The sequence below is a fragment of the Burkholderia sp. CpTa8-5 genome (assembly GCF_017815045.1).
Lineage (GTDB): Bacteria > Pseudomonadota > Gammaproteobacteria > Burkholderiales > Burkholderiaceae > Burkholderia > Burkholderia sola.
Map to the genome: position 1 here is coordinate 1 of NZ_JAGIQD010000018.1, position 57,671 is coordinate 57,671.

The following is a 57,671-nucleotide window of genomic DNA, read 5'->3' on the forward strand; positions in this document are numbered from 1 at the left end:
CAGGGAGCTGATGCGTCCGGGTCGAGGGCGTAGCGTATCGCAGACGATCGAGGCGCTGAACCCGGTGCTTCGCGGCTGGATAAGCTATTTCCGGTACACGGAGGTCAAAGGCGCGTTGGAGGAACTGGACGGGTGGGTCAGACGGCGAATGCGCAGTCTTCTATGGAGACAGGCGAAGCGCCGGGGTGCCCGCGCGATCATGTTACGTCGAAGGGGACTCACGGAAGCACGCGCATGGCAATCGTCGCGTAATGGGCGAGGGCCATGGTGGAACGCCGGAGCGAGCCACATGAACGCGGCCTTCCCGAAACGCTACTTCGACCGACAGGGGCTGGTCTCGCTGCTGGATACACAGCAGCGCCTCCAGCGTTCTTGATGAACCGCCGTATGCGGAACCGCACGTACGGTGGTGTGGGAGGGCTGAGGGGGTGACCCCTCTCCCTACCCGATGGGAGCGAAAACGACGGGAGGCTGGCCCGCCGTCAGCCGGGCTGCGCGGCGAAGAACCGTCCCAGCTCGCGCGCGAGTTCGTTGAGCACGGCCATCTCCTGCTGCGAGATCTTGCGCGCGGGTTGCGCGCCGGCCCAGTCGCCGTACAGCAGCGCGACGCTCGTCGTGCCGACGCGCACGGGCAGCAGCACGAACGCACGCGCGTCGTCGAACGCGTCGAGATACCACGCGGGCAGGCGCTTCGTCATCTTCGGGTCCTGCGCCTGCTCGATGAAGATGCCGACCGAGTTCGAGATCGCGAGATGAAACACGTCCGGCTCGAAGCGTTCGTCGAAATGCAGCCGGTCGAGCGCCGTATCGACGCCGGGGCCGAAGCCCAGGCGCGCGGCGAAGGTGCCGTCGTCGTGCCGCACGAACATCACGGTGCGCGTGAACGCGAGGCCGGCCAGCAGGCTTTCCGACGCGAGCGCGAGCACCGGCGTCAGCACGTGCTCGGACGGCAGCGCGCGCAAATCCGCGAGGCCGGCTTCGAGGCAGGCCTCGGGCGCGGCCTGCGCGCGCGCGATCGCATCGGCGTTCGCGCGCAGCTCGACGATCTCGCGCATCATGGTGTCGCTCGCTTCCTCGCGCGCGAGCCGATCGGCGATCTCGACGAGCGCGTCGGCCTCCATGTCGAGCTCGGCGCCGTAGTGCTGCGCGAGCGCCGCGATGCGCGCGTCGCGCTGCGGGCTCGCGGGCATGACGAGCGCGCCGGCGACGTCGGTCGAGCAGCGGCTCACCGCGCGCAGCCAGCGGATGCGATCGGCCGAGCCGTCGTCGGCAGCCGGGCCCGCGTGGCGGGCGTCACCGTCTTCGTTGTCGAACGCGTCGGCGCGGGTGGCGCGATCGTCGTCGGCCATTCCGCCGCGGATCACGTCGGGCAGCCGCCAGCGCGCGGCCGCTTCGACGCCGATCTCGTCGAAGCCGACGCCGAGCACGTCGACGCAGGCGGCCGCTTCGTCGCCGTTCAGCTCGGCCGCGCGGCGGCGGATGCGGTCCCATTCGCTGTCGAGATAGCAGACCACCAGCAGTTTGCCGACCTGGCGCATCAGTGTGCAGACGATGGCTTCCTCGCCGCCGCGCAGTTCGGCGTGCTCGGTGAGCTTGCGCGCGACGCAGCCGGACAGCAGCGCACGGTTCAGCTCAAGCTTCGCGTCGATGCGTCGCGGCGTGCTCTGATGGAAGTGGTCGACGAGCTTCAACCCGACCACGAGATGGCCGACGGCGTCCATGCCGAGCACCATCAGCGCGCGGGTCACGGTGGTGATGTTACCGCCGAACGCCATGTACATCGCGGAGTTCGCGAGCCGCAGCACTTTCTGCGTGAGCGCGAAGTCCGACAGCACGACGCGCACGAGCGCGGTGAAGTCGAGGTCGTCGTTCTTCATCGCGGCCATCGTCGCGCGCAGCGATTCCGACAGCAGCGGGAAATCGCCCCGTTCGTTCATCCGGGCCCACAGCTTGTCGAGCAGCGCGGTGCGGGGCAGGTATTCGGTGGTTGACATACGGATCTTTCGGTTCGCCGCGCGCGTCAGGCGGCGGCGTGCAGGTGCAGCTGCTGCGCCTCGAAGCGCCGCGCGAGCTCCTCGGACGGCAGCGCCTGGCAGACGAGCCAGCCCTGGATGTGATTGCAGCCCATCTCCGTCAGCAGCTCGCGCTGCGCCTCGGTCTCGACGCCTTCGGCGACGAGCTCGAGATCCAGTGTTTGCGCGAGGCCGACCACCGCCGACACGATCGCGCGGTCGTTGCGCGACGTCAGCAGGTTTTCGACGAAACTGCGGTCGATCTTCAGCTTCGCGAGCGGGAAGCGCTGCAGATAGGCCAGGCTCGAATAGCCGGTGCCGAAATCGTCGATCGCGAAGCGGATGCCGAGACCGGTCAGCTCCTCGAGCAGCATTTTCGCGTGCGCGGGATCGTGCATCAGCAGGCTTTCGGTGATTTCGAGCACGATGCGGCGCGGGTCGATGCCGGTCAGCGCGATCGCCTCGCGCACGCTCTGCGTGAAGCGCGGGTCGCGGAACTGCTGCGGCGACACGTTGACCGCCACGTATTGCAGCGCGAGCCCCTGGCCGTCCCACGCGACGAGCTGCATGCACGCGGCCTTGAGCACCCAGTTGCCGAGGTAGTTGATCAGGCCGATCGATTCGGCGAGCGGGATGAAGGTGGCCGGCGGCACGAGGCCGTGCACCGGATGGCGCCAGCGGATCAGCGCCTCGACGCCGACCACCGCGCCCGACTGGCTGCGCGTGATCGGCTGGAAATGCAGCGAAAACTCGCCGTTGCGCACGCCGTCGTACAGGTCGGCTTCGAGCTTGAGCCGTTCGGCGTCGGCCGGATCGTCGACGGGCGCATGGAACGCGAGCGCGTTGCCGCCCGATGCCTTCGCCTGGGAGAGCGCGTGGTCGGCGCGGCGCAGCAGCGGGCTGTGATGCTGCGCGCGATGCGGCGCGGCGCGTTCGTCCGGATAGAGCGCGATGCCGATGCTCGCGGACAGGTGCACGGTCTGGCCCTGGAACACGTAGGGCTCGCGCACCGCGGCCTGCAGCCGGCGCGCGAGCGAATCGGCAGCATGGCTCGCCTGCGTGCGGTCCGGTGCGCCCAGCACCACCGCGAACTTGTCGCTCGCGACGCGCGCGAGCTGCTCGTCCGGCGTGACGAGCGCCTTCAGCCGCTGCGCGGTCTCGCGCAGCAGCATGTCGCCCGCGTCGTAGCCGAGCGCGCGGTTGATCCGCTGGTAGTCGTCGAGGTCGAGCAGCAGCAGCGCCGCGCAGGTGCCGTCCTCGTCGGCGGTCTGCTGCGCGCGCATCAGCGCCGGCACGAGCGCGGACAGGTTGTCGAGCCCCGTCATCGGGTCGTGGTGCATTTCGTAGGTCAGACGCGCCTCGAGCGCGCGCCACGACGACACGTCGAACGCCGCGATCGCGAAGCCGTCGACGCCGTGGTGGCGGCTCTTGAACGCGCGGACCTCGACGTCCAGCGGGTAGGTGAGCGACTTGACGATGCACATCGTCGCCTTCTCGACCTGGCCCGACCGCGCGGCGCGAGCGAGCAGGCCTTCGAGCGCCGCGGTATCCTGTTCGGCGATCAGGTCGCGCAGCGTCAGCGTATGCAGGTAGTCGCGGTGGTAGCCGATGAAGCGCAGGCTCGCGTCGGACACGTACAGAAAGCGCAGCTCGCGGTCGACGTGGGCGAGGAAGTCCACCGTGCCGACCGTCTGTTCCAGCCAGTTGCGCACGGAGTCGTCGCGTCGCGGCGCGACCGCGCGCGCGGGCATCAGCGCGCCGCCCGACCGAGCGAAGCGGCGCAGCGTATGCAAGGCGCTGCGCCAGGAGCCCCTGCGTGACGTCTGTTTCCTGTTGGCTTCCATGTTTCTCGCTGACGTGAAGGGCTGGAACCGGTTGTCCGGAAGGAATAACGGCAGACTGTGCGAAATCTTTAACGGACCGGCCCCAGGCGGCGCTGCCGCCGGCCGGATCTTCCACGCGGATGTTCGGCAGGCGAACGCCCGCGTGGCCTGTATCGAGGCCGACTTTATAAGAAATGAGGACGCAGATGAAGCGAAAACTGTTGCTGGGCGCCATGGTGGCGCTGGTGGCCGGCCATGCGCTCGTGGCGCAGGCGGAACTGAAGCCGGGCGCGGCCGCGCCTAATTTCACGACGCAGGCGTCGCTGGGCGGCAAGACCTACACGTACGCGCTCTCGGACGCGCTGAAGCAGGGACCGGTCGTGCTGTATTTTTATCCGGCGGCGTTCACGAAGGGCTGCACGATCGAGGCGCATGCGTTCGCGGACGCGGTCGACCGTTACAAGGCTTACGGCGCGACGGTGATCGGCGTGTCGGCCGACAACATCGACACGCTGACGAAGTTCTCGGTGAGCGAGTGCCGCAGCAAGTTCCCGGTGGCGGCCGACCCGGATGCGAAGATCATCCGCGAGTACGACGCGAAGCTGCCGGCGCTCGACCGGGCGAACCGCGTGTCCTACGTGATTTCGCCGGAAGGGAAGATTCTCTACGAATACACGAGCCTGTCGCCCGACAAGCACGTCGAGAACACGCTCGCCGCCGTGAAGGCGTGGGCCGACGCGCATCCGAAGCAGTAAAACGGCTGGCCCGCGCGTGAAAACGGCCCGTCGTGCGGGCCGCGGGCACGGGAACGCGCCGCCTCCCGGCGGCGCACAGCGGGCCGTTATGCGCGCAGCGCCTGTTCGATCGGCACGCTGCCGCCGACGAAGCCGACGACCTTGCGCGAGATGCCGAGCTTGATCGCCTCGATCGCGGCCCATGCCACATCCTGGCGTGACACGGGCGGCGCGGGCTCGAGCCACGTGTCGGTCAGCGCGATCTTGCCGACGCCCGGATCGTCCGTCAGCGGGCCCGGGCGCAGGATCACGTAGTCGACGCCCGACGCGATCACGCGATCGTCGCCTTCGCGCTTCATCCGTGAATAGTGGTGCAGCGCGTCGGGCCCGTGCTCGGGCCGGTAGGCGGACAGCGAGCTGACCACCACGAGCTTCTGCGCGTTGAACGCGAGCGCGTAGTCGGCCGCGCGGGCGACCGCATCGCGGTCGACCTGCTCCTCTTCGGTCGCGCCGTCCGATTCGGCCGAGCCGGCCGCGTAGATCACGTGCGTGATGCCCTGGAAAGCGTGCGAGAAATCGTTCGTCAGATCGGCCTCGACGACCCGCGCGCCCGCCAGCGCATAGCCGTGCCGGCGCACGAGCGCCGTGACCTCGAACTCCGGCTGCTTGAGCAGCAGATCCGCGCAGGCCTGGCCCGTCCGGCCGGTCGCGCCAATCAGCAGTACCTTCGTCGTCATGAAACCGCTCCTTGCTCGATGCGTCATCCGTGCAGATAGGGACGGACGACCGATAACTCAAGTGTAATGTCGAATCGCCCCGACGGTGCGCACGTAATAAGGGGCGTACCGGCATCGGGCGTACCGGCGTCGGGCGTACCGGCATCGGGCGTACCGGCTTCGGCGTACCGGTGCCGGGTACCGGCGTTCATTCGTTCACACGGATGCGGGAATGACGCGCCGACCGGCTATCATGTGCGCGATGCATTTTTCGCCGCTACGCGTGCATCACGCGTCGGCCCACCGGTTGGAGTACACATGGCATTACCCCTGGACAACGTCAGCATGGCCGTGTTCTGCGACTTCGAGAACGTCGCGCTCGGCGTGCGCGATGCGAAGTACGAGAAATTCGACATCAAGCCCGTGCTGGAGCGCCTGCTGCTGAAAGGCAGCATCGTCGTGAAGAAGGCCTATTGCGACTGGGATCGCTACAAGGGCTTCAAGGCGTCGATGCACGAAGCGAGCTTCGAGCTGATCGAGATTCCGCACGTGCGCCAGTCGGGCAAGAATTCGGCCGACATCCGGCTCGTCGTGGATGCCCTTGACCTCTGCTACACGAAGTCGCACGTCGATACGTTCGTGATCATCAGCGGCGACTCGGATTTTTCGCCGCTCGTGTCGAAGCTGCGCGAGAACGCGAAGAAGGTGATCGGCGTCGGCGTGAAGAAATCGACGTCGGATCTGCTGGTCGCGAACTGCGACGAATTCATCTTCTACGACGATCTGGTGCGCGAGCAGCAGCGTGCGCTCGCGAAGCGCGAACAGCAGCAGCGCGCGGGCAACGGCGGCGCGAAGCGACCGGACGAGCCGTCGCGCAAGCACGACATGGATGCGCGCAAGGCCGAGGCGATCGCGCTGGCGGTCGAGACGTTCGACGCGCTCGCGTCGGAGCGCGACGACGTCGGCAAGATCTGGGCGTCGGTGCTCAAGAGCGCGATCAAGCGTCGCAAGCCGGACTTCAACGAGTCGTACTACGGGTTCCGCGCGTTCGGCAACCTGCTCGACGAGGCGCAGGCGCGCGGCCTGCTCGAAGTGGGGCGCGACGACAAGTCGGGCGCGTTCGTGTCGCGGGCCCGCCAGTCGGCCGCGGCCGAGCACGTCGCGGCGGGCGGTGAAGGTGGCGCGGCGCACCACGGCGCGCATCACGGCGCGCGCGCGGCGGAGCCGGCACCGGCCGGCCGCGACGCGCACCGTCGCGGGCAGCGCGCGGAAGCGGTCGTTCACGAAAGCGTGCAGTTCGACGCGGAAGACGCGGAGTTTGCCGAGGTCGCTGATGCGGCGCCGGCCGATACGGCCGACACGCCCGATGTGACCGACGCGCACGGCGACGCGAAGGATGGCCGCAAGCGCGCGCGCAAGAGCGCGGCCAAGAAGACCGCCGCGAAGAAGGGCGCGGCCGCGAAGGGCGCCGGTCGCCACGCGGCCGGCAAGCCGGACGCCGCCGTGCAGGGCGATACGACACACGGTGGCGAAGCGCACGTGCCCGGCCGGCATGCGGACGAACCGCACCGCGACGCGGCGCATGACGAGCGGCACGCGGCGGCGCCGGCCGAACCGGCGGCTCGCGCGTCCGACGCTCGGGACGAGGCCGTGCAACCGTCGCACGACGCGGCACTCCCCGAAGCGGCTGCCGAAGCCCCGGCCGCCGCCAAGCCGAAGAAACCGGCCCGCAAGGCGGCGCCGCGCGTGCGTCGTCCGCGCAAGACGACGGCTGCCGCCGAGTAACGGCAGCGGGCGACAGTCGGACAATCGGCCGGGTCTCGTCCGCAACCGGGCGACACCCGCGCCGCGCATGCCGGGCCGGCGCCCCGCCGGCCCGCCGGCCTGCCGGCCTGCCGCGCTACCCGTTCAGCACATACGGCTGCGTCATCACTTCGAGGAAGTGGCCGTCCGGATCGTCGAAGTACACGCCGCGTCCGCCGTTGTGGCGGTAGATGTCGCCGGCTTGCCGCTTCGCCGGATCGGCCCAGTGCGGCAACCCGCGTTCGCGAATGCGCGCGAGCACGCGGTCGAAGCCGGCTTCGTCGATCAGGAACGCGTAATGCTGCGACCGGATTTCCCCCGCCTGTTCGTAAAAATCGAGCGACACGCCGTTGTCGAGCGCGACGACCAGCATTGCGCCGAACGGCGTCGGCGGCGGCAATTCCAGCAGTTCGGTGACGAAGCGGCTCGACGCATGCTTGTCGCGGCACCAGACGATCGTGTGATTGAGCTGGACGTTCATGGCGGGTTCCCGGGAAGGCGCGGCGGTGGACATGGACACACGATAGCCGATCGCGGCCGGCAAACAAGCCCGGCAACCGAGCCCGCCAATCAAGCCCGCCAATCAAGCGCAAAAGACGGCTGCCCGAAGGGCAGCCGCTTTCCGTCACTCGCCGGCGACCGCCGGCCCGCCGGTATTGCCGCGGCGGTTGCGGCGCTTCTCGCCCCATACGCGGAACCGGTCCATGTACAGGTAGACGACGGGCGTCGTATAGAGCGTCAGCACCTGCGACATCACCAGGCCGCCGGCGATCGCGATCCCGAGCGGCGCGCGCAGCTCGGCGCCGTCGCCGCTGCCGAACGCGAGCGGCAGCGCGCCGAGCAGCGCCGCCATCGTCGTCATCATGATCGGGCGGAAGCGCAGCAGGCACGCCTCGTGGATCGCGTCGAACGACGACTTCCCGTTGTTGCGCGTCTGGTCGATCGCGAAGTCGACCATCATGATCGCGTTCTTCTTCACGATGCCGATCAGCAGGATCACGCCGATCAGCGCGATGATGCTGAACTCGGTCTTGAACAGCAGCAGCGCGAGCAGCGCGCCGACGCCGGCCGACGGCAGCGTCGACAGGATCGTGATCGGGTGGATGTAGCTCTCGTACAGGATCCCGAGCACGATGTAGACGGCCAGCAGCGCCGCGAGGATCAGGATCGGTTGATCGTTCATCGACTGCTGGAACGCCTGCGCGGTGCCCTGGAAGCTGCCGACGATCGTCGGCGGGACGCCGATCTGCGCCATCGTCTGATAGATGATCTGCGTCGCCTGCGACAGCGACACGCCCGGCGGCAGGTTGAACGAGATCGTCGTCGCGACGAACAGCCCCTGGTGGTTGACCGACAACGGCGTCGTGCTCGGCCCGAACGTCGCGATCGCCGACAGCGGGATCATCGTCGACTTCGACGTCGACACCGACGCGCCCGACGACGCGCTCGACTTGCCGCTCGCCGCGATCGCGTTGAGCGCCTGGTTGCGCGCGGAGTCGGACGCGATCGCCGCGGCGCTCTGCGCGGCCGTGCCGGCGCTCGACGTGCCGGCCGAGGTCGCGACGAAGGTGCCGGCGGCCGCGTTGGTGGTCTGCGAGCCGTTCGCGCTGCCGCCCGACGTGCTGATCCACACCTGGTTGAGCATCTCCGGGCTCTGCCAGTACTTCGGCGCGACCTCCATCACGACGTGGTACTGGTTCAGCGGGTTGTAGATCGTCGAGACCTGGCGCTGGCCGAACGCGTCGTACAGCGTGTTGTCGATCTGCGCGGGCTTGATGCCGAACCGCGCGGCGGTCGCGCGGTCGATCGTCACCATCGCCTCGAGGCCGCCTTGCTGCTGGTCGGAGTTCACGTCGGTCAGCTCGGGGCGCTTCTGCAGCGCCTCGGTCAGGATCGGCCCCCACTTGTACAGGTCGGCGCTCGAATCGCCGAGCAGCGTGAACTGGTACTGCGCGTTGCTCTGCCGGCCGCCGACACGGATGTCCTGCGCCGCCTGCAGGAACGTGCGCGCGCCCGCCACGTCCGCCAGCCGCGGGCGCAACTGCTGGATCACCTGGTCGGCCGACAGCTTGCGCTCGGTGCGGTCCTTCAGCGTGACGAACATGAAGCCCGAGTTGGTCTGCGTGCCGCCGGTGAAGCCCGCGACGCTCTTCACGTTCGGGTTGCCCTGCACGATCCGCATCATCTCGGAGAACTTCAGCTTCATCGCCTGGAACGACGTCGACTGGTCGGCCTGGATGCCGCCGATCATCAGCCCGGTGTCCTGCTGCGGGAAAAAGCCCTTCGGCACGACGACGTACAGGTAGAGGTTCAGCCCGATCGTCGCGAACAGCGTCAGCAGGATCAGCAGCGGCCGGCGCAGCGCCCACGACAGCGAACGCTCGTAGCCGCGCTGCATGCGCGCGAAGCCGCGTTCGAGGAAGCGCCCGAAGCGGCCCTCGCTTTGCGGGTCGTGTTGTTCCGGCAGCAGGCGCGCGCACATCATCGGCGTGAGCGTGAGCGACACCGCGAGCGACACGGCGATCGCGAGCGACAGCGTCAGCGCGAACTCGCGGAACAGGCGCCCGACGATCCCGCCCATCAGCAGGATCGGCAGGAACACCGCGACGAGCGAGATGCTCATCGACAGCACCGTGAAGCCGACTTCGCGGGCGCCGTCGAACGCCGCCTGCATCCGCGGCTTGCCGTTCTCGATGTGCCGCGAGATGTTCTCGAGCACGACGATCGCGTCGTCGACGACGAAACCGGTCGCGACGATCAGCGCCATCAGCGACAGGTTGTCGATCGAGAAGCCGAGCAGGTACATCGCGCCGAACGTGCCGACGATCGAGATCGGCACCGCGACGCTCGGGATCAGCGTCGCGCGCCAGTTGCGCAGGAACAGGAACACGACCATCACGACGAGGCTGATCGCGATCAGCAGCGTGTGCTCGGTGTCCTTCAGCGACGCGCGGATGGTGGTCGAGCGGTCGAGCACCGGCGTGACCGTGATGTCGGCCGGCAGCGACGCGGTGAGCTGCGGCAGCGCCGCGCGCACGCGGTCGAGCGTCTCGATGATGTTCGCGCCGGGCGACCGGTAGAGGATCACGAGCACCGCGCGCTTGCCGTTCGACAAACCGAGGTTGCGCAGGTCCTCGACCGAATCGACGACGTCGGACAGGTCGGACAGCCGCACGGCCGAGCCGTTGCGGTACGCGACGACGAGGTCGCGGTATTGCGACGCCTGGGACGCCTGGTCGTTCGTATAGAGCTGGAAGCGCTGCGGGCCGAACTCGATCGCGCCCTTCGGCGCGTTGGCGTTCGCGGAGGCCAGCGCGGCGCGCACGTCCTCGAGGCCGATCCCGTAGTGGAACAGCGACTGCGGTTCGAGCTCGACGCGCACGGCCGGGTTCGCGGAGCCGCTCACGGTGACCTGGCCGATCCCGTCGATCTGCGACAGCGACTGCTGCAGCACCGTCGACGCGGCGTCGTACACCTTCGCCGGCGACGCCGTTTCCGAGGTCAGCGCGACGACCATGATCGGCGAATCGGCCGGGTTGACCTTGCGGTAGGTCGGGTTGCTCTTCAGCGCGGCGGGCAGATCGGCGCGCGCCGCGTTGATCGCGGCCTGCACGTCGCGCGCGGCGCCGTCGATGTCGCGGTTCAGGCCGAACTGCAGGATGATCCGTGCATTGCCGACCGTGCTCGTCGACGTCATTTCGGAGACGTCCGCGATCGAGCCGAGGTGCCGCTCCAGCGGGCTCGTCACGCTGGTCGCGACCGTTTCCGGGCTCGCGCCCGGCAGCGACGCCTGCACCGAGATCGTCGGGAAATCGACCTGCGGCAGCGGCGACACCGGCAGCTTGATGAACGCGAACAGGCCCGCGAGCGCGACGCCGAGCGCGAGCAGCGTCGTCGCGACGGGGCGGGTGATGAAGGGGCGCGACAGGTTCATGTCGGCACTCGCTGGGCCGCCGCGTGTTCCGACGGATGCGTTTTCGGGAGATGGGGGGGCTGCGCCCCCCCACGCGAACGAAGTGAGCGTGGGGGTCGTTTCATTTACGCATCCGTGCGCGTGCCGGCTTGCGGGCCGTGGCGTTCGAACCAGCCGCGCACGCGGCGCGCGAGCGAGTCGAAGCCGAGATAGATCACGGGCGTCGTAAACAGCGTCAGCACCTGCGACACGATCAGGCCGCCGGCGATCGCGATCCCGAGCGGCTGGCGCAGCTCGGAGCCCGCGCCGGAGCCGACGATCAGCGGCACCGCGCCGAGCAGCGCGGCGAGCGTCGTCATCAGGATCGGCCGGAAGCGCAGCAGGCACGCCTGGTAGATCGCCTCGCGCGGCGGCTTGCCTTCGACGCGTTCGGCCTCGAGCGCGAAGTCGATCATCATGATCGCGTTCTTCTTCACGATGCCGATCAGCAGCACGATGCCGATGATCCCGATGATGTCGAGGTCGTGCCCGGTGATCATCAGCGCGAGCAGCGCGCCGACGCCGGCCGACGGCAGCGTCGACAGGATCGTGATCGGGTGGATGTAGCTCTCGTACAGCACGCCGAGCACGATGTACATCGTGACGACCGCCGCGAGGATCAGGAACAGCTGGTTCGACAGCGACGCCTGGAACGCGAGCGCCGCGCCCTGGAAGCGCGTCTGGAACGAGCCGGGCAGGCCGATGTCCTTCTCGGCGGCCTCGATCGCCTTGACGGCCTCGCCGAGCGACGCGCCCGGCGCGAGGTTGAACGAGATGGTCGTCGACGGGAACTGCGACAGGTGCGCGACCAGCAGCGGCGACGGCCGCTCGTGGAACGACGCGATCGACGACAGCGGCACCTGGCCGCCGCCGGCCGACGGCAGGTAGATGTCGTTCAGCGATTGCGCGTAGTGCTGCTCCTTCGGCTCCGATTCGAGAATCACGCGGTACTGGTTCGACTGCGTGAAGATCGTCGACACGATGCGCTGGCCGAACGCGTCGTACAGCGCGTTGTCGACGGTCGCCGGCGTGATGCCGAAGCGCGCGGCGCTCGCGCGGTCGATCTCGATGTACACCGACTGGCCGTTGCTCTGCAGGTCGGTCGCGACGTCGGCGAGCGACGGCTCCTGCTGCAGCCGCGCGACGAGCTTCGGCACCCAGGTCGCGAATTCTTCCGAGTTCGGGCTCGTCAGCATGAACTGGTACTGCGTCGGGCTGACCGTCGAATCGATCGTCAGGTCCTGCACCGGCTGCATGAACAGCGAAATGCCGGTGATGTTCGCGACGCGCTGCTGCAGGTCGCGGATGATCTGCGCGGCGGTTTCGGTGCGTTCGTCGCGTGCCTTCAGGTTGATCAGCATCCGGCCGCTGTTCAGCGTGATGTTGCTGCCGTCGACGCCGATGAACGACGTTAGGCTGTCGATGTTCGGGTCCTTCAGGATTTCGGCCGCGAGCGCCTGCTGGCGTTCGGCCATCGCGCCGTACGAGATCGACTGCGGCGCCTGCGTGATCGCCTGGATCACGCCGGTGTCCTGCGCGGGGAAGAAGCCCTTCGGCACGAACACATAGAGCAGGGCGGTCAGCCCGAGCGTCAGCAGCGCGACGACGAGCGTCGAGCGCTGGCGGTTCAGCACCCATTCGAGCGCGACCGCGTAGCGCGCGATCACCCAGTCGATCGCGCGGTGCACGCGCGCCTCGAAGCGGTGGCTCTCCGGCGGCGGCGAATGGCGCAGCAGCTTCGCGCACAGCATCGGCACGAGCGTGAGCGACACGATCGCCGAGATCACGATCGTCACCGCGAGCGTGATCGCGAATTCGTGGAAGAGGCGGCCGACCACGTCGCCCATGAACAGCAGCGGGATCAGCACCGCGATCAGCGACACCGTCAGCGAGATGATCGTGAAGCCGATCTGCCGCGAACCCTTCAGCGCGGCCTCGAGCCCCGTCTCGCCTTCCTCGACGTAGCGCGCGATGTTCTCGATCATCACGATCGCGTCGTCGACGACGAAGCCGGTCGCGATCGTGAGCGCCATCAGCGACAGGTTGTTCAGCGAGAAGCCGGCCATGTACATCACCGCGAGCGTGCCGATCAGCGACAGCGGCACCGACAGGCTCGGGATGATCGTCGCGTAGACGTTCGCGAGGAACAGGTACATCACCAGCACGACGAGCGCGACCGCGAGCAGCAGCTCGAACTGCACGTCGCGCACGGCCGCGCGGATCATCGTCGTGCGGTCGGTGACGATCTCGACGTCGAGCGCGGCCGGCAGCGTTTCCTGCAGCTTCGGCAACTGCGCCTTGATCGCGTCGACGGTCGCGATCACGTTCGCGCCCGGCTGGCGCTGCACGTTCAGGATGATCGCCGGGTCCGCATTCACCCATGCGCCGAGCTTGGTGTTCTCCGAGCCGGCGACGACCGTCGCGACGTCGGTCAGCATCACCGGGCGGCCGTTCTTGTACGCGACGACCGCGCTGTTGTACTGGTCGGCGCTCGTCAGCTGGTCGTTCGCGTTGATCGTATACGCGCGCGTCGGGCCGTCGAAGTTGCCCTTCGGCGTGTTGACGTTCAGGTTCGAGATCGTCGTGCGCAGGTCGTCGAGGTTCATCCCGTACTGCGCGAGCGCGGTCGGGTTCGCCTGGATCCGCACGGCCGGCCGGTTGCCGCCCGACAGGCTCACGAGGCCGACGCCGGCGATCTGCGAGATCTTCATCGCGAGGCGCGTGTCCGCGAGGTCCTGCACCTGCGTGAGCGGCAGCGTCTTCGACTTGACGGCGAGCGTCAGGACCGGCGCATCGGCCGGGTTCACCTTCGCGTAGATCGGCGGGGCGGGCAGGTCGGACGGCAGCAGGTTGCCGGCCGCGTTGATCGCGGCCTGCACTTCCTGTTCGGCGATGTCGAGCGGCAGGTCGAGCGAGAACTGCAGCGTGATCACCGACGCGCCGGCCGAGCTTTGCGACGACATCTGGTTCAGCGACGGCATCTGCCCGAACTGGCGTTCGAGCGGCGCGGTGACCGACGACGTCATCACCTCCGGGCTCGCGCCCGGATAGAAGGTCTGGACCTGGATCGTCGGATAGTCGACTTCGGGCAGCGCGGCGAGCGGCAGGAAGCGCAGCGCGACGAGACCGGCCAGCATGATCGCCGCCATCAGGAGAGCGGTGCCGACCGGCCGGAGAATGAAGAGGCGGGATGGATTCATCGAGCGGCCCGCGCGTTACTGGGCCGCGGGGGCCGCGGCCTGCGACGCGCCGTGCTTGTGTCCGCCGCGATGACCGGCCGCGCCCGAGGCCGCCGAGGCGCCCGACGCCGCGCCGGCGCCGTGCGCGCCCGACGCGCCTTTCGGCTTGTCGGCCGGAATCGAGATCTTCGCGCCTTCGCGCAGGCGGTCCGAGCCGTCGGTCACCACGCGCTCGCCGAGCGCGACGCCGCTGACGATGCTCGTGCGTTCGCCGTCGACCGGCCCGATCGTGACCTTGCGCACGGTCACCGTATCGTCGGGTTTGACGACGTAGACGAACTGGCCGATCGAGCCCGTCAGCACGGCGGAGGTCGGCACGATCGTCGCGTTGCGCATCACGTCGACGAGCAGCCGCGTGTTCACGAACTGATTCGGGAACAGCATGCCTGCCTTGTTATCGAAATTCGCGCGCAGCTTGACCGTGCCGGTGCTCGTGTCGATCTGGTTGTCGAGCGTCGCGAGCGCGCCCGTCTCGAGCGGCACCGTGTTGTTGCGGTTGTACGCGGTGACCGACAGCTTCTGGCCCGCGTTCACCTGCTTGAGGATTTGCGGCAGGTTGTCTTCCGACGTCGTGAAGATCACGCTCATCGGCTGCAACTGCGTGATCACGACGATGCCGTTGGTATCGCCCGGCGTCACGTAGTTGCCGGGGTCGACCTGGCGCAGGCCGACGCGGCCCGACACCGGCGCCGTGATGCGCGCATACGTGAGATTGAGTTTCGCGGAATCGATCGCGGCCTGGTCGGTCTTCACCGCGCCTTCGTACTGCTTGACGAGGGACGCCTGCGTATCGACGGTTTGCGACGCGATCGAGTCCTGCGACAGCAGCGTCTGGTAGCGCTTCAGGTCGAGGCGGGCGGTCGCGAGCAGCGCCGCGTCGCGCGCATGCGTGCCTTCGGCGTTCTCGAGCGCGACCTGGTACGGACGCGGGTCGATCTGCGCGAGCACGTCGCCCTTCTTGACGAGCTGGCCTTCCTGGAACGACACCGACTGCAGGTAGCCCGACAGCTGCGTCTTCACCGTCACGTTCGCGAGCGGCGTGACCGTGCCGAGCGCGGACAGCACGATCGGCATCTCGCCCTGCGTCGCGGTCGCGACCTGCACCGGCTGCGGCATGTTCGCCATCGCGGCGGGGCCGCCGCGGCCGCGATGGCTGCCCGCGGCGGCGCTGGCGCCCGCGCCTTTCGCGGTGCTGCCTGCCGCCGGCGTGCGGTTCCACGGGTGCCACCACAACAGGCCGCCGATCACGACGACCGCGGCGGTGCCGATCAGCAGCGTGCGGCGCGGGCGCCGGGCGACGGCGGGCGCGGGGTCTTTCGAAGGGGGCGTGGGCTTTTGTTCGTTATCCATCGTGTTCTGTCAGGAAGACGGCGCGGCGGGCCGGAAATCGGGCTGCTCGGCTGCGCGTGGGCGTGCGGGTGACGGGACGGGGCGGCCCGGCTCGGTCCGGGGCCCCGCCGATCCGCGCGGGAAAAGAGCGGTGCGCACCGCGAATGCGGCGCGACGATGGGCATGATCCTACGTGCCGTCCCCGTTACAGTCCAGCGGTCTATCTTTCAACGGGTTACGGTCGTTACACAACGCGACGGCGCGATGACGAAACGGTTACAGGCCGATGCGCCGGGCCGGCGCGCCGCCGATTTCGCGGGTGATTTTCGCGATGCATTCCTGCAGCGCGGGCACCACGTGCTGCTGCAGCCATTCGGGCGGACACTGGTGCGACGCGCCGCCGCAATTCACCGAATAGCGCTGGCCCGACGGGCCGACGAAACCGGCCGCGACCGCATTCAGGCCTTCGCGCCATTCGCCGATCGCGATCGCGTGGCCGTCGCGCATCGCTTCGTCGAGCGCGGGCGTCAGGCGGGCGGATACGTGCGGCCAGTCGTCGCCGGCCGTGGTGCGCAGCGACTCGAGCAGCAGGCGACGCTCGTCGTCCTCGAGCGCGGCGAGATACGCGCGGCCCACGGCCGTACGCGCGATGTCCATCCGCGAGCCGATCTCGAGGCGCGTGACGAGCACGGCCGAGCGCGGGCGGATCACGTCGATCGCGACCATGTCGAGCCGGTCGCGCACCGCGAGGTGCACGGACAGCGACGTGCGCTCGGCCAGCTCGATCATGAACGGCCGCGAACGCGCGCGGATGTCGAAGTTGCGCAGGAAACCGTGGCTCAGTTCGAGCACCGACGCGGTCAGCACGAAGCGCTCGCTGTCGGGCAACTGGAACAGGAAGCCGGCGCTGACGAGCGTCGCGGTGATGCGCGAGACGGTCGGCTTCGGGATGCCGGTCAATTCGGTCAGTTCGCGGTTGCTGACGGGCGCGTCGGCAGCCGCGATGCGGCGCAGCACGGCGAGGCCGCGGGCAAGGGCGGTGATCTCGTCGGGCGACGATTCACGGTCCCGCGACGCGGGAGAGGTTACAGGTGTCGACACGAGGGATTCTCTCTAATTCCGAAACTCGATTTCAATTTTGTTGGTATTGTAGGACTATTGTCAAAGGATGCATGTTCCGCGGGCGAACCGGTCATTGGATGAGATTTTACGGGTTCACCCTTGGTTTATTAGGAAAACGCTCAAAGGAGCATTGCCGGAAAGTGCATGAACCGGTGCAAATACCGCTTGACTTGTCGGGCGGAAACGGAAAGAATGTCTCACGTTTTCGAAACATCGTTTCAAGAGTTTAACCGGCAACGATGTTTCGCGCAGTCTCTCAGGTTCTAGCACGGCCCTCGGAATGGCTAGAACTTTTTTAGCGCCACGGTCTCCGTGGCGCTTTTTTTTGCCTGTCTTTCCGACCGTCCGCCCGGACGCGTCAGGCCCGTATTATCCCCCGATCGCCGCAAACGCCCCGTCCTGGCCGGTTTCGCGCCTGCTTGCGCGTGCCGTTTGCGCCGCTTGCACGATTCGCCCACGCAAAAAAAAGCGCGATGCCCGCAGTGGGCATCGCGCGTGAAACGGCGTGGAGCGCCGACGAATGAACGATGATGAAGAAAGGGGCCCGGTCGGGCGTGCCCGGCTGGCGAGCCACGCCCCTCGTGCGTGGCCGGTCAGCCCTTCGCGAGCTTGATGCTGGTCTGCTCGGCCGTCAGGTAGCCGACGCTGGCGCCGAAGCGATCCTTGTAGTTCGCGCGCACGAGCGGGTCGAGCGTCGGCTTGACCTTGTCGTGCAGCGGCGATTCCCAGTCGCCCACGTGCTGGAAGTTGCTCATGATGTACGTCCAGCCGTTGATTTCGTCGACCGCGTGCAGGCCCGTCGATTCGGCGCCGGCCGGGCACGACAGCACGCGCGCGAGCGACTTCGTGTCGACGTTGTAGGCCCACAGGAAGTTGTTCACGTGCATCCCCGAGTCTTCGCCGATGAACAGCGTGCGCAGCTTTTCGGAGAACTTCAGATTGTCCGGATTCGCGATCTTGTCCGGGTTCGCGAGGTTGCCGAGCGCGTCGGCCGCGGCGAGATCCTCGCCGACCAGCGCGGCCGGCGCGCCCATGTCGACCGGCACCCATTCGCTGTCGATCGCGGCGCCCGTCGTGTCGCGCTGGCCGGCCTTCAGGTTGAGCGCGTAGACGGCGCCCGCGGCGATCTTCTTGTCGACCGCGACGTCGCGCGACACCGCGTTGCCCTTGACCATCGACGTCTCGATCCGCGACATCGCCGTGTAGACGATCTTGTCCTTCGCGTTCACGGTCGTGCCTTCGAGCTTCGTGAACGCCATGCTGCCGCCGATGAGCGCCGCGTAGCGGTGCGTCTCGAGGAACGCGGCCGCCTTTTCCATCCCCGGCTTCACGCGCATCCAGTTGAACTTGCCGCCGAAATGGATCTTCGTGTAGCTCGCATCGTTCGGGTCGACGGTCGCGAGGTCCATGATGTCCGACGCCTTCAGCGTGTTCGCGAGCGCTTCGATCTCGCTGCTGGTCGCGTGGCCGATCCTGATCCACGTGAGCGTCGCGGTGCCCGCGCCGGCGGACGACGTCTGCGTCCACTTCGCGACGTACAGCGTGCCGGCCGACAGGTCGGCCGCCTTGTCCGCGACGAACATGAACAGGCCGCCGTTGGTCGCGTCGTCGCCCATCATCACGGTGCGCTGGTCCGGCATCACCTGGATCAGCTCGTGCGAGATGCGGCCGAGGCAGTAGTGCTTCTTCACGGTGCCGGTGCCGTCCGGATTCACGGTGATCTCGGGCAGGTGGCCGTAGTGGTAGGGGTTCGCCTTCGTCTCGTCGCCGAACGTGTTCTTGCTGAATGCCTTGAACTGCGCGTCGGTCGCGGCCTTCGTCGCGTCCGGCTCGTATTCCTCGCTCGACAGGTGCGTGCCCCACGGCGACAGGCTCGCGCCGCAGGTGATCCACAGGCCGTGCGCCTTCGACGTGTCGACGTTGTGGTACTTCACGACCTTCAGCGCGCCGGTGGCCGGGTCCTGGTCGAGCGTGATCACCGCGATCGGCGACGGCAGCTGGCCGTACTGCGATGCGCTCGCCTGGTCGCGCGTCGTGTATTCGAACTGCACGACCGCGAACACCGCGTTGCCCTTCACGCCGGGCACGGTGGCGTTCTTCAGCGTCAGCAGCGAGCTGCCGTCCGGGCAGTCGGAATAGAACTGGCGTTCCTTGCCGGCGACCGAGCGATCGATGATCGGCTGGTTGTTGATGTCGTAGTAGCCGCCCGCGAGCGTCGTGCCGCCGTTGCCGTCCGGCACCATGTCGCCGGTCACGAAGAACGGCTTGTACGCGAGCTTGAAGTTGCGCGACGAGCCGTCCGAGAACGACACCGCCAGCGTCGAGCCAACCGTCGTCGTGGCCATCGCGGCCGCGTTATCGAGCGTCGGCGCGGCCATCGCCGAGAATGCCGCCGACGTATAGGCGGCGGCGACCGGCGTCGACGCGGGATCGTCGTCGCCGCCGCAACCCGTCAGCAGGGCCGGCAGCGCGAGGCCGGAAAGGGGAAGCATCGGCGCGCCGGCGAGGATCTTCAGGGCCTGACGACGGGAAGCATTGGGCAACGCGGGCATGTGGAGTCCAGTTTCGGTTGTTGGAAGCATGGCCTTCGCGAAGCAGGCGAGCGGCAAGCTTCGTGAAGGCAGATTGAAAACTGGACCGAAGTGTAAGGACGCTAGATGAAAGTTTTTTGAATCGGAAACGTAATGATGCGTCGGGCGTCCGTCCGGTGAGCTGACGGACGCCGGTCGCAAGCGTTTGCGCTCAGTCGCGCTCGGGCGTGGCCGAGATGCGGTGGATCGACAGGTCCGCGCCGTCGAATTCGGCTTCGCGATCGAGACGCAGGCCGACGGTCGCCTTCAGCACGCCGTAGACGAGCGTGCCGCCCGCGGTCGCGATCGCGATGCCGCCAAGCGTGCCGACGAGCTGCGACAGGAACGACACGCCGCCGAGACCGCCGAGCGCCGGCAGCCCGAACACGCCGGCCGCGAGGCCGCCGAGCGCGCCGCACATCCCGTGCAGCGGCCAGACGCCGAGCACGTCGTCGATGCGCCAGCGGTTCTGTACGCAGGTGAACATCGCGACGAACAGCGCACCGGCCGCGGCGCCGGTGACGAGCGCGCCGATCGGGTGCATCACGTCGGAGCCCGCGCAGACCGCGACGAGGCCCGCGAGCGGCCCGTTGTACGTGAAGCCCGGGTCGTTGCGGCCGGCCATCCATGCCGCGAGCGTGCCGCCGACCATCGCCATCAGCGAGTTCACCGCGACGAGGCCGCTGATCTTGTCGAGCGTCTGCGCGCTCATCACGTTGAAGCCGAACCACCCGACCGCGAGCACCCACGCGCCGAGCGCGAGGAACGGGATGTTCGACGGCGGATGCGCGGCGATCCGGCCGTCCTTCGCATAGCGGCCGTGGCGCGCGCCGAGCAGCAGCACGGCCGGCAGCGCGACCCAGCCGCCGAACGCATGCACGACGACCGAGCCCGCGAAGTCGTGGAACGGCGCGCCGAACGCGTGCGTGAGCCACGCTTGCACGCCGTAGCGCTCGTTCCACGCGACGCCTTCGAAGAACGGATAGATGAAGCCGACGATGATCAGCGTCGCGACGAGCTGCGGATTGAACTTCGCGCGCTCGGCGATGCCGCCGGACACGATCGCCGGGATCGCCGCCGCGAACGTCAGCAGGAAGAAGAACCGCACGAGCGCGTAGCCGTTGTGCTGCGACAGCGTGCCGATGTCGTCGAAGAATTCGACGCCGTACGCGATCGTGTAGCCGATCAGGAAATATGCGAGCGTCGACACCGAGAAGTCGACCAGGATCTTCACGAGCGCGTTGACCTGGTTCTTCTTGCGAACCGTGCCGAGTTCGAGAAATGCGAAGCCCGCGTGCATCGCGAGCACCATGACGGCACCGATCAACAGGAACAGTGTGTCGACGCCGGATTTCAGACCATCCATGCCGTGGCTTCCTTGCGCAAAAAACGGGCGAGGAATGCAAGTATCGAGCCAACGTGGTGAACGGCTGCGTGGAATTGGTGCCCGGAGACCCGCGCGATGCGGCATTCCGGTGAATCGTGCACGGGATCGGGGCGTGACCGCCGCCGGCCGCGCAGCGCGTCGGGTGCACGTGCGTGGTGCGATGCGTGCCGAGCTGGTGCGTACGACGAATGAGGCGGTGCGCGGCGGCGCGGGGCGCGCACCGATCTGGCGCGTCAGTGGCGCTCGAACAGCGTGGGCGGCCGGCGCAGCCGCAGCGCGCACGCGGACCAGTAGGCGGCGACGGTCGCCAGCCCGAGCGCGGCGAACGCGAGCGCGGCGAAGCTGGCGAGGGACTGGCCGTCGCCATCGGCGCCGAGGATGCCTTGCGCGACGATCAGCGCGGCCGTCCAGAAGCCGATCACGGCCTGCGCGAGCAGGCGCGCACAGGCGATGCGGCGCGGCCGCCCGGATGCGGCGAGGCGGCGCGCCGACGGCGCGCGCAGACACAGGAACAGGGTGGCCGCGAGCAGCGCGGCCAGGGCGATGAGCCAATCAACGAGGAAAGCCATGACGAGGGAAAGGGGCACGTACGAAGCGGATCGAAGCGTGCCCACTTTAGAGGCGTGGCGCGTGCGATTGAATCAGACGAGTCCGAAATTGAAAGGCATTTTTAATGGTGGGTCGTCATTGGGCCTGTTCCACAGGCGGTATCATCAACCCCGGTCCAACCACGAGGTCGCGCCATGCGCGGCCGGAGATTGCTGATGAACATGAAGACATCGCGGGCGCGTCGCGCGCCCGGGTTCGTGCTGGCGGCCGTGGCCGCCGGTGCGCTGCTGTTGCTCGCGGGCTGCGAGAAGTCCGGCACGCCGGCCGCCCAACCCGATACGGCCGCCAGCGCGGCGGCCGACGCCGCGAACAATGCGGCCAAGGCGCTCGACCAGGTGGCAAGCACCGTCAATCAACAGATCAACGCGGCGAAGGCCGGCCTCGCGTCCGCGGCGTCGGCCGTGCCGCCGTTGTCCGCCAGCGGCCTCGCGTCGGCCGCGCAGGCGCAGATCGACGCGGCGGCGTCCGCGGTCGTCGCGCATGCGGCTTCCGAAGCGGGCGCGAAGATCGCCGAAGCCGGCAAGAAACTCCAGCAGTGGAGCCGGCAGGGCGCCTCGGGGACGAAACCCGCGAGCGGCGAATGACGCGGGCTTGCATGATCCGCGAATTGTAATTATGATGGTTACATATGTCGCCGGTTGCGGGTCGGGCCGGCGTCGCCGAGTGAGTCACGAATGAATACCAGCAGCCGGTTCGCGTTTGCCGTCCACGTGCTCGCCTTGCTGTCGATGCAGGAAGGCGCGCCGTTGTCGTCCGACATCATCGCGGGCAGCGTGAATACGAATCCGGCGCTGATTCGCCGGTTGTTGTCGATGCTGGCGGCCGCAGGGCTGACGACGTCGCAGCTCGGCGCGGGCGGCGGTGCGCTGCTGGCGCGCGAGCCGGGCGAGATCACGCTGCTCGACGTGTATCGCGCGGTCGACGATGCGCAGCTGTTCGCGCTGCACCGCGAGGCGCCGAATCCGGCGTGTCTCGTCGGGCGGCACATCCAGGGCGTGCTGACGGGCTATATCGGCGACGCGCAGCGCGCGATGGAGGCGTCGCTCGCCACACGCACGCTCGTCGACGTGACGGCCGACATGCTGGATCGGGAGCAGCGCACGCAACGGGCGGCGCGCGCCGGCGGGTAATCGATGGCGGGTGCCGACGGCGATTGACGGTCGGCAGGCAGGGCAGGAAGCCGGACGGCGCGTACGCGCGGCGATCGGCGCAACGGGGGCTTCGCCCCGTTTTTTTCGGTCTTATATGTAATTAATTGTGTTACATATTTTCAACTCTGGAGAATCGATATGACGCAACGTTCGTTGAATATCGCGCTGTTCGGCGCCACCGGCATGATCGGCTCGCGCATCGCGGCGGAAGCCGTGCGGCGCGGCCACCGTGTCACGGCGCTGTCGCGCCATCCGGGCGCATCCGGCGACGGCATCACCGCGAAGGCGGCCGACCTGTTCGACGCGGCCAGCATCGCGGCCGCGCTGCCGGGCCATGACGTCGTCGCAAGCGCGTACGGCCCGAAGCAGGACGACGCGGCGAAGGTCGTCGCGGTTGCGAAGGCGCTGGTCGCCGGCACGCGTCAGGCCGGTTTGAAGCGGCTCGTCGTGGTGGGCGGTGCAGGTTCGCTCGAAGTCGCGCCGGGCAAGCAGCTCGTCGACACCGAAGGTTTCCCCGAAGCGTACAAGGCGGTCGCGCTCGCGCACCGCGACGCGCTCGACTTCCTGAAGACGGTCGCCGATCTCGACTGGACCTTCTTCGCGCCGGCCGCGCTGATCGCGCCGGGCGAGCGCACGGGCACGTTCCGCACGGGCGTCGGCAAGCTGATCGTGGACGCGCAAGGCAACAGCAAGATCTCGGCGGAAGACTACGCGGTCGCGTTCGTCGACGCGCTCGAGCAGGACGGCTTCGTGCGCGAGATCGCGACGGTCGCATATTGAGCGGCATGACGGCCGGCGGCGTGTGAGCGCCGGCCGGGGCGCGCGCGACGCGCAAGCCGCGACGCGCCGGCAAATTCAGGCGATTCCGCCCTGTCGGGTGGCGTCGCCTGTTTCTTCTGGCGCGGCGACTGCGTGACGGATCGGTATTTACACCGGTCGACGCGCCAAGACAGTTTTCATATTGTTCCCCGTCGGGCAGGATGAATAGAATAAATTTCTATCGACGAGGGAATGGAGAAATGGACGCCATCGATCGCAAGCTGCTGGAGCTGCTGCAGGCGGATGCCACGCTGCCGATCGCGGAGCTGGCACAGCGCGTGAACCTGTCGCAGACGCCGTGCTGGAAGCGCGTGCAGCGGCTGAAGGAAACCGGCGCGATTCGCGCGCAGGTTGCGCTGTGCGATCCGCGCAAGCTCGGGGTCGGCACGACCGTGTTCGTCGCGATCCGCACGAACCAGCATACCGAGGAGTGGGCGCGGCGCTTCACGCAGGCGGTGCGCGACATGCCGGAAGTAGTCGAGGTCTACCGGATGAGCGGCGAGACCGATTACCTGCTGCGCGTCGTCGTGGCCGGCATCGACGACTACGACCGCGTGTACAAGCAACTGATTCGCACGGTGCCGCTGTTCGACGTCAGTTCGTCGTTCGCGATGGAGCAGATCAAGTATTCGACCGCGCTGCCCGTGCGCGATCTGGCCGAGCCGGCCTGACGGGCACGCCGCCGCGCCATCGCGTCGGCGGCGCGGCTTCAGCGGCCGCGCGCCAGCGCGCGTGCGCGTTCGTCGGCCAGCGCGTCGCGGCGCACGAAATCCGCGACGAACGGGCTGGCCGGATGATGATGCAGCGCGTGCGGCGTATCCCATTGCGCGAGTTGGCCATCCTTCATCACGCCGATCCGGTCGGCGATCGCGAACGCTTCCGCCTGGTTGTGCGTGACGAGGATCGCGGTGTGGCCCGTACGCTTCAGGATGTCGCGCAGCTCGAACGCGAGCCGCTCGCGCGTATCGACGTCGAGGTTCGAGAACGGCTCGTCGAGCAGCAGCAATTCCGGCGACGGCGCGAGTGCGCGCGCGAGCGCGACGCGCTGCTGCTGGCCGCCCGACAGTTCGTGCGGATAGGCGTCGCCGGCATCGGCGAGGCCGACGAGGTCGAGCAACTCCGCGACGCGCAGGCGCCGCTCGGCCTTCGGCATGCGCCGCAGTCCGAACGCGACGTTGTCGGCCGCGCTCAGGTGCGGGAACAGCGCGTAATCCTGGAACATCAGGCCGATCCGCCGTCGCTCGGGCGGCACGTCGAGCGACGGCGCCGCGACCGGCGTGCCGTCCAGCACGATACGCCCCATGCGCACGGGCTCGAAGCCGGCGATCGCGCGCAGCACGGTGGTCTTGCCGCAGCCGGACGCGCCGAGCAGGCAGCCGATCTCGCCGCGCGGCAGCGCGAGGCTCAGGCCGTCGACCACAGTGCGGCGGCCGTGCGGCGTGTCGTAGGCGATGCAGAGGTCGTCGAGTTCGAGCAGGTTCACGGTGTCAGGCTCCGATCTTGTGGCGGGTGCGGGCGAGCAGGATCACGGGCACGAGCCCGGCCACCACGATCGCGAGCGCGGCGACCGCGCCATCTTCATAGGTGCCGCGCGCGGCTTCCGCATACAGCCAGGTCGCGAGCGTGTCGAAGTTCAGCGGGCGCAGCAGCAGCGTGGCCGGCAATTCCTTCATCGCGTCGACGAACACCAGCAGCGCGCTCGTCGTGAGCGCGGGCCGCAACAGCGGCAGGTGGACGCGGCGCAGCGTGCCGCCGGCCGTCTCGCCGAGCGAGCGCGCGGCCTGTTCGAGCGACGGCGGAATGCGCGCGAGGCCGGCCTCGATGCCGCCGGCCGGGATCGCGAGAAAGCGCACCGTATAGGCGATCGCGAGCGCGGTGGCCGAGCCCATCAGCAGCAGCCCGTCGCGGCCGAGCGCCGCGCCGAACAGCCGGTCGGCCGCCGCGAACGGCATCAGCAGGCCGATCGCGAGCACGGTGCCCGGCACCGCGTAGCCGAGGCTCGCGATCCGCGCGCACAGGCGGGCAGGGCCCGCGCGGGCGCTGTCGCGTTGCGCGCGCGCGGCCCACGCGACGACGAGCCCGCACGCGAGCGTCGCGGCGGTAGCGGCGGTCGCGATCGTCAGCGTGTTCGCGAGCCCCGTCATCAGTTGCGCGGACACGCCGCCGACGACGTGCAGCCGCTTGGCCGTTTCGACCGCGAGGTATGCGGCCGGCGCGCCGAAACCGAGCAGGACGGGCAGCCAGCCGAGCACCGCGGCGCCCAGCGCGGCCGGGCCGGTCAGGCGGCGCGGCGCGATCGGACGCATGCGCCGGCCGTGCGCGTAGCGCTGGCGGCGGCGCCCGTAACGTTCGAGCGCGATCATGCCGACGACGATCGCGAGCATCGCGAGTGCGATCTGCGCGGCGCCGGCGAGATCGGAGCGCGTGATCCACGTCGTATAGACGGACACGGTCAGCGTCTGCACGCCGAGGAACTCCGACGCGCCGATATCGTTCAGCGTTTCGAGCAGCGCGAGGCTCACGCCGACCGCGATTGCCGGCCGGGCGAGCGGCACGACGACGCGCCAGAACGTCGCGACGCGGCCGGCGCCGAGCGTGCGCGCGGCTTCGAGCAGGCTTGCGGATTGGGTGACGAACATCGCGCGCGTGCTCAGATAGACGTACGGATACAGTACGAAGCCGAGCACGAAGATCGCGCCGGGCAGCGAGCGCAGGTCGGGCAGGCGGAACTGGCGCGGGCTGTCGAAGCCGAGCAGCCAGCGGATCGCGCCTTGTACCGGGCCGATCGGATGCAGCAGGTCGAGATACGCGAACGCGACGATGTAGGTGGGGACCGCGAGCGGCAGCAGCAGCGCCCAGGTCAGGATCCGGCGGCCGGGAAAATCGTACGCGGTGACGAGCCATGCGCAGCCGGTGCCGACGATCGACACGATGGTGCCGACCCCGGCGAGCAGCAGCAGCGTATTGACGAGCGCCTGCGGCAGCACGAATTCGGCGAGATGGCGCCAGTGCGCGAGATCGGCGTCGAACGCGGCGGCCACGAGCACCGCGAGCGGCGCCGCGACCGCCGCGGCGATCGTCAGCGCCGCGAGCAGCCACAGGCTGCCCGCGCGCGGTCGCACGCGCGGTCGCGGACCGCGCGGCTCGCGACAGGCGCGGGCAGCAGGCGATGCGTCAGTTGTCAAAGCCGACCTTGTCGACGAGCTGGCTCGCCTGCTTGCGATGCTTCGCGATATCCGCGAGCGGCAGCGGGTCGACCTTCAGCGTACCGAAGCTCGCGATCACCGGGTCGAGCTTCACGTTCGCGCGCACCGGATATTCGTAGTTCGCCTGCGCATACAGCGCCTGCGCCTCCGGCGACACCAGGTATTCGAGCAGCTTCACCGCATTGGCCTTGTGCGGCGCGTGCTTCGCCACCGTCGCGCCGCTGATGTTCACGTGCGTGCCGCCGCTTTTCGCGTTCGCGAACGTCGGGCGCACGACCTTGATCGCGTCGCCCCATTTGCGCGCATCGCTGCCGGCTTCCGCATTCTTCATATGGCCGACGTAGTAAGCGTTCGCGAGGCCGACGTCGCAGATGCCGCCGAGGATGTCGCGCGCGACGTCGCGGTCGCCGCCGGTCGCCTTGCGCGCGAGGTTGGCCTTCACGCCGCGCAGCCATGTCTCGGTCGCGGCCTCGCCGTCGTGCGCGATCATCGCCGCGACGAGCGCGGTGTTGTACGGATGCTGGCCCGAGCGGATGCAGACCTTGCCCTTCCATTTCGGATCGGCGAGATCCTCGTAGCGGAACGCATCGACCTTCAGGTCCTTTTCGACGTACAGCACGCGGTCGCGCAGCGACAGCGCGTACCAGTCGCCGTTCGCGCCGCGCAGGTTCGCGGGAATCGCGTCGTCGAGCGCCTTCGAGCGCACCGGTTGCGTGACGCCGCCGTCGACGAGGTCGAGCAGGTTGCCGACGTCGACCGTCATCAGCACGTCGGCCGGCGACTGCGCGCCTTCCGCCTTCACGCGCTCGAGCAGGCCGTCCTTCACGAACACCGTGTTGACCTTGAGGCCGCTCTGCTTCGTGAACGCGTCGATGAGCGGCTGGATCAGCTTCGGCTCGCGGGTGGTGTACAGGCTCACTTCCTCGGCCGCGTGGGCAAGCGGCGCGAAGGCGGCCGCGGTCAGGGCGAGGGCGCCGGCGAGCGGCAGCAGGCGGGTGCGCGGATTCGACATGGAGACTCCGGTGCGGCAGGTGGACGAGGGAGCGTTCCGCGGCGCGCCTGCCGCCCGCGCGACCCGAAACATTACAAAATGAAAGACGCTGGATTCTAAATCGAAATGGGAATGATTAACAAACGAAAGCTTGCGGAAAGCCGGAGAGCGGCCGGCGGCGGGGACCGGCGAACGGGGCGGCGCAGCGCGGCGCCAAGCGCGTAGAATGCCCGCTTCGACGAATTTGACGGAGCGGCACCGACCATGAACGATCAGCGCAAGAAGAACCCTGTCCGCAACGTGAGCATCCTGATCGTCGTGGCCGTGCTGCTCGTGATCGGGACGATCCTGTACAACGCGATTTCGCAGAAGCACGCGTACGACGAGGCCCATCCGGCCGAGGCCGCGAGCGCGGCGTCGCACTGACGCGCCGGTGCGCGGCCCGGCGGGTCGCGTGCGGGGCATGTGAACGGAGTCGATCCGCGGTTGCCGGCGCGACGGGCGCCGCGCGGAACCGGGACGGCAGAAGACGCGCCGGAACCGGCGCGCCGCATCGGCAGCTCAGCCGTGCGTCAACGTGACGCAGCGGCGAATTTCGGGCGGATCCGTGCGTAGAACACGGCCGCGAGCAGCGCGAGCCACGCCGCGCCCACGTAGAGCGCGACGCGCGTATCGTCGAACCAGCCGAGCATCACGATCACGAAGCCCATGAAGGCGATCGTCAGCGCCGGCGCGACGGGCCACAGCGGCACCTTGAACTTCAGCGCGGCGACTTCGGCGTTCGACAGCCGGCGACGCATCGCCACCTGCGACAGCAGGATCATCAGCCAGACCCACACGGTCGCGAACGTCGCGATCGCGGCGACCACCAGGAAGACGTCCTTCGGCATCAGGTAGTTGAGCAGCACGCCGACCAGCAGCGCGCCGGCCATCACGAGCACCGTGACCCACGGCACGCCGTGGCGCGACGTCGTCGTCAGCACGCGCGGCGCCTGGCCTTGCCGCGCCATCCCGAACATCATCCGGCCCGCGCCGAAGATGTCGCTGTTGATCGCCGAGATCGCCGCGCTGATCACGACGAGATTCAGGATCGTCGCGGCCGACTTCACGCCGAGCGCCGAGAAGATCTGCACGAACGGGCTGCCGTCGCTGCCGACGCCGGTCCACGGGCTGATCGACATCAGCACGACCATCGTCAGCACGTAGAACAGCAGGATCCGCGCGGGCACCGCGTTGATCGCGCGCGGAATCACGCGTTCCGGGTCCTTCGCCTCGCCGGCGCTCATCCCGATCACCTCGATCCCGCCGTACGCGAAGATCACGACCGACAGCGACGCGATCAGCCCGCCGACGCCGTTCGGGAAGAAGCCGCCATGGTTCCACAGGTTGGCAAAGGTCGGCGCGTCGGCCGAATGGCCGAAGTGCATGCCGGTCAGCAGGATCGCGACGCCGCCGCCGATCATCGCGACGATCGCGCCGACCTTGATGATCGACAGCCAGAATTCGAGCTCGCCGAACACCTTCACGTGGCACAGGTTCAGCCCGCAGATGACCGCGACGACGCCGAGCACCCAGATCCATTGCGGCACGTCCGGAAACCAGAAACCCATGTAGATGCCGAATGCGGTGATGTCGGCGATCGCGACGATCACCATTTCGAGCGTGTAGGTCCAGCCGGTGACAAAGCCCGCGAACGGGCCGAGGTTCTCGGTCGCGTAGTGGCCGAACGAGCCGGCGACGGGTTCGCGCACGGCCATCTCGCCGAGCGCGCGCATCACCATGTAGACGGCCGCGCCGCCCAGGATGTACGCGAGGATCACGGCCGGGCCCGCGAGCTGGATCGCGGACGCCGAACCGTAGAACAGGCCCGTGCCGATCGCCGAGCCCAGCGCGAGAAAGCGGATGTGCCGCGCGCTCAGGTGGCGCTGCAAGTTTTTCATCAGAATTTGCTCCGCGAAACTCCGCCATTGATGGCGGGAAGGAAAGGGGTACTGTTGACAGGTAGCTTCTTCCACGGGTTAGGATCACCGGCATGATCCTTGTCTACCGCTACCGCATGAAGTCGCTCAACGGACTGCTCAACAAGCAGAGCCGTGCGGTGAACTACGTCTGGAACTTCTGCAATGACACGCAGAAGCACGCGCTCAAGTGGGGCAAGAAGTGGCCGACGGGATTCGATCTGAACGTGCTGACGACGGGGAGCAGCAAGGAACTCGGTATTCACTCCGGTACGGTCAACGCGACGTGCGAGCAATACGCGAAGTCGCGCAGCCAGCGCCGTCGGCCCTACCTGCGCTATCGCGGCAGGAAATCGCTGGGCTGGGTGCCGCTGAAGGGGCGTGACCTGAAGCGCGAGGGCGGCGCGTTTCGCTTTGCCGGAAATACTTTTCGGGTGTTCAACAGTCGACCGCTTCCCGAAGGGAAGATTAAGGATGGAACCAACTTTTGCGCAGGATGCGCGCGGCAATTGGTTTCTCAACATCGTGATCGAGATGCCCGATGTGCAGGTCCGCCCGGTCCGTTCCGGTGTGGGCATCGATCTCGGCCTGAAAGACTTCGCCACACTTTCGACCGGCGAGAAACTGCCCAATGACCAATTCGGTCGACGAGCGGCGGAAAAGCTGGCGAAAGCGCAACGGGCGCGAAAGCACAAGCGACATATCGCGAAGCTGCACGCCAAGATCGCGAATGCCCGAGCCGATTTCCAGCACAAGCTCGCGCTCGAGCTGGTGTGGCGCTTCGATTACATCGCGGTCGGCAACGTGTCGGCTGTCAAACTCGCCAGAACCAGGATGGCGAAGAGCGTCTACGACGCATCCTGGTCGTCCTTCCGAAACAAGCTCCGCTACAAAGCGATCGCGCACGGGGCCACGTTCGAGGAAGTCGACGAAAGCGGTTCCACCCAGTCCTGTTTGGCGTGCGGGTCGAAAGACAGCACGACGCGGCAGAAAGGTATCGCGGGACTGCGAATAAGAGAGTGGGCCTGCAGTGACTGTGGTGTCGAGCATGATCGAGATACCAACGCTGCGCTGAACATTCTCCGATGCGGACGTGCATCGCCAGGTGTGGGAATCTTCCGCCTTTAGGCGGGAGAGGGCGTCAAGGAGTCTCCGATATCGTTATGCGACGAACCTGGCGAGCGACGCCGGTTCGAATGCGTCAAGTTGTCTATACAACTTGAATGTGAACGAATGATAACAAGCCGGAGCCGGTGACCGGAATCGGGTATTCCCTGACTGGTGCGGCGAGCGGAACGGGGCGTGGGGCGGTCGCGCGCCGCGGGCCGCGTGGGGCATGCTTCTTCGGGGATCGTTGAATCGAGGCGTGCCGGCAGGCCGATCCGCGGCGTGCGCGGGCCGGCCTGCCGGCGTGGACATACGGAGGTCAGGCAGGCAGGCGGATCACGCTCGCATCCTTGCGGATCAGCAGCGACGACGCGAGCATCTGCTTGCACTGGTGCGCGAGCACCTTCAGGTCGTGCGTGAGCTCGGCGCCGACCGCATCGGATTTTTCCGCGGACACGACCATCGCATCGAGATCGCGCGTGATCTGCTTCGACGCTTCGAGCTGGTCGGCGGGCGGCGGCTCGCCGGCCTCGGCCTTCTCGAGATTGTCGAGCACGGCGGCGAGGCCGCGCTGCAGCGCGTCGTCGTGAACGAGGCCGCCATCGGCCGCGCATGCGCTGCGGATCAGCGGCGCGGCGGCCGTGATCTGCGCGCCGAGCACGTGCGTCTGCACGAGCAGGTCGTTCAGTTCGGGCACGAAGCGCTGGTGCGCCTTCGGCTCGATCATCATCCGCTGGAACGCCTGCCCGAGATTCGCGAACGCGATGTGCACGTCCTTGCGGGCGAGGCGGTAGCGGTAGTCGTCCTCGAGGCTGGCCGTCGGCGACTCGATCGCGGCCGCGACGCCCGCGACGACGGCAGCGCCGTCGGCGGTCGGCACCGGCGGCGGCGACATGCCGCGCCCGGCGCGCCATACAGCCTCGAAATACTTGCGGGTGGACGTCAGCATGTCGGTGACGAGCTTGCCCATCAGCCGGTATTCCCAGTACGGGAACAGCCGGCTCGCCGCGATCGCGATCATGCAGCCGACCACCGTGTCGATCGCGCGCTCGCCGATGATCCGCATGCTGCCCGGCGCGAGCAGGTGGAACATCAGCAGCACGTATGACGACGTGAACACGACGCTCGCCGCATAGTTGAACAGCAGCAGGCTGTAGCTCATCACCATCGACCCGAACATGATCGCGATCAGCAGGTGCGTATCCTTGACCGTGTAGATCAGCGCGACGCTCGCCGCGCAGCCGATCAGCGTGCCGACGATACGCGCCGCGTTGCGCTGCTTGGTCAGCGAGTAGCCGGGCTTCAGGATGATGATGGTGGTCATCACGATCCAGTACGCGTTCGTGAGCGGCAGCAGCCGGCCGATCCAGAAGCCGACCGCGACGGCGATCGTCACGCGCAGCGCATGGCGAAAGCTCGGCGAGCGCATGTTCAGGTTCGAGAAGATCAGCAGCGGCGACATGCGGCGGCGCTGCAGGAAGCGCGTGAGCGCCTTGTCGATCTTCAGTTCGGTTTGCTGCGGATCGGCACGGCCCGACAGGTTGCGGCGCATCCGGTCGATCAGGCGCGTCGCGCTCCAGATGCGCCGGAACGTCGCGAGCACGGCCGCATACGCTTCCGGGTTGGTGGCCGCGAAGTTCTTCTTGCGCATCAGCTCGATCTCGTACTCGATCGCGCGCAGCTCGGCCTTCACGCTGATGTGCGAATGCGGCGCGCGGTTTTCGAGCACCGCGAGGCCGACCTCCTCGAGATCGGCGGCGGCCTTGCGGATCAGGTCGCGATAGAAAATGATCAGGTCCGTTCCGCCGAACGTGTTGCGCACGAGCGGATAATCGGTGTGCGCGCCGACGAACAGCTCGTGCAGGTCGACGCTGTTGATGAACAGGTTGTACATCGTCGTGCGGCCGGGATCGAGCTTGCCGCGCCGCAGTTTCGGCAGGTTGCGCAGCACGATGTCGCGCGCGGTTTCCTGCGTTTCGACCGCGGTGATCTGCTTCGCGACGAGATTGCGGTAGCACTCGTCGAGATCGGCGTCGAGATCGTAGAACTGCGCGCGCGCGAGCAGGTAGTCGGCACAGGCGAACAGGCTTTCGGCCAGCGCCTGCTGCTCGATCCGACGCGCCTGCCATTGCGACACGAGCGTGGCCCAGTACGTGTACCAGAGGCCGCCCGCGAGAATCCAGCCGGCGTTGACGAACGCCTGCAGCGGCGTGAATTTCTCCTCGAGCGTCATCACCATCATGAACAGCGTCGCGAAGCTGATCTGCGGCCAGCGGTTGCCGTAGACGACGATCAGCGACAGCACGAACGTGAGCGGCACGATCGTGAGCCACAGCGCGAAGATGTTCGGGGTCGCGAGGCCGGTGGCGAGCGCGGCGAGGAAGCCGATCACGCTGCACGCGAGCATTTCGTTGTGCTTGTACTTGAGCGGGCCCGGCATGTCGACGACGCACGCGCCGAGCGCGCCCGTCGAGATCGTGAAGCCGAGCTCCCGGTTGTGAAACACGATCAGGCACAACACGGCCGGCAGCGACACGCCGACCGCGATCCGCAGGCCGCCGAAAAAGTACTGGCTGTAGAAAAACTTTCTGATTTCGACCGAATAGCGCATCGATGAGCTGAATGACAGACGAAGACGCCCGGGGCGGCGTATTGACTGGCGACGAGTCTATCGTATTTCGCGTCTCGTAAAAGCTGGCTTTCCGGCCGAGGTTCGCGGCGGCGGCCCATTTGCTATCCTTGGTGATCCTGTTCGCCCGGCCCCGCCGGTGCGAGGTTCCGACGCCCGCTTCATGCTCCATCTTTTCTATTCGAACCGTCACGAAACGCTGGCCGACGCGCTGCTCGAGGATCTGGCCGCGTTCCCGGCCCGCAATGGTCCGTGGGCGCCGCAACAGGTCATCGTGCCGAGCGCGGCGCTGCGCCGCCGTCTCGAGCTCGACATCGCCGCGCGCAATGGCGTGTGCGCGAACGTCGAGTTCACTTATCTCGCGCAGTGGCTGTGGGCGCAGATCGGCCGCGTGCTGACGGTGCCCGCGCGTTCGCCGTTCGCGCCCGACCGGCTCGTGTGGCGCTGCTACCGGCTGTTCGCACAGCCGGCAGGCGACGCGCCGTGGCTCGCGTCGCCGCGGCTGGCCGCGTATCTGTCGGCCTCCGACGACGCGATGCGCTACGAACTGGCCCATCGCGTCGCGGCCGTGCTCGATCACTACCTGACCTATCGCCCCGAATGGCTGGCCGCGTGGCAGGCCGGCGAATCGGTGCTCGCGGGCGACGGCGCGCCGCGCGGGATCAGCGACGCCGCGCGCGACGACGAACGCTGGCAGGCCGCGCTGTGGCGTGCGCTGCTGGCCGAGCTGAGCGACAGCGGTACGCCGCCGGCGCACCGTTTCCTCGTCGAGGCGCGCCATCTCGATGCCGAGGCGGTCGCACGCGCCGACTGGCCCGAATCGGTCAGCGTGTTCGCGCTGCCGACGATGCCGCCGCTGCACGTCGCGCTGCTGCGCGAACTGTCGCGCTGGATCGACGTGCGTGTCTACGCGCTGAACCCGTGCCGCGAATTCTGGTTCGACATCGTGACCGCCGCGCACGCCGAGGCGCTCGATGCGGCCGGGCGGCGCGACTACCAGGAAGTCGGCCATCCGCTGCTCGCCGAATGGGGCAGGCAGACGCAGGCGCAATTGCACATGCTGCATGAGCTGACCGAAAGCGCCGCGTCGGGCGATGCGTCGCGTTTCGTCGAAAATCCCGCGTCCACCTGGCTCGCGCGCGTGCAGAACGCGATCCTCGAGCTGCAGCCGGAAGCCGAAATCGGCGACACGCCGGTCGAGCGCGGAATCGAGGTGCACGTGTGCCACAGCCTCGCGCGCCAGCTCGAGGTGCTGCACGACCGGCTGCTCGCGTGGTTCGACGCCGATGCGAGCCTGCAGCCGTCCGACGTGCTCGTCGCGGTGGCCGATCTCGCCGCGGCCGGGCCGCTGATCGACGCGGTGTTCGGCACGGCCGGCGCCGGCGGCGCGCGGGTGCCTTACCGGATCACCGGCCTGCCGCCGTCGCAGGCGAACCCGGTCGCGCGCGTGCTGCTCGACTGGCTTGCGTTGCCGGAGCGGCAGGTCGGCGCGCCGGAGCTGGTCGAATGGCTGCGCGTGGATGCGGTGGCCGCGCGCTACGACATCGACGCGGCCGCGCTCGAAACGGTGCAGACCTGGCTCGCGGCCGCCGGCGCGCGGCGCGGGCTGTCGCCGCTCGCGAGCGACGACGCGGCCGTGCCCGCGCCGCGCCATACGTTCTCCGATGCGCTCGCGCGGCTCTTTCTCGGCTATGCGATGCCCGAAGGCGCGGCGCCGATCGGTGCATGGCTGCCGATCGAGGCGGCCACCGGCAGCGAGGCCGAACTGCTCGGCCGGCTCGCGCGCTTCACCGACGATCTCGACGGCTTCGCGCGGCGGCTCGCGGAATCGCACACGCCGCGCGGCTGGAGCGAACTGTTTGGCGACACGCTCGCGCGCTTCTTCGATTCGGGCGCTGCGTATGCCGACGCGCTGGCCGGTGTGCGCGACGCGCTCGACGCGATGCTGGCCGCGATGACGGAGGGCGCGCCCGACGAGGCGTTGCCGGCGGCCGTCGTCCGCGCGGGGCTCGCGGCGGCGCTCGACGATCCGGCCCGCGGCGGCGTGCCGTGGGGCGGCGTCACGTTCTCGTCGCTGACGAGCCTGCGCGGGCTGCCGTATCGCGTCGTCTGCCTGCTCGGGATGGACGACGGCGTGCTGCCGAGCCTCGCGCGCGCGGACGAATTCGACCTGATGGCCGTGCTGCCGAAGCTGGGCGACCGGCAGCGGCGCGACGACGAGCGCAATCTGTTTCTCGATTTGCTGCTGGCCGCACGCGACCGGTTGCTGATCGCCTATACGGGCCGCAGCATTCGCGACAATGCGCCGTTGCCGCCCGCGGCGCTCGTCGACGAACTGCTCGATCATCTGGCGGACGTCACGGCCGGGCCCGGCGCCGCACCGGACGCGGTCGACGCCGCGCGCCGCGCGTTCATCGTCGAGCATCCGCTGCAGCCGTTCGCGGCCGCGTATTTCCAGCCGGGCAGCGACCTCGTTTCGTACGACGCCGAGCGGGCGACGCTCGCGTCGCTGCTGGCTGCCGAAGCGTCGCGCGACGGGCCGCGCGAGCAAGCTTTCTTCGCGCAGCCGCTGCCGGCCGAGCCGGTCGAGCCCGTCGCGTTCGGCGAATTCGAACGTTTCTGGCGGCATCCGGCGCGTGCGTTGCTGCGCGGCCGGCTCGGCATCGTGCTGGCCGACGCGCAGGCCGAACTGCTCGATACCGAGCCGTTCGCGCTCGACTTTGCCGGCAGCGACGCGCTGGCCGAGCGCGTGCTGCCGCTGCTGATCGAAGCAGGCGACGGCGGCGTGCACGATCACGCGCTGCGCATTGCGGACGCGAGCCCGGAGTTGCCCGGCGGCGCGACGGGCGCGGTGTGGCGCGACCAGGCACTCGGTTCGATGACGCAGCTTGCGTCGAACGTGCGCCGTGCGCTGGCCGACGGCATCGAGCGACGGCCGTTCTCGCTCATCGTCGTGCCGAAGTGGCCCGACACCGAGCAGGCGCTGTTCGGCGCCGACGACGCGATGCTGGCGGCCGATGCGGTGCGCGCGCCATTCGAATTGCACGGCACGCTGAACCGGCTGACACCGGCCGGGCAGGTCATCTATCGCTATGCGCGGCCGAGCGCGCGCGACTACCTGTCCGCGTGGCTCGCACATCTCGTCTACTGCGCGATCGAGCCCGGCGGCCCGCGCCGCACGCTGTGGTTCGGCAGCGGCGGCGCGTTCGAGCTGACGCCGGTGGCGGCGCCGCTCGACCGGCTCGCGCCGCTGGCCGCGCTGTTTCGCGCGGGTCGACGCATGCCGCTGCGGTTTTTCCCGCGCAGTGCGTGGGCGAGGGTATCCGACGGCGAGGCCAAGGCCGCGAGCGTGTGGATCAACGAACGGGTCGTGAGCGAAGCCGACGATCCGGCCATCGCGATCGCGTGGCGCGGTGCGCATCCGTCGCTCGACGAGCCGTTCGGCACGCTCGCGCGGCTCGTGTTCGAACCGCTCGTCGAGCATCTGAAGGAGGTCGCATGAGTGCCGTGTCGCAGCAGCTGGCGCTCGAACTCGACGTGTTCGCGTGCCCGCTCGACGGCGTCAACCAGATCGAGGCGTCGGCCGGCACCGGCAAGACCTGGAACATCTGCGCGCTGTACGTGCGCCTGCTGCTCGAAAAGGATCTCGGCGCGGACGAAATCCTCGTCGTGACCTTCACGAAAGCGGCGACGGCCGAGCTGCACGAGCGGATTCGCAGCCGGCTCGCACAGCTTGCGCATGCGCTCGACACGGGCGACGACGGCGGCGATCCGTTCATCGCGCGCCTGCTGGAGACCACGCTCGGCGAAGGCGGCGCGCTCGACGCCGAGACGGCCGTGAAGCGGATTCGCCGTGCGCTGCGCGCGTTCGACCAGGCCGCGATCCATACGATCCACGCGTTTTGCCAGCGCGCGCTGCAGGAAGCGCCGTTCGCGGCGGCGATGCCGTTCGCGTTCGACATGGAGGCCGACGATGCGTCGCTGCGCTTCGAACTCGCGGCGGATTTCTGGCGCACGCGCGTCGAACCGGCGGCCGCGCGCTGGCCGGGCTTCGCGACCTGGCTCGTCGAATCGGGCGCCGGCCCGGCCGCGCTCGATGCGCAGCTCGCACGCCGGCTGAAGAAGCCGCTCGCCGCGCTGCGCTGGGACGGCGTGACCGAGCCGGACGAATCGGCGGAAGCGGCGGCGGCCGAATGCTTCGCCGAGGCGGCGCGGATGTGGGCGGCCGAGCGCGACGCGATCGATGCGTTGCTGCGTGCCGCGCAGCCGGCGCTCAATCAGCGCTCGCACAAGCCCGATGCGGTCGCCGATGCGCTCGCCGCGTGGGCCGTGCATTTCGAGCAGGGCGACGCGACGGCCGCGCTGCCGAAAGCCGCGTTGAAGCTCACGCAAACCGCGCTGACCAAAGCGACGAAAAAAGGCGGCGCGACACCCGCCCACGCGTTCTTCGACGTGGCCGACGCGCTCGAAGCGGCGGTGGCCGCCGCCGAGGCCGCGCAGCGCGCGCGCTGGCTCGCGCTGATCGCCGAATGGCTCGACATGGCGCCGGGCGAGCTGGCCGAGCGCAAGCGCACGCGGCGCGTCGTGTCGTTCGACGATCTGCTCGCGAACCTGTATCACGCGCTGCACGCGCATCCGTGGCTCGCCGAGACGCTGCGCGCACGCTATCCGGCCGCGTTGATCGACGAGTTTCAGGATACCGATCCGTTGCAGTTCGCGATCTTCGACCGGATCTTCGCGCCGGGTGGCCCGCTGTTCCTCGTCGGCGATCCGAAACAGGCGATCTACAGTTTCCGCGCGGCCGATCTGCATACCTATCTCGCCGCGCGCGCGCGGGCGAGCGCGTGCTACACGCTCGCGGTGAACCAGCGCTCGACGCCCGCGATCGTCGACGCATGCAACCGTTTCTTCATGTCGAATCCGCGCGCGTTCGTGCTCGACGGGCTCGACTATTACGCGGTGCGCGCCGGCACGCGCGTGCGTGCGCCGTTCGTCGACGAAACCGATCCGGGTCCGGCCGGCGATTTCCGCGTATGGGCGCTGCCGGGCGGCGAGGGCACGCTGCTCAAGCGCGATGCGCAAGCGCAGGCTGCCCAGGCTTGCGCGGCCGAGATCGCGCGGCTGATGCGCGGCGCGCGGGACGGGCGCGTGCGGCTGGGCGACACGCCATTGTCGCCGGGCGACATCGCGGTGCTCGTGCAGACGCACCGGCAGGGCAGTCTCGTGAAGCGCGTGCTCGCGACGTGGGGCATCGGGAGCGTCGAGCTGGCGCAGGCGTCGGTGTTCTCGACCGGCGACGCCGAGCAGCTCGAACGCGTGCTGGCGGCGATCGATGCACCGGGCGACCTGCGGCGCCTGCGCGCGGCGCTCGCGTCCGACTGGTTCGGGCTCGATGCCGGCGCGCTGTGGCGCATGGAGCAAGGCGACGGCGATGCGCCACCCGGTGCATCGGCGGCCGACGGCGCCGACGCGATGAGTTGGGTCGAACGCTTCTCGCGGTATCGGCTGCTGTGGCGCGAACGCGGCTTCGCGGTGATGTGGCGCACGTTCACGCGCGAGCTGCGGATCGCCGAGCGGCTGATGGCCGGTGCGGACGGCGAGCGCCGCGTGACCGACATCAACCATCTGGCCGAGTTGACGCAGGCGCGTGCGTCCGCGCAGCCGGGCATCGCGCCGACGCTGCGCTGGCTCGCCGCGCAACGGCTCGACGGCGGCGGCGAGGAAGCGCAACTGCGGCTCGAATCCGATCGCAACCTCGTGCAGATCGTCACGGTGCACAAGTCGAAGGGGCTCGAATACGCGGTCGTGTTCTGTCCGTTCCTGAACGACGGCGGCCTGCGCGAGCCCCCGTCGTCCGCGCTGCCCGATGCGCGCGAGTATCACGACGACGCGGGCGATGCGGTGCTGCATTACGGATGCGACGACGAAGCGGCCGCGAACGCGGCGCGGCAGGCGTTGCGCGAGCAGGCCGCGGAGCGCGCGCGGCTCGTCTACGTGGCGCTCACGCGTGCGGTGTATCGCTGCTATGTCGTGGCCGGGCCCTACCTGTCGTCGCGCTCGACGCGCGAAGCGCGGCGTAGCGTGCTCAACTGGCTCGTCGCGGGCGCCGGCCTTGCGTTCGATGCGTGGCTCGACGACCCGCCCGACGAAGCCGCGCTCGATGCGGCGTGGCGCGCGCTTGCGGGCGGCCCCGTGAGCGTCGCGCCGTTGCCCGTGCCTGCGCGCCGCGAGCGTCTCGCGGCCGGGCACGACGCGTCGCAGACGCTCGCGGCGCGTCATGCGACGCGCGTGCTGCGCGATGCGTGGCGAATGGCGAGCTTCAGCTCGCTGACCGCGTCGATGGCGCGCGAGGAGGCGGGCGTCGCGGCCGTGCCCGACGACGAACTGCGGCCCGATCACGATGCGCTGGCCGCGGTGACGCCGGACGGCGAACCGATGCTGGCCGATATGGTCGCGGCCGACCCGCCGGACGACGACATCCTCGCGTTCCCGCGCGGCGCGGCGGCCGGCGAATGCCTGCACCGCCTGTTCGAGCTCAGCCGGTTCACGGCGCCCGAAACGTGGCACAAGGCCGCGCTCGGCGCACTGCACGACCGGCCGGTGGAGGCCGGGCCGGCGCTTGCGACGCGCCTGCCGGCGATGATGGTGCAGTTGGTCGACGACGTCGTGCACACCGAGCTCGTGCCGGGTATGCGGCTCGTCGATCTCGATCCGGCGAAGCGGATCGACGAAATGGGCTTCCTGTTCCCGGCGCCGTCGCTCGACCTGCTGGCGCTGCGCCGGCTGCTGGTCGCGCACGGCTATCCGGACGTTGCACTGGAGGCGGGTACGCTCGCCGGTTTCATCAAGGGTTTCATCGACATGATCGTCGAACACGACGGCCGTTTCTGGATCGTCGACTGGAAGTCGAACCACCTCGGCACGACGCCGGATGCCTATGGCCCGCGCGCGCTCGACGTCGCGATGGCCGATCACGCGTATCACCTTCAGGCGCTGCTCTATACGGTCGCGCTGCATCGTTACCTGCGCGGCCGGCTGCCCGATTACGACTACGACACGCACATCGCGGGCTACCTGTACCTGTTCGTGCGCGGCGTGCGGCCCGGCTGGCGCAGCGGCGGCGAGCCGGCCGGCGTGCATGCGCGGCGGCCCGCCCGCGCGCTCGTCGACGCACTCGACCGGATGATGGAAGGGGGCCGCGCATGACCGCGTCCGACGACATGCTCGAATTCACCGGCGGCCTCGTCGCGCGGCTGCCCGAGCCGGCCGATTTCGGCATCGCGCTCGCGGAGGGCTTTGCGCGCCGCATCGGCGACCTCGCGCGGCGAGCCGGTGCGCCGTCCGCGTCGGCGCGCTGGGCGGCGCGCGCCGCGTTCGCGACGAGCCGCGCGACCGCCGGCGGCCACGTGTGCGTCGCGCTTGGCGCGCTCGCGCAGCGCTACGAAGCACCGCTCGACGAAGTGCGCGCCGCGCTCGCCGCGAGCGGCGTGGTCGCGTTCGGCACGCTCGCGCGCGGCGACGAGCGGCCGCTGATCGTCGATCGGCTCGATCACCTGTACCTGTCGCGCTATTTCGATTACGAACGGCGGCTCGCCGATGCGCTCGTCGCGCAGGCCGGTGTCGCCGCGCCGGACGAAGGCCTGTCGCCCGACCGCTTGCGCGACAGTCTCGCCCGTTACTTCGGGCCGGCTACGGGCGAAGTCGACTGGCAGCGCGTGGCGGCGATCGTCGCGCTGACGGGCCGCGTGACGATCGTCAGCGGCGGGCCGGGCACGGGCAAGACGACGACCGTCGTCGGCGTGCTGGCCTGTCTGCTCGACGCCCATCCGGGGCTGCGCATCGCGCTGGCCGCACCGACCGGCAAGGCCGCGCAGCGGATGCAGGAGGCGCTGCACGCGCGCGCCGGCGATCTGCCGCCCGAGCTCGCGGCGCGCTTGCCCGACACGTCGTACACGCTGCATCGGCTGCTGGGCGGCGGCGGGGCGGCCGGTTTCCGGCATCATCGCGACAATCCTCTGCCGTACGATCTGATCGTCGTCGACGAAGCGTCGATGATCGACGTCGCGCTCGCCGCGCATCTGCTCGACGCGCTCGCGCCGGGCGCGCGGCTCGTGTTGCTGGGCGACAAGGATCAACTGGCCGCGGTCGAGGCCGGCGCCGTGTTCGCGGAGCTGAGCGCGCGGCCGGCGTTCACCGCCGCGGCGCGCACGCGCATCGCGCAGGCGCTGGGTATCGACGAGGCGGCGTTCGTCGCGGCGTTGCCGATGCCGGACGAAGCTGCGCCGGCGGCGGCAATTTCGGCCGCGCATCCGGTTCCTGCTTCCGCACGTGCTCCGGCGTCGCCATCGGCGTCTGCTCCCGTTTCACGCAGATCGGCGCCTCGGTCGTCGAAAGTCGATGCGCGACAGGCGTCGCTCTTCGACGACGAACCGCAGGATGACGAAGTGTCGTCGACGGCCGACATCGCGCCGCCACAGCCCACCGAGTCGGCACCGGCCGATGCCGGCGCACCAGACGGCAATGCGCCGGCCTGGATCGAGGCCAACGACCTCGCATGGCTCGACGCCGTCGAGCTACCGCCGTTCGACGCAGACGACGCGGCACTTGCATCGGCAGTGGCGACGGCGGCTGCATCGCCATTGACCGGCGAAGCCGCTGCCGCGTCCGCCGGCACGCCCGCGCCGGCGTCGGCGCCGCTCGCGGACTGCGTCGTGTGGCTCGAACGCAATTACCGCTTCGGGCTCGATTCGCCGATCGGGCGGCTGTCGCTCGCGATCCGCCGCGGCGACGTGCAGGCGGCGCTCGATGCGCTGCCCGCCGACGAATCGGCAGCCGCATCGTTTCACGACGATGCGGGCGACACGCTGGCGTCATCGACGGTCGAGCGGCTCGCACGGCGCTTCGGCGCCTACCTCGACGCGTTGCGCGACGCGCTGGCCGCGCCGGCGCCCGATCCGCTGCCGCTGTTCGACGCGCTCAACCGGTTCCGGATCCTGTGCGCGACCCGCAGCGGTTCGCGCGGCGCGGAACACGTCAATGCGCTGGTGGCCGCGCACGTGCGGCATGCGGCGCGCGTGCCGCTCGCGGTCGGCGCGCACTGGTTCACCGGGCGGCCGATCATGGTCACGCGCAACGACTATGCGCTGGGGCTGTTCAACGGCGACATCGGCATTGCGCTGCCCGACGCGCACGGCGTGCTGCGCGTGTGGTTCCGGCGCGCGGACGGCTCCGCGCGCGCGGTGTCGCCGGCTGCGCTGCCGCCGCACGAAACGGCGTTCGCGCTGACGGTGCACAAGTCGCAGGGCTCGGAATTCGACGAAGCGGCGCTCGTGCTGCCCGCGTCGTTCGGCCGGGTGCTGACGCGCGAGCTCGTTTATACGGCCGTCACGCGCGCGCGCACGCGCGTGCAGGTGATCGGGCCGCGGCGCGTGCTGGCGCAGGCGGTCGCGACGCGCACGCAGCGCGATTCGGGGCTCGCTGCCCGCGTCGACGAGGCGCTCGCGCGGCGCCGCATGGAGGCTTCGCGATGATGATCCGTTACACGCTCGATCCGGCCGACGTCGAATGGACGGCCGTGCGCGCGCAGGGCGCGGGCGGGCAGAACGTCAACAAGGTGTCGAGCGCGATTCATCTGCGCTTCGACATCCGCGCGTCGTCGCTGCCGCCGGTCCTCAAGGAGCGGCTGCTCGCGCTGTCCGACCAGCGCATCACGCGCGACGGCATCGTCGTGATCAAGTCGCAGGAATATCGGACGCAGGAGAAGAATCGCGAGGCCGCGCTCGCTCGTCTCGATGCGCTGATCGGCAGCGTCGCGTACACGCCGCGCGCCCGGGTCGCGACGCGGCCGACGCGCGCGTCGAAGGAGCGGCGGCTCGAGCACAAGTCGCGCCGCAGCGTGGTGAAGTCGGGGCGCGGGAAGGTGGTCGACTGACGAACGAAGGGTCGGTGCTTGTCGCAGGCGAGCGAATGTCCGCCGTGCGCGCCGGCTACCGCATCACGGTTCCGGCGCTGTCGAGCACGAAGTCGACGCAGAACACGACGAGCCGGCTCTGCGCGCGGATCGCGACGGCGGCCGTATAGCAGTCGCGGCCTTCCGTCAGCGAGAAGTGCGGGCCCATCAGCGCGACGCGGCCGGGGGCGGCGATCGCGCGCTGGAAATACGGGCGCCGCGACCAGTTGCTGTGGGTCTCCGGGAATAGCGGGGCGAGACGGGTGACGCTTGCCTGGCTGTCGTCGGGCGGTGCGCCGATCGACGGCAGGAACTGTTCGCCGGTCTCGTCCGTCACGAACACGCGACGCGCGGCCGGCACCGCGAACACGCGTTGCGCGGCGTCCTGCAGGTTGCCGCTCGCCGAAAACGCGGCCGCGCCACTGAGCACGAGCCGTTCGATCGCGTCGAAGCCCGGCTGCTCGGCGGCCACCGGCGTGTGCCGGCGGGCGATGAAGCGGCGCCATGCGGCGTCGAGCATCGCGGGCGCCGCCGCGCTCGCGTGCGCGATCGATGCGTCGGGCTGGCCGAACTGGAAACCCTGCACGAAATCGATGTCGGCTTCCATCAGCGCCTGCAGCGCGTCGTCGCTTTCGACGCCTTCGGCCAGCACCATCGCACCGGCCTGGTGCAGCATCGACACGAGGTGATGCATGATGCGGCGATCGTCGGCCGAGCCGGTCGAACGCTCGACGAGCGAGCGGTCGAGCTTCACGATGTCGGGCCGCGCCCGCCACACGCGGTCGAAGTTCGAGAAGCCGGTGCCGAAATCGTCGATCGCGATCAGGAAATCGCGATGCTGGATCATGTCGATCGTGCGGGCGAGCGCGGCTTCGTCGCGCGCCGGCTGTTCGATCACTTCCAGCACGATGCGGTTCGGCGGCAGTGCGAAATGCCGGCACAGCGCCTCGACGAACTCGCGCTGCACGAGGCCCGTGTCGAGCACGCGCGGCGTCACGTTCAGGAACAGCCAGCCGTCGCCGATGCCTTGCGTGACGAAGTTGGCAGTGTGCAGGCAGCGCGCGAGCCGGTCGAGCAGCAGCGCGTCGGCGTCGCCGCGCGTCTTGTCGAACAGGGCGGTGGGCGACACCAGCGCACCGTTCGCGTCGACGACGCGCAGCAGCGCCTCGTAGCCGACGACGCGCTTGTGCGTGATCGACAGCACGGGCTGGAACACGCTGCGCAGTGTCGTGGTGCGATAGGTGGCGAGCCAGCCGTGGGGTGTCGGCGTGAGGCGTTCGAGCAGGGCGTCGAGCGACAGGTCGCGAGCGGGCTTCATGTCAACGGTGCCCGGAAGCGGGCGGCGGGGCGCCGACGCCCCGCCACGCCGATGCAGCCGCATGCGCAGGCGGACGCGAAAGAACGTGGGGCATCGAAACGCCTTCTGCGGATAAGTTTTCCGAGTGTAACGGGATTGCCGCGGCGCGCGTATCAGGGTAACTCCAGACGCAAACGGTACACCGCGATTCCGCCCGTGCGCAGCGGTGCGTCGACTGGCGCCGCGTGCATGCGTCCGGTGCATGACCGTCGCGAAACGAAGCGTGTGACGGCGGAGACGACAATCCCGGCAGCGCGGCGGCATGACCGTGCGTCGATGCCGCCCGATGCGCAGGCGGGTACGGGAAATTCCGGCGGCCAACCGCCGCCGTCAGACGAATGAAACGAATGCCCGCGCACCGCGGTGCGACCGGTGGCGCATCGGCCAACCCGCGTCGCGTCGCCACCGGCAGCGCCGCGCGACCGGCGGCGGTCCGTGCGCGCCCCGCGCGCCGATCGTCAGGTCGCCTCGCCGCCGCGCGGTCGGACGCCCGGAATCCGCTTGATCACGCCGGTGGCGAGCGCGGTGCCGACGAGCACGATCACGCAGCCTTCGATCATTACGGCCGACACGTGTTCGCCGAGGAACAGCGCGCCCCACAGCAGCCCGAACACGGGAATCACGAACGTGACGGTAATCGCGCGGGCGGGCCCCACATGCGCGATCAGGTAGAAGAAGATGAAATACGCGATGCCGGTGCACGCGACGCCGAGCGCGAGCACCGCGCCCCATGCGTGCACGCCGACCGGCGCGGCCGGCCACGTCGCGATCGCGAACGGCAGCAGCAGCACGGTCGAGCCGATCATGCTGCCGGCTGCGTTGACGAGCGGATCGACGCCGCTGAGCTTGCGTTTTGTATAGTTGGCCGCGATGCCGTACAGCAGCGTCGCGCCGAGTGCGGCCGCCGCGGCGAGCGCGGTCGCGCTGGCGCCCGTGTCGCCATGCGCGTTCGCGACCTGGTTCCACACGAGCGTGAGCACGCCGGCAAACCCGATCACGAGGCCGAGCGCGCGCGGCAGCGACAGCTTGTCCTTCAGCCACAGGTAAGCGACGAGCGCGCCCCACAGCGGTGTCGTCGCGTTGATCACCGACGTCAACCCGGCCGACAGCGTCAGTTCGGCGAACGCGAACAGGCAGAACGGGATGCCCGAATTCAGTGCGCCGACGACGAACAGCGGCCACGCATGACGGCGCAGCCGGGCGCCGAGATCGGCGGGTTTGAAGCGCGTCAGCGCGAAGCCCGCGAGAAACAGCGCGCCGATACCCACACGCAGCGCCATCAGCGGCGCGACGCCGAAATCGACGACGCCGACCCGGATGAACAGGAAGGATGCGCCCCACAGGGCGGCGAGCACGGTCAGCAGGAAAGCGTTCTTGGGCGACATCGATCGGCGAGGACGGGGACGGGATGCGAGGAATCTTACACCGCGCGACCGCACCGTCGTTTCATGATCGGATGAAACGACAAGAAACGGGAATTTCGCCGGTTTGCCGCCGGGCGGCAGCCGGCCGACCGCGTGCGGCGCGGCCGATCAGGTCAGTGATGACGCCAGCCGCCGCGTCCGCCGAAGCCGAAATTGAGCGACAGCGCCGGGCCCCAATAACCGCCCCATGCAGGCGCATACGCAGGCGCCGGATAGTAATAGGCGGGGGCTGGATCGACATACACGGGCGCGGGCTGTACCGGCACCGGCGCCGCCGTGTAATAGCCGCCCGGATAATAGCCGTACGGATAGTAGCAGCCGGCAAGCGTCGTACAGGCAAGCGCCGCGGCGACGAAGGTCCTGTTCATGATGTGTCTCCGGCGGAGCCGGCTATCGGCAGATGCTTGTAGCTTAGGCCGAGTACCGATGACACGGCATGAAAAACGGTAACCGATCATTTCCGGGCGCAGCGGCCGCGCCGGTTCCGGCAGGACATACGAAAACGGCGCTTCCGCACCGCGGAAACGCCGTTGGACCGGCCGGCCTGCGGCTGGGCGACGACGCCCAACCGGCCAATGTCGGACTCGTTACTTGCCGACCTGGTTACCGATGATGCCGCCGGCCGCCGCGCCGCCCAGCGTCGACAGCGCGTTGCCGCCGATCGCCGCGCCGGCGACGCCGCCGACACCCGCACCGATTGCCGTATCACGCTGGCGTCGCGACATCGAATCGCAGGCCGACAGGCTGGCCACCGTCGCGACGAGGAGCGCGCATACCCCAAAACGCCGAATCGAGTTCATGATCGTTGTCCTTGTGGTAGTGAACGGAAGGCGCACGACCGGCTGGCGGCCGCGCATGTCCCCAATCTACGCGCCGCCCCGCGCTGCTGCTGTAAGGACTTGTTAAGGCTCCCGCGGTTTCGTAATCAATTGTTTCGGGTCCGCCGGCAGGCACACGGCATGCGCAAAAAAGCCCGCTCGAAAGCGGGCTTCAGGCATCGCCAGAGGGGCCGGTGCGGCCCGCTGCGCGCGCTTACTGACGGTGATAGATCTCGGCGCCCGTCTTCACGAACTCGACCGCCTTGACCTCCATCCCTTTCTTCAGCGCCTCGGTTTCCGACACGCCCTGCTGCGCCGCGAATTCGCGCACGTCCTGCGTGATCTTCATCGAGCAGAAATGCGGGCCGCACATCGAGCAGAAGTGTGCGACCTTCGCCGAATCCTTCGGCAGCGTTTCGTCGTGGAATTCGCGCGCCTTGTCCGGATCGAGACCGATGTTGAACTGGTCTTCCCAGCGGAACTCGAAGCGCGCCTTCGACAGCGCGTTGTCGCGCACCTGCGCGCCCGGGTGACCCTTGGCGAGGTCGGCGGCGTGCGCGGCGAGCTTGTACGTGATGATCCCTTCCTTCACGTCGTCCTTGTTCGGCAGCCCGAGGTGTTCCTTCGGCGTCACGTAGCACAGCATCGCGGTGCCGAACCAGCCGATCATCGCGGCGCCGATGCCCGACGTGATGTGGTCGTAGCCCGGTGCGATGTCGGTGGTCAGCGGCCCGAGCGTGTAGAACGGCGCTTCCTTGCACCAGTCGAGCTGGAGATCCATGTTCTCCTTGATCAACTGCATCGGCACGTGGCCGGGGCCTTCGATCATCACCTGCACGTCGTGCTTCCACGCGATCTGCGTGAGCTCGCCGAGCGTCTTCAGTTCGCCGAGCTGCGCTTCGTCGTTCGCGTCGTAGATCGAGCCGGGACGCAGGCCGTCGCCGAGCGAGAAGCTCACGTCGTACGCCTTCATGATCTCGCAGATCTCTTCGAAGTGTTCGTACAGGAAACTTTCCTTGTGATGCGCGAGGCACCACTTCGCCATGATCGAGCCGCCGCGCGACACGATGCCCGTCATCCGGTTCGCGGTGAGCGGCACGTACTGCAGGCGCACGCCCGCGTGGATCGTGAAGTAGTCGACGCCTTGCTCGGCCTGTTCGATCAGCGTGTCGCGGAAGATTTCCCAGGTCAGGTCCTCGGCCTTGCCGTTGACTTTTTCGAGCGCCTGGTAGATCGGCACCGTGCCGATCGGCACCGGGCTGTTGCGGATGATCCACTCGCGCGTTTCATGGATGTGCTTGCCGGTCGACAGGTCCATCACCGTGTCGCCGCCCCAGCGGATCGCCCACGTCATCTTGTCGACTTCCTCGCCGATTGACGACGTGACGGCCGAGTTGCCGATATTCGCGTTGATCTTCACGAGGAAGTTGCGGCCGATGATCATCGGCTCGGATTCCGGGTGGTTGATGTTGGCGGGGATGATCGCGCGGCCGCGTGCGATTTCGTCGCGCACGAATTCCGGCGTGATCTCGGCCAGCGCGTTCGCGCCGAAGGCCGCGGCGCCGAACGCCTGGCCCGGATGCTGGCGGCCCATCATCGCGGCGAGCTTCGCGCCGTTCGGGCCGCTCGACTTCAGGCTCTCGATGTATTCGGCGCGGCGCTGGTTCTCGCGGATCGCGATGTATTCCATTTCCGGCGTGATGATGCCCTGGCGCGCGTAGTGCATTTGCGTGACGTTCTTGCCGGGCTGCGCGCGGCGCGGGTTGCGGTGCAGGCCCGGGAAACGCAGGTCGGCCGTGGCCGGATCGGCCGCGCGCTCGAGGCCGTACTGGCTCGACAGGCCGGGGAGCACCTCGGTGTCGCCGCGTGCTTCGATCCAGCGCTGGCGCAGTGCGGGCAGGCCCGCGCGGATGTCGATCTTCGCGTCCGGATCGGTGTACGGGCCCGACGTGTCGTACACGTAGATCGGCGGATTCTTCTCGCCGCCGAAGCCGGTCGGCGTGTCGGCCTGCGTGATCTCGCGCATCGGCACGCGGATATCGGGCTGCGAGCCGGTGACATAAACCTTTCGAGAATTGGGCAGCGGCGCGACGGCAGCGGCGTCGACGTGCGCGTCGGCAGACAGAAACTTCGGATTGGCGTTCATGCAATCTCCTGTGCGGGCGCCGGGCAGGCGCGTCGGCGCTTGCCCGGAGCCCTTGACGAATGTGGGGCTCGAGCTAAGCAGGAGACGAGGCTTGGTGAGGCGGCGGATTTCGTCAGAAGGATGGCGGCGAAATCCGTACGCTTCCCTGCGCTGGCATTATCCAGATCAGGTTCAAAGGGTATTTCTCACCCGCAATGCCGGTTGTTTGACCGAACGCATTGCAGGACCCCCGCGTTAGCAAGGGCACACGATACACCGGCTTGGCGGTGGTTTCAACCGGGTGCGAAGCCGATGTCGGCGGGCAGCGGGCGGATCGCGGCCGGCGAAACGGCAGGGTGCGCCGCAGCAATCGCGGCTGCCGAACGGCGTCCCGGCCGGCCCGGATAGCGCCAGGCGATGCAGCATTCGGCATCTTCATTTTCGGGGTCTAGAATTTTTTTTGACATCGCTGTCATTTCCAGCGGTGTGCTCCGTCTATTCGGCTCCTAAACCCATGTATCGGAGAGATGTCATGAAAAACGTATTCCTCGCCGCCTGTATCGCCGCACTTGCCACGATCGCAACGGGCGCCCATGCGCAGAACGACGCAATGTCGAAGGACGGCACGTCGATGTCGAAGGACGCGATGGGCCACGACGCGATGGCCAAGGACGACGCAATGGCCAAGGATGGCGCGATGAAGAAGGACGGCATGAAGAAGCATGCGATGAAGAAGGATGCGATGGGCCACGACGCGATGAAGAAGGGCGACGCGATGAAGAAGGACGCCATGAGCCCGTCGAACTGACGAATGCGTGCGGGGCGCGGGCGGCCGGTCATCGGCGCGCATCGCGTCCCGTCGCCTCATTCCGGGAGTCATCATCATGCAAACGGTTCCTGTCACCGATCGTGCGAGCGTGCCGCCGCCCGCGCCGACGACGATCCATCCGCGGTGGGTGCGCGCGAGCCACTGGCTCAACGCGCTCGCGGCGATCCTGATGGCGCTGTCCGGCTGGCGCATCTACGACGCGTCGCCGATCTATCCGTCGTTCACGTTCGCGCACGGCATCACGCTCGGCGGCTGGCTCGGCGGCGCGCTGCAATGGCATTTCGCGGCGATGTGGCTGCTGGTCGGCAACGGGCTGTTCTACCTCGCGATGTCGATCGCGACGGGGCGCTTCGCACGCAAGCTGCTGCCCGTGACGCCCGCGTCGGTGTGGCGCGACGTGCGCGCCGCGCTCGGCGGGCGGCTGTCGCACGACGACCTGAGCGTCTACAACGCGGTGCAGCGTGCCGCGTACCTGACCGCGATCGTCGATCTCGTCTTGTTGGTGCTGTCCGGGCTCACGATCTGGAAATCGGTGCAATTCCCGTTGCTGCGCGAGCTGTTCGGCGGCTACGACAACGCGCGCATCGTGCACTTCTGGGCGATGGCGCTGCTCGTCGCATTCGTCGTCGTTCACGTCGCGATGGCGTTGCTGGTGCCGCGCTCGCTGCTCGCGATGCTGCGCGGCCGCTGACCCGCTTCGCGGGCGAAGGAAATCATCATGTCGGAATCCGAAAAACCCCGCGGCGAGCCGCGCTGGGCGCTCGACCGGAAGTCGCTCGAGCTTGACGTGCGCCGCGAACTCGAGATGCCGTCGCGACGGCTCTTCAACCGGCGCGTGCTGACGCTCGGCGGCCTTGCGATGCTGACCGGCTGCACGCTGCAGGATGATGCATCGGTCAACACGTTTCTCGAAAAAGTGTCGCGCATGAACGATCGCGTGCAGGCGTGGCTGTTCAACCCGAACCAGCTCGCGCCGACCTACACCGAAGCCGACATCACGCGGCCGTTTCCGTTCAACGCGTACTACGGGATCGACGAAGTGCGGCACGTCGACGCGTCGACGTACCGGCTGGTGCTGTCGGGCCGCGTGACCGGCAAGCGGGTGTGGACGCTCGACGAGTTGTATGCGCTGCCGCACGCGGAACAGATCACGCGGCATATCTGCGTGGAAGGGTGGAGTGCGATCGGCCGCTGGGGCGGCACGCCGTTCGGCGCGTTTCTGGCGCGCGCCGGTGCCGATACGCACGCGAAATACGTCGGCTTCAAATGTGCGGACGACTACTACGAGAGCATCGACATGCCGACCGCGCTGCATCCGCAGACGTTGCTCGCTTTCGAGTACGACGGCCATCGTCTGCCGCCGGAATACGGTTTCCCGATGAAGCTGCGGATGCCGACCAAGCTCGGCTACAAGAACCCGAAGCACATCATGGAAATCTTCGTGACCGATACGTTTCCGGGTGGCTACTGGGTCGATCAGGGCTACAACTGGTTCGGCGGATCGTGAGCGATGCGCGGGGCATGCGCGTGCGTCATGCGGATTCGCGCACCTGCAGATCGACGCGCAGGCCGACGGCCGCGGCCATGTTCACGAGCGCGTCGAGCCCGAACAGGTTGATCTTGCCGCGCATCAGGTCGGACACGCGCGGCTGCGTGACGCCCAGCTGCTTCGCGGCTTCGGCCTGACTCAGTTCGAGCCGCGCGATGCGCTGCTTGAGCGCGATCATCAGTTCGGAGCGCAGCTTCATGTTCGCGGCCTCCGCTGGCTCGCTTTCGATTGCGTCCCAGACGTTCGCGTAACGTTCATTGGTCATTGTTTCAACTCCATCATCAACGACCGGTACCGGCGGGCGGCGAGGTCGATATCGGTCTTGTTCGTGCGCGACGATTGCTTGCGGAAGCAGTGCAGCACGTAGACGGCTTCGGCGAACGTCGCGACGTAGACGATCCGGAAGGCGCCGCTCGCATCGCGCAGGCGAATTTCCCGCACGCCGATGCCGATGGTGCGCATCGGTTTCCAGTCGTCGGGTGCGAGGCCGCGCTGCACCTGGTCGATCTGGTGGCCGGCTTCGCGCCGTGCCGGCAGCGGAAAGCCGCGGAGATCGGCCAACGCGCTGCCGACGAAAACGACCGGCTTCGGCGGAAGGATATCTGAATTATACAAAATCTTGTATGGCGGTGTGAGTATCGGAAAGAGGCTGCAGACGGCGGCACGCGGGCACGCCGTCCGTCACGATAGACGCGCTGCGAAGCGCCGGCGCACATCACTCGCCGTCCGGCCGATGCTGGATCGACGGCTGCGAATGGCGACTCAGGCGACTCTCCGACACGCCGGTCGTTCCGGCATTGCGTATCCGGCCCCCGATTTCACCGGCCCGTCGCCGGAAAAATGTCGCGCCGAAACATCAGTCGATATCTTTCAGACAGGTCTGACGATGCTTTCGAATCCTTGATGCCATAATGCCGAGCGTGTGCAGCCGCGCGGTTGCGCACGTTTTTTTTGCCCCGTTTTTGCCCTTTTGCCGCCGCTTGCCGGTTCTCTTTCGTCGCCGTTCGCACCGCCATGTCGTCCCGCACGTTCGCTCTGCCTTCCCGGTCCCGTATGGACCGTTTGCCGGCATCGCCGGCGCCTTTCAGCGGAGCACGCGGCGTGACGTGCGAGCGGGTGACTCGATGACGCCGCTCGACCGCCTCCTCGATTTCCTCGCCCGTTTTTCGTTCCGGATCCGCCTGCCGCAAAGCCGCGGCGGCCGCGTGGCGCTCGCGCTGGTCTTCATCTATTTCGTCTGGGGTTCGACCTACAGCGGGCTGCATTTCGCGCTGCAGTCGTTCCCGCCGCTGCTGCTGTCGGGGCTGCGCAACCTGCTCGGCGGGATCGGCCTGTTCATCTTCGCGCTGCGGCGCAAGCCCGAGTGGCCGACGCTCGTGGAAATCCGCAACTCGGCGATCGTCGGCACGATGCTCGTCGCGCTGTCGTCCGGCACGATCGCGCTCGGCATGCGCACGGTCAGCAGCGGGTCGGCCGCGGTGATGGTCGCCACTGTGCCGCTGTTCGCGACCGTGATCGCGGCGGTGGCCGGGCGGCCGGTGACGAAGGGCGAATGGGCGGCCGTCGCGCTCGGGATGGTCGGCATCGTCGTGCTGAATTCGGGCGGTTCGGCCGCCTCGAACTCGGCGCTCGGCACGATCTGCGTGCTGGCCGGCGCGCTGTTCTGGGCGGGCGGCGCGCATCTCGCGACGCGGCTCAAGCTGCCGTCGGACCTGTTCCTGTCGACGTCGCTGCAGATCGGCCTCGGCGGCCTGATGTCGACGATCGTCGCGTGGCTGCTCGGCGAACGCGTCGAACAACTGGCCGTCGGGCCGGTGTTCGCGTTCGTGTACCTGATGGTGTTCTGCACGATGGCCGCGTATGTCGCGTACGGCTACCTGATCCGCCACACGAGCCCGATCATCGCGAGCAGCTGCATGTACGTGAACCCGATCGTCGCGGTCGCGCTCGGTGCGCTGCTGCTGGGCGAACCGGTGACGATGGCGACCGTCGTCGCGACCGTCGCGATCCTCGGCAGCGTCGGATTGTCGTTCATGTTCGACCCGGCGCGCCGGCCCGCGGCGGCCGCTGCTGCCGGTTCGCCGGCCATGGCGGCCGAGCAGGCGGTGACGGCGGACGGTTCGCCTGTCGCCGAGCCGGTCGCCACGCAGGAGGCGGCGCCGATCCTCGCGCCTTCCGCCGTCCCGCTCGCGGTGCCAACGCCCGCGGCAGTGATGGATCCCGCCGCGGTGATCGACCCGGCCCCGGCGTTCGCGCCGCCGCCCGTCGCCGCGGAGCCGGCCGCGTCGCGCACCGACGCGTGACGCCGCGGTGGCCGGTCGTGCTCAGCCGCGCCTGCCGCCGCGATGGTGGGACCAGCCGGCGAGCGCGGTAAACAGCAGCCCGGCTGCGCACATGCCGGTCCAGCCGAACGCGCGCCATGCGGCGACGCCGGCCGACGAGCCGAGCGCGCCGCCGATGAAATAGCACACCATGTACACCGTGTTCACGCGGCTGCGCGCCTCCGGCCTCAGCGCATAGATGCGCGACTGGTTCGAGATCTGCGCGGCCTGTACGCCGACGTCGAGCACGATCACGCCGATCACGAGACCGACGAGGCTCGAACCCGACAGCGCGAAGATCACGAACGACAGCGCGAGCAGCGCGATCGCGAGCGAGATGACTGCGCGCGGGCCGCGCGTGTCCGCGGAGCGGCCCGCATACGGCGCGGCGAGCGCGCCCGCGGCCCCGACGATCCCGAACAGGCCGGCTGCCTGCGGGCCAAGATGGAACGGCGCGCCGGCGAGCAGCAGCGTGAGCACCGGCCAGAATGCGCTGAACGCCGCGAACAGCGCGGCGCCCGTGAGCGACGCCTCGCGCAGCCCGCGCAACTCGACGGCCAGATGCCACATCGAGCCGAGCAGCTTGCCGTATGACAGCGTCGACGTCGGCGAGCTGCGCGGCAGCCGCAGCACGATCACGCCGGCGAGCGCGACGAGCGCCGCGACCGACGCGGCGAACACCGCGCGCCAGCCGAAATACTCGGCGACGAAGCCGGCGGCGGTACGCGCGAGCAGGATGCCGAGCAGCAGGCCGCTCATCACGGTGCCGACCGCGTGGCCGCGTTCGGCCGGCGGCGCGATTTCGGCGGCGAACGGCACGGCCTGCTGCGCGATGGTCGCGAGGATGCCGATCGCGAGGCTCGCGAGTGCGAGTACGACGAGCGACGGCGCGGCGGCCGCCGCGATCAGCGCGATCGACAGCGCGGCGATCTGCAGCAGGATCAGCCCGCGGCGATCGAAGCGGTCGCCGAGCGGCGCGAGCAGGAACATGCCGGCCGCATAGCCGAGCTGCGTCGCGGTCGGCACCACGCCGATCCATGACGCGCTGTCGGGGAAGGACGAGCGGAAGCTGTCGAGCAGCGGCTGGTTGTAGTAGATGTTCGCGACCGATACGCCCGCGATCGTCGCAAGCAGCAACAGCAGGCCGCGCGAGTAGTGGGGCGAGGGGGCGTCGGTCGGACGGTCGGTCGAGGCAGTGGACATGGCGGCGGCGACGGAGTGGGGCGGCGCGGCAGCGGCGCACGCGTCGGGTGCGCAGTCAGGCCGGGCGCCGGTCGAGGCTGCCGATCATACCGGAGCGACGCGAATCCTGCCGGCCGCATAACCGGTATAACGGGCACAACCGGCCGGCCGCCCCCGTCACGGCACACGCTTCACGTCGTCAGTCGACCAGCTCGCCCGTCGGCTCGTAGAACGGATACGGTCCGGCGCCTTCGTCCACATAGACGTGATGCGACGTCATCCCCGTATCGGGCGCATGACGATGGACCGCGAACGCCGGCGGTTCGAGCCGGAATGCGGACGGCCCATCAACCCGCAAGTCGAAGGCGACCTGATGCGCGGGCGACGGCACCGCGCACGCGAGCGTGCCGCCGAAGCGCGTGAACATCGTGCGGTGCACGTGACCGCACAGCACGCGCTCGACGTTCGGATGGCCGCGTAGCAGCGCATCGAGTTTCGCGGCGGCGGCGGGCGCGAGACGCAGCTTGTCCATGTGCCCGATACCGGACACAAACGGCGGGTGATGCAGCGCGACGATCACCGGCCGGTCGCGCGCGGCGTCGAGCTGCGCGGCGAGCCACGCGAGGCGGGCGTCGCACAGGTCGCCGTGGCTCGCGCCCGGCACCTGCGAATCGAGCGCGAGCACGCGCACCGTGCCGACGTCGAGCGCGTACTGCACGAATTCGCCGTCCTGCAGCTCGGCGCGATCGGCGAATGCGCGGCGCAAACCGGCGCGGTCGTCGTGATTGCCGATCATCAGGTAATACGGAATCTCGAGCGCGTCGAGCAGCCCGCGCAGGTTGCCGTACTCTTCGTCGTGGCCGAAGTCGGTCAGGTCGCCGGTGACGAGCACGGCGTCGGGGCGCGGCACGAGGGCGTTCAGTTTCTCGACGCAGCGCGCGAGCGCGGCGGCCGTGTCGACGCGCCGGTACGCGAGCTGGCCCGGCCGCTTGATGTGGAGATCGCTGATTTGAGCAAGCAGCATCGTCGTTCCTCGGAATCGTCTGGTTGTCGTCGCGGCGGCGGGCGCCGCGTGGGGTGCTGCCTGGATGATGCCCGATCGACGGCTTACGCGCCGAGCGCGATCAAGCCTTCCGGCGCGATCGTGAGGCCGACCGCCGTGCCGCGCGCAAGCGCGACGCGACCCGGCACGTCGATCACGAGCGCGTCGGGCGCCGCATGCTCGATCGTGAGCCGCGTGCGTTCGCCGAGGAACGCGCACGCACCGACCGCACCGCGCAGCGATGCATGCGCAGGATCGGCGAGCTGCGCATCCTCGGGGCGGAAGAACCATTCGTCGGCCGCATGCGGCGTGGCGATCGCGCCGCCCGTCGTTTCGAGCGCGCCGTCGCGCCACTGGCCCGCGAGCCGGTTCAGCGTGCCGATGAACTGCGCGACCGTGCGGTTCGCGGGCTGGTAGTAGATCTCCCGCGGCGTGCCGATCTGCTCGATGCGGCCCGCGCCCATCACGACGATCCGGTCGCCGAGCTCCATCGCTTCGGCCTGGTCGTGCGTCACGTAGACGGTCGTCACGCCGAGCTCGCGCAGCAGCGCGTTCATGTCGCGACGCAGCACGTCGCGCAGCTTCGCGTCGAGCGCGGTCAGCGGTTCGTCGAGCAGCAGCACGCGCGGGCGCACCGCGAGCGCGCGCGCCAGCGCGACGCGCTGCCGCTGGCCGCCCGACAGTTGATCGACCGGCTTGTCCGCATGCGCATCGAGCCGCATCATCGCGAGCAGTTCGTCGACGCGCTCGCGCAGCGTACGCGGTTCGGTCTTGCGGATCTTCAGCCCGTAGCCGACGTTGCCGCGCACCGTCAGGTTCGGAAACAGCGCGTAGTTCTGGAACACCATGCCGACTTGCCGGCGTTCGATCGGCAGTGCGGTGACGTCGTCGTCGCCGAACGCGATCGTGCCGCCGGCGTCCGGCGTGTCGAGTCCCGCGATCAGGCGCAGCGTGGTCGTCTTGCCGCAGCCGGACGGCCCGAGCAGCACGAGCGTTTCGCCGGCGCCGATCGACAGGTCGAGCGGTTCGAGCACGCGTGTGCCGCGGAACGTCTTCGCGCAGCCGGTCAGGGTAATGGGAGTGGAATCGAGTTTCATCTGAATTTGCTCCGAGAAACCCCGCCATTGATGGCGGGAAGGAAAGGCGTGCTGTTGACAGGCAGCTTCTTCCACGGGTTAGGATCACCGGCATGATCCTTGTCTACCGCTACCGGGTGAAGTCGCTCAACGGACTGCTCAACAAGCAGAGCCGCGCGGTGAACTACGTCTGGAACTTCTGCAACGACACGCAGAAGCACGCGCTCAAGTGGAACAAGAAGTGGCCGACCGGTTTCGACTTGAATGTGCTCACCACTGGTAGCAGTAAGGAACTTGGCATCCACTCCGGCACGATCAACGCGACGTGCGAGCAATACGTGAAGTCGCGCAGTCAGCGCCGTCGGCCCTACCTGCGCTATCGCGGCAGGAAATCGCTTGGCTGGGTGCCGCTGAAGGGCCGCGACCTGAAGCGCGAGGGCGGCGCGTTTCGCTTTGCCGGAAATATTTTTCGGGTGTTCAACAGTCGACCGCTTCCCGAAGGCAAGATCAAGGATGGAACCAACTTTGCGCAGGATGCGCGCGGCAACTGGTTTCTCAACATCGTGATCGAGATGCCGCATGTACAGGCTCGACCGATCCGTTCGGGCGTCGGCATCGATCTCGGCCTGAAAGACTTCGCCACACTTTCGACGGGCGAAAAACTGCCGAATGACCGGTTCGGCCGACGCGCGGCGGAGAAGCTGGCGAAAGCGCAACGGGCACGAAAGCACAAGCGGCATATCGCGAAGCTGCATGCCAAGGTCGCGAATGCCCGTGCCGATTTCCAGCATAAGCTCGCGCTCGATCTGGTGCGGCGCTTCGATTACATCGCGGTCGGCAAC

At 68.5% G+C, this 57,671-nt stretch carries 45 protein-coding genes, 1 pseudogene and 1 riboswitch (1 of these 47 running past the window's edge); of the genes and pseudogenes, 18 read left to right on the plus strand and 28 right to left on the minus strand.

The window, feature by feature from the left end; genetic code table 11:
• The coding region (locus J8I35_RS24055; RefSeq protein ID WP_280884798.1) for a group II intron maturase-specific domain-containing protein at positions 1 to 376 on the plus strand (376 nt) is incomplete at its 5' end.
• A 106-nt stretch (positions 377 to 482) separates the two neighbouring features.
• Here the strand turns inward: J8I35_RS24055 and J8I35_RS24060 are convergent.
• Together J8I35_RS24060 and cdpA are read right to left on the minus strand one after the other, a co-directional pair.
• On the minus strand, positions 483 to 1,994 hold the full coding sequence (locus tag J8I35_RS24060) for an HDOD domain-containing protein (protein WP_124637860.1): 1,512 nt from the start codon (positions 1,992 to 1,994) through the stop codon (positions 483 to 485).
• A gap of 26 nt (positions 1,995 to 2,020) precedes the next feature.
• On the minus strand, positions 2,021 to 3,763 hold the full coding sequence (cdpA, locus tag J8I35_RS24065; protein ID WP_200891613.1) for a cyclic di-GMP phosphodiesterase CdpA: 1,743 nt from the start codon (positions 3,761 to 3,763) through the stop codon (positions 2,021 to 2,023).
• A gap of 278 nt (positions 3,764 to 4,041) precedes the next feature.
• On the opposite strand from cdpA, the gene J8I35_RS24070 reads away from it, so the two are divergent.
• Complete coding sequence (locus J8I35_RS24070; protein ID WP_209927337.1) at positions 4,042 to 4,590, plus strand: peroxiredoxin; 549 nt, start codon at positions 4,042 to 4,044, stop codon at positions 4,588 to 4,590.
• Positions 4,591 to 4,676: 86 nt separating this feature from the next.
• Here J8I35_RS24070 and J8I35_RS24075 read toward each other — a convergent pair whose 3' ends face one another.
• Complete coding sequence (locus J8I35_RS24075; RefSeq protein WP_124556947.1) at positions 4,677 to 5,306, minus strand: SDR family oxidoreductase; 630 nt, start codon at positions 5,304 to 5,306, stop codon at positions 4,677 to 4,679.
• Positions 5,307 to 5,603: 297 nt separating this feature from the next.
• On the opposite strand from J8I35_RS24075, the gene J8I35_RS24080 reads away from it, so the two are divergent.
• Complete coding sequence (locus J8I35_RS24080; protein ID WP_209927338.1) at positions 5,604 to 7,070, plus strand: NYN domain-containing protein; 1,467 nt, start codon at positions 5,604 to 5,606, stop codon at positions 7,068 to 7,070.
• Positions 7,071 to 7,185: 115 nt separating this feature from the next.
• On the opposite strand, the gene J8I35_RS24085 is transcribed toward J8I35_RS24080, so the two are convergent.
• From J8I35_RS24085 to J8I35_RS24120, 8 genes are all read right to left on the minus strand, one after another.
• Positions 7,186 to 7,569 (minus strand): VOC family protein, encoded by a 384-nt coding sequence (locus J8I35_RS24085; RefSeq protein WP_050011373.1) that lies wholly within the window; start codon positions 7,567 to 7,569, stop codon positions 7,186 to 7,188.
• Between the two features lie 144 nt (positions 7,570 to 7,713).
• A complete protein-coding gene (locus J8I35_RS24090; protein ID WP_050011372.1) occupies positions 7,714 to 11,022 on the minus strand; it encodes an efflux RND transporter permease subunit in 3,309 nt (1,102 codons plus the stop codon).
• Positions 11,023 to 11,126: 104 nt separating this feature from the next.
• Positions 11,127 to 14,240: an MdtB/MuxB family multidrug efflux RND transporter permease subunit gene (locus J8I35_RS24095; protein ID WP_209927340.1), complete on the minus strand. Its 3,114-nt coding sequence runs from the start codon at positions 14,238 to 14,240 to the stop codon at positions 11,127 to 11,129.
• Positions 14,241 to 14,255: 15 nt separating this feature from the next.
• Positions 14,256 to 15,629: an MdtA/MuxA family multidrug efflux RND transporter periplasmic adaptor subunit gene (locus tag J8I35_RS24100; protein WP_050011370.1), complete on the minus strand. Its 1,374-nt coding sequence runs from the start codon at positions 15,627 to 15,629 to the stop codon at positions 14,256 to 14,258.
• 255 nt (positions 15,630 to 15,884) lie between these two features.
• Entirely contained in the window at positions 15,885 to 16,709 is an 825-nt protein-coding gene (locus tag J8I35_RS24105) for an IclR family transcriptional regulator (protein WP_124595325.1), read from the minus strand.
• A 614-nt stretch (positions 16,710 to 17,323) separates the two neighbouring features.
• Positions 17,324 to 19,282, minus strand: coding sequence for an alkaline phosphatase PhoX (locus tag J8I35_RS24110; protein WP_050011368.1), 1,959 nt, complete (start codon positions 19,280 to 19,282; stop codon positions 17,324 to 17,326).
• Between the two features lie 190 nt (positions 19,283 to 19,472).
• The gene (locus J8I35_RS24115) at positions 19,473 to 20,666 is read right to left on the minus strand and encodes an ammonium transporter (protein ID WP_050011367.1); all 1,194 of its coding nucleotides are present in this window, start codon (positions 20,664 to 20,666) and stop codon (positions 19,473 to 19,475) included.
• Positions 20,667 to 20,920: 254 nt separating this feature from the next.
• Complete coding sequence (locus tag J8I35_RS24120; protein WP_050011366.1) at positions 20,921 to 21,256, minus strand: hypothetical protein; 336 nt, start codon at positions 21,254 to 21,256, stop codon at positions 20,921 to 20,923.
• Between the two features lie 195 nt (positions 21,257 to 21,451).
• Here J8I35_RS24120 and J8I35_RS24125 point away from each other — a divergent pair, with 195 nt between their 5' ends.
• The 4 genes from J8I35_RS24125 (at position 21,452) to J8I35_RS24140 (ending at position 23,937) form a co-directional block, all read left to right on the plus strand.
• The gene (locus tag J8I35_RS24125) at positions 21,452 to 21,880 is read left to right on the plus strand and encodes a hypothetical protein (protein WP_209927343.1); all 429 of its coding nucleotides are present in this window, start codon (positions 21,452 to 21,454) and stop codon (positions 21,878 to 21,880) included.
• Between the two features lie 90 nt (positions 21,881 to 21,970).
• A complete protein-coding gene (locus tag J8I35_RS24130) occupies positions 21,971 to 22,426 on the plus strand; it encodes an Rrf2 family transcriptional regulator (RefSeq protein ID WP_175788300.1) in 456 nt (151 codons plus the stop codon).
• A 159-nt stretch (positions 22,427 to 22,585) separates the two neighbouring features.
• Positions 22,586 to 23,227, plus strand: coding sequence for an NAD(P)H-binding protein (locus J8I35_RS24135; protein ID WP_050011363.1), 642 nt, complete (start codon positions 22,586 to 22,588; stop codon positions 23,225 to 23,227).
• A 239-nt stretch (positions 23,228 to 23,466) separates the two neighbouring features.
• Positions 23,467 to 23,937 carry an Lrp/AsnC family transcriptional regulator gene (locus tag J8I35_RS24140; protein ID WP_060354369.1) on the plus strand — a complete coding sequence of 157 codons (471 nt, stop codon included), beginning with the start codon at positions 23,467 to 23,469 and terminating at the stop codon, positions 23,935 to 23,937.
• 38 nt (positions 23,938 to 23,975) lie between these two features.
• Here J8I35_RS24140 and J8I35_RS24145 read toward each other — a convergent pair whose 3' ends face one another.
• From J8I35_RS24145 to J8I35_RS24155, 3 genes are read right to left on the minus strand one after another with little or no spacing between them, the layout of a single operon-like run.
• A complete protein-coding gene (locus J8I35_RS24145) occupies positions 23,976 to 24,749 on the minus strand; it encodes an ABC transporter ATP-binding protein (protein WP_124629973.1) in 774 nt (257 codons plus the stop codon).
• 4 nt (positions 24,750 to 24,753) lie between these two features.
• Positions 24,754 to 26,388 (minus strand): iron ABC transporter permease, encoded by a 1,635-nt coding sequence (locus tag J8I35_RS24150; RefSeq protein WP_348522280.1) that lies wholly within the window; start codon positions 26,386 to 26,388, stop codon positions 24,754 to 24,756.
• A gap of 52 nt (positions 26,389 to 26,440) precedes the next feature.
• A complete protein-coding gene (locus J8I35_RS24155; protein ID WP_209927347.1) occupies positions 26,441 to 27,484 on the minus strand; it encodes a Fe(3+) ABC transporter substrate-binding protein in 1,044 nt (347 codons plus the stop codon).
• 243 nt (positions 27,485 to 27,727) lie between these two features.
• Between J8I35_RS24155 and J8I35_RS24160 the strand changes: the two genes are divergently transcribed.
• On the plus strand, positions 27,728 to 27,889 hold the full coding sequence (locus J8I35_RS24160; protein WP_006476417.1) for a hypothetical protein: 162 nt from the start codon (positions 27,728 to 27,730) through the stop codon (positions 27,887 to 27,889).
• Positions 27,890 to 28,035: 146 nt separating this feature from the next.
• On the opposite strand, the gene J8I35_RS24165 is transcribed toward J8I35_RS24160, so the two are convergent.
• A complete protein-coding gene (locus tag J8I35_RS24165) occupies positions 28,036 to 29,403 on the minus strand; it encodes an amino acid permease (protein WP_124680228.1) in 1,368 nt (455 codons plus the stop codon).
• 92 nt (positions 29,404 to 29,495) lie between these two features.
• Here J8I35_RS24165 and J8I35_RS24170 point away from each other — a divergent pair.
• Positions 29,496 to 30,549: pseudogene (locus tag J8I35_RS24170) on the plus strand (transposase).
• A gap of 298 nt (positions 30,550 to 30,847) precedes the next feature.
• On the opposite strand, the gene J8I35_RS24175 reads toward J8I35_RS24170, so the two are convergent.
• Positions 30,848 to 33,139, minus strand: a complete 2,292-nt coding sequence (locus tag J8I35_RS24175) for an FUSC family membrane protein (protein ID WP_050015094.1) — start codon at positions 33,137 to 33,139, stop codon at positions 30,848 to 30,850.
• Between the two features lie 181 nt (positions 33,140 to 33,320).
• Here J8I35_RS24175 and recC point away from each other — a divergent pair, with 181 nt between their 5' ends.
• Genes recC through arfB form a run of 4 tightly spaced genes read left to right on the plus strand, consistent with a single transcriptional unit; the run spans position 33,321 to position 43,088 of the window.
• Positions 33,321 to 36,659 carry an exodeoxyribonuclease V subunit gamma gene (gene recC / locus J8I35_RS24180; RefSeq protein ID WP_209927349.1) on the plus strand — a complete coding sequence of 1,113 codons (3,339 nt, stop codon included), beginning with the start codon at positions 33,321 to 33,323 and terminating at the stop codon, positions 36,657 to 36,659.
• A complete protein-coding gene (gene recB, locus J8I35_RS24185; protein WP_209927351.1) occupies positions 36,656 to 40,363 on the plus strand; it encodes an exodeoxyribonuclease V subunit beta in 3,708 nt (1,235 codons plus the stop codon). The genes recC and recB overlap by 4 nt, the downstream gene beginning before the upstream one ends.
• The gene (locus tag J8I35_RS24190; protein ID WP_209927354.1) at positions 40,360 to 42,687 is read left to right on the plus strand and encodes an AAA family ATPase; all 2,328 of its coding nucleotides are present in this window, start codon (positions 40,360 to 40,362) and stop codon (positions 42,685 to 42,687) included. The genes recB and J8I35_RS24190 overlap by 4 nt, the downstream gene beginning before the upstream one ends.
• On the plus strand, positions 42,684 to 43,088 hold the full coding sequence (gene arfB / locus J8I35_RS24195; RefSeq protein WP_050015102.1) for an alternative ribosome rescue aminoacyl-tRNA hydrolase ArfB: 405 nt from the start codon (positions 42,684 to 42,686) through the stop codon (positions 43,086 to 43,088). Before J8I35_RS24190 ends, arfB begins: the two co-directional genes overlap by 4 nt.
• A 55-nt stretch (positions 43,089 to 43,143) precedes the next feature.
• Here arfB and J8I35_RS24200 read toward each other — a convergent pair whose 3' ends face one another.
• From J8I35_RS24200 to J8I35_RS24225, 6 genes are all read right to left on the minus strand, one after another.
• Positions 43,144 to 44,424: an EAL domain-containing protein gene (locus tag J8I35_RS24200; RefSeq protein WP_050015104.1), complete on the minus strand. Its 1,281-nt coding sequence runs from the start codon at positions 44,422 to 44,424 to the stop codon at positions 43,144 to 43,146.
• A 497-nt stretch (positions 44,425 to 44,921) separates the two neighbouring features.
• The gene (locus tag J8I35_RS24205) at positions 44,922 to 45,848 is read right to left on the minus strand and encodes a DMT family transporter (protein ID WP_089488300.1); all 927 of its coding nucleotides are present in this window, start codon (positions 45,846 to 45,848) and stop codon (positions 44,922 to 44,924) included.
• A 152-nt stretch (positions 45,849 to 46,000) separates the two neighbouring features.
• Positions 46,001 to 46,255, minus strand: coding sequence for a hypothetical protein (locus tag J8I35_RS24210; RefSeq protein ID WP_006497666.1), 255 nt, complete (start codon positions 46,253 to 46,255; stop codon positions 46,001 to 46,003).
• A 219-nt stretch (positions 46,256 to 46,474) separates the two neighbouring features.
• Positions 46,475 to 46,687, minus strand: a complete 213-nt coding sequence (locus tag J8I35_RS24215; protein ID WP_011545020.1) for a glycine zipper 2TM domain-containing protein — start codon at positions 46,685 to 46,687, stop codon at positions 46,475 to 46,477.
• A 232-nt stretch (positions 46,688 to 46,919) separates the two neighbouring features.
• Complete coding sequence (gene thiC / locus J8I35_RS24220; RefSeq protein WP_050015108.1) at positions 46,920 to 48,851, minus strand: phosphomethylpyrimidine synthase ThiC; 1,932 nt, start codon at positions 48,849 to 48,851, stop codon at positions 46,920 to 46,922.
• A 124-nt stretch (positions 48,852 to 48,975) separates the two neighbouring features.
• Positions 48,976 to 49,092, minus strand: a riboswitch (TPP riboswitch).
• A gap of 31 nt (positions 49,093 to 49,123) precedes the next feature.
• Entirely contained in the window at positions 49,124 to 49,297 is a 174-nt protein-coding gene (locus J8I35_RS24225) for a hypothetical protein (protein WP_209927356.1), read from the minus strand.
• 65 nt (positions 49,298 to 49,362) lie between these two features.
• Here J8I35_RS24225 and J8I35_RS24230 point away from each other — a divergent pair, with 65 nt between their 5' ends.
• The 3 genes from J8I35_RS24230 (at position 49,363) to J8I35_RS24240 (ending at position 51,166) form a co-directional block, all read left to right on the plus strand.
• The gene (locus tag J8I35_RS24230; protein WP_027807507.1) at positions 49,363 to 49,638 is read left to right on the plus strand and encodes a pentapeptide MXKDX repeat protein; all 276 of its coding nucleotides are present in this window, start codon (positions 49,363 to 49,365) and stop codon (positions 49,636 to 49,638) included.
• 76 nt (positions 49,639 to 49,714) lie between these two features.
• A complete protein-coding gene (locus tag J8I35_RS24235; protein ID WP_089488301.1) occupies positions 49,715 to 50,350 on the plus strand; it encodes a cytochrome b/b6 domain-containing protein in 636 nt (211 codons plus the stop codon).
• 27 nt (positions 50,351 to 50,377) lie between these two features.
• Positions 50,378 to 51,166: a molybdopterin-dependent oxidoreductase gene (locus J8I35_RS24240; protein WP_124557236.1), complete on the plus strand. Its 789-nt coding sequence runs from the start codon at positions 50,378 to 50,380 to the stop codon at positions 51,164 to 51,166.
• 25 nt (positions 51,167 to 51,191) lie between these two features.
• Here the strand turns inward: J8I35_RS24240 and J8I35_RS24245 are convergent, their stop codons facing one another.
• The 3 genes from J8I35_RS24245 to J8I35_RS24255 form a co-directional block, all read right to left on the minus strand.
• Positions 51,192 to 51,473: an XRE family transcriptional regulator gene (locus J8I35_RS24245; protein WP_050015116.1), complete on the minus strand. Its 282-nt coding sequence runs from the start codon at positions 51,471 to 51,473 to the stop codon at positions 51,192 to 51,194.
• Positions 51,470 to 51,823 (minus strand): type II toxin-antitoxin system RelE/ParE family toxin, encoded by a 354-nt coding sequence (locus J8I35_RS24250; RefSeq protein WP_209927359.1) that lies wholly within the window; start codon positions 51,821 to 51,823, stop codon positions 51,470 to 51,472. The genes J8I35_RS24245 and J8I35_RS24250 overlap by 4 nt, the downstream gene beginning before the upstream one ends.
• 203 nt (positions 51,824 to 52,026) lie before the next feature.
• Entirely contained in the window at positions 52,027 to 52,236 is a 210-nt protein-coding gene (locus tag J8I35_RS24255; RefSeq protein ID WP_209927423.1) for a hypothetical protein, read from the minus strand.
• A 96-nt stretch (positions 52,237 to 52,332) separates the two neighbouring features.
• On the opposite strand from J8I35_RS24255, the gene J8I35_RS24260 reads away from it, so the two are divergent.
• Complete coding sequence (locus J8I35_RS24260; RefSeq protein WP_209927361.1) at positions 52,333 to 53,511, plus strand: EamA family transporter; 1,179 nt, start codon at positions 52,333 to 52,335, stop codon at positions 53,509 to 53,511.
• A 21-nt stretch (positions 53,512 to 53,532) separates the two neighbouring features.
• Here J8I35_RS24260 and J8I35_RS24265 read toward each other — a convergent pair whose 3' ends face one another.
• The 3 genes from J8I35_RS24265 to J8I35_RS24275 form a co-directional block, all read right to left on the minus strand.
• Positions 53,533 to 54,732, minus strand: coding sequence for an MFS transporter (locus J8I35_RS24265; protein WP_209927363.1), 1,200 nt, complete (start codon positions 54,730 to 54,732; stop codon positions 53,533 to 53,535).
• A gap of 178 nt (positions 54,733 to 54,910) precedes the next feature.
• The gene (locus J8I35_RS24270) at positions 54,911 to 55,735 is read right to left on the minus strand and encodes a phosphodiesterase (RefSeq protein WP_209927365.1); all 825 of its coding nucleotides are present in this window, start codon (positions 55,733 to 55,735) and stop codon (positions 54,911 to 54,913) included.
• An 83-nt stretch (positions 55,736 to 55,818) separates the two neighbouring features.
• The gene (locus J8I35_RS24275) at positions 55,819 to 56,850 is read right to left on the minus strand and encodes an ABC transporter ATP-binding protein (protein WP_124639063.1); all 1,032 of its coding nucleotides are present in this window, start codon (positions 56,848 to 56,850) and stop codon (positions 55,819 to 55,821) included.
• A gap of 92 nt (positions 56,851 to 56,942) precedes the next feature.
• On the opposite strand from J8I35_RS24275, the gene J8I35_RS24280 reads away from it, so the two are divergent.
• Positions 56,943 to 57,671, plus strand: the 5' portion of a protein-coding gene (locus J8I35_RS24280; RefSeq protein WP_209927367.1) for an RNA-guided endonuclease TnpB family protein. Its footprint extends 324 nt past the window's final position; only the first 729 of its 1,053 coding nucleotides appear in the window; its start codon is at positions 56,943 to 56,945; the stop codon falls past the right edge of the window.

Bases quoted from the DNA above. Each gene is read 5' to 3' on its own strand.
- J8I35_RS24060 (WP_124637860.1), bottom strand. From the start codon at position 1,994: ATGTCAACCACCGAATACCTGCCCCGCACCGCGCTGCTCGACAAGCTG.
- cdpA (WP_200891613.1), bottom strand. From the start codon at position 3,763: ATGCCCGCGCGCGCGGTCGCGCCGCGACGCGACGACTCCGTGCGCAAC.
- J8I35_RS24070 (WP_209927337.1), top strand. From the start codon at position 4,042: ATGAAGCGAAAACTGTTGCTGGGCGCCATGGTGGCGCTGGTGGCCGGC.
- J8I35_RS24075 (WP_124556947.1), bottom strand. From the start codon at position 5,306: ATGACGACGAAGGTACTGCTGATTGGCGCGACCGGCCGGACGGGCCAG.
- J8I35_RS24080 (WP_209927338.1), top strand. From the start codon at position 5,604: ATGGCATTACCCCTGGACAACGTCAGCATGGCCGTGTTCTGCGACTTC.
- J8I35_RS24085 (WP_050011373.1), bottom strand. From the start codon at position 7,569: ATGAACGTCCAGCTCAATCACACGATCGTCTGGTGCCGCGACAAGCAT.
- J8I35_RS24090 (WP_050011372.1), bottom strand. From the start codon at position 11,022: ATGAACCTGTCGCGCCCCTTCATCACCCGCCCCGTCGCGACGACGCTG.
- J8I35_RS24095 (WP_209927340.1), bottom strand. From the start codon at position 14,240: ATGAATCCATCCCGCCTCTTCATTCTCCGGCCGGTCGGCACCGCTCTC.
- J8I35_RS24100 (WP_050011370.1), bottom strand. From the start codon at position 15,629: ATGGATAACGAACAAAAGCCCACGCCCCCTTCGAAAGACCCCGCGCCC.
- J8I35_RS24110 (WP_050011368.1), bottom strand. From the start codon at position 19,282: ATGCCCGCGTTGCCCAATGCTTCCCGTCGTCAGGCCCTGAAGATCCTC.
- J8I35_RS24115 (WP_050011367.1), bottom strand. From the start codon at position 20,666: ATGGATGGTCTGAAATCCGGCGTCGACACACTGTTCCTGTTGATCGGT.
- J8I35_RS24120 (WP_050011366.1), bottom strand. From the start codon at position 21,256: ATGGCTTTCCTCGTTGATTGGCTCATCGCCCTGGCCGCGCTGCTCGCG.
- J8I35_RS24125 (WP_209927343.1), top strand. From the start codon at position 21,452: ATGAACATGAAGACATCGCGGGCGCGTCGCGCGCCCGGGTTCGTGCTG.
- J8I35_RS24130 (WP_175788300.1), top strand. From the start codon at position 21,971: ATGAATACCAGCAGCCGGTTCGCGTTTGCCGTCCACGTGCTCGCCTTG.
- J8I35_RS24135 (WP_050011363.1), top strand. From the start codon at position 22,586: ATGACGCAACGTTCGTTGAATATCGCGCTGTTCGGCGCCACCGGCATG.
- J8I35_RS24140 (WP_060354369.1), top strand. From the start codon at position 23,467: ATGGACGCCATCGATCGCAAGCTGCTGGAGCTGCTGCAGGCGGATGCC.
- J8I35_RS24155 (WP_209927347.1), bottom strand. From the start codon at position 27,484: ATGTCGAATCCGCGCACCCGCCTGCTGCCGCTCGCCGGCGCCCTCGCC.
- J8I35_RS24160 (WP_006476417.1), top strand. From the start codon at position 27,728: ATGAACGATCAGCGCAAGAAGAACCCTGTCCGCAACGTGAGCATCCTG.
- J8I35_RS24165 (WP_124680228.1), bottom strand. From the start codon at position 29,403: ATGAAAAACTTGCAGCGCCACCTGAGCGCGCGGCACATCCGCTTTCTC.
- J8I35_RS24175 (WP_050015094.1), bottom strand. From the start codon at position 33,139: ATGCGCTATTCGGTCGAAATCAGAAAGTTTTTCTACAGCCAGTACTTT.
- recC (WP_209927349.1), top strand. From the start codon at position 33,321: ATGCTCCATCTTTTCTATTCGAACCGTCACGAAACGCTGGCCGACGCG.
- recB (WP_209927351.1), top strand. From the start codon at position 36,656: ATGAGTGCCGTGTCGCAGCAGCTGGCGCTCGAACTCGACGTGTTCGCG.
- J8I35_RS24190 (WP_209927354.1), top strand. From the start codon at position 40,360: ATGACCGCGTCCGACGACATGCTCGAATTCACCGGCGGCCTCGTCGCG.
- arfB (WP_050015102.1), top strand. From the start codon at position 42,684: ATGATGATCCGTTACACGCTCGATCCGGCCGACGTCGAATGGACGGCC.
- J8I35_RS24200 (WP_050015104.1), bottom strand. From the start codon at position 44,424: ATGAAGCCCGCTCGCGACCTGTCGCTCGACGCCCTGCTCGAACGCCTC.
- J8I35_RS24205 (WP_089488300.1), bottom strand. From the start codon at position 45,848: ATGTCGCCCAAGAACGCTTTCCTGCTGACCGTGCTCGCCGCCCTGTGG.
- J8I35_RS24210 (WP_006497666.1), bottom strand. From the start codon at position 46,255: ATGAACAGGACCTTCGTCGCCGCGGCGCTTGCCTGTACGACGCTTGCC.
- J8I35_RS24215 (WP_011545020.1), bottom strand. From the start codon at position 46,687: ATGAACTCGATTCGGCGTTTTGGGGTATGCGCGCTCCTCGTCGCGACG.
- thiC (WP_050015108.1), bottom strand. From the start codon at position 48,851: ATGAACGCCAATCCGAAGTTTCTGTCTGCCGACGCGCACGTCGACGCC.
- J8I35_RS24225 (WP_209927356.1), bottom strand. From the start codon at position 49,297: ATGTCAAAAAAAATTCTAGACCCCGAAAATGAAGATGCCGAATGCTGC.
- J8I35_RS24230 (WP_027807507.1), top strand. From the start codon at position 49,363: ATGAAAAACGTATTCCTCGCCGCCTGTATCGCCGCACTTGCCACGATC.
- J8I35_RS24235 (WP_089488301.1), top strand. From the start codon at position 49,715: ATGCAAACGGTTCCTGTCACCGATCGTGCGAGCGTGCCGCCGCCCGCG.
- J8I35_RS24240 (WP_124557236.1), top strand. From the start codon at position 50,378: ATGTCGGAATCCGAAAAACCCCGCGGCGAGCCGCGCTGGGCGCTCGAC.
- J8I35_RS24245 (WP_050015116.1), bottom strand. From the start codon at position 51,473: ATGACCAATGAACGTTACGCGAACGTCTGGGACGCAATCGAAAGCGAG.
- J8I35_RS24260 (WP_209927361.1), top strand. From the start codon at position 52,333: ATGACGCCGCTCGACCGCCTCCTCGATTTCCTCGCCCGTTTTTCGTTC.
- J8I35_RS24265 (WP_209927363.1), bottom strand. From the start codon at position 54,732: ATGTCCACTGCCTCGACCGACCGTCCGACCGACGCCCCCTCGCCCCAC.
- J8I35_RS24270 (WP_209927365.1), bottom strand. From the start codon at position 55,735: ATGCTGCTTGCTCAAATCAGCGATCTCCACATCAAGCGGCCGGGCCAG.
- J8I35_RS24275 (WP_124639063.1), bottom strand. From the start codon at position 56,850: ATGAAACTCGATTCCACTCCCATTACCCTGACCGGCTGCGCGAAGACG.